This is a genomic window from Coleofasciculus sp. B1-GNL1-01 (genome assembly GCF_040220235.1).
Taxonomy (GTDB): Bacteria; Cyanobacteriota; Cyanobacteriia; order Cyanobacteriales; family Coleofasciculaceae; genus Coleofasciculus.
The window spans coordinates 1-57,671 of record NZ_JAVJTO010000006.1 but is presented as its reverse complement, the minus strand read 5'-3'; the positions used below and the strand labels follow the sequence as shown (position 1 = coordinate 57,671).

49 protein-coding genes and 2 tRNA genes (1 of these 51 running past the window's edge) are annotated in these 57,671 nt (G+C 46.3%); 29 read left to right on the top strand and 22 right to left on the bottom strand.

Going from position 1 to position 57,671, the window contains the following annotated elements:
- Positions 1-772 carry the 3' portion of a hemolysin family protein gene (locus RID53_RS01120; RefSeq protein ID WP_446386370.1) on the top strand. The gene continues 725 nt to the left of window position 1, outside the view, so the window shows 772 of its 1,497 coding nt (coding positions 726-1,497); its start codon lies beyond the left edge, outside the window; it ends in the stop codon at positions 770-772.
- An 88-nt stretch (positions 773-860) separates the two neighbouring features.
- Here the strand turns inward: RID53_RS01120 and RID53_RS01115 are convergent, their stop codons facing one another.
- Entirely contained in the window at positions 861-2,522 is a 1,662-nt protein-coding gene (locus tag RID53_RS01115; protein ID WP_446386369.1) for a DUF6930 domain-containing protein, read from the bottom strand.
- Between the two features lie 229 nt (positions 2,523-2,751).
- Here RID53_RS01115 and RID53_RS01110 point away from each other — a divergent pair, with 229 nt between their 5' ends.
- From RID53_RS01110 to RID53_RS01090, 5 genes are all read left to right on the top strand, one after another.
- A complete protein-coding gene (locus tag RID53_RS01110) occupies positions 2,752-3,105 on the top strand; it encodes a HesB/IscA family protein (protein ID WP_446336705.1) in 354 nt (117 codons plus the stop codon).
- Positions 3,106-3,236: 131 nt separating this feature from the next.
- Positions 3,237-3,659 (top strand): tetratricopeptide repeat protein, encoded by a 423-nt coding sequence (locus RID53_RS01105; protein WP_446386368.1) that lies wholly within the window; start codon positions 3,237-3,239, stop codon positions 3,657-3,659.
- A 256-nt stretch (positions 3,660-3,915) separates the two neighbouring features.
- Positions 3,916-4,785, top strand: coding sequence for a M48 family metallopeptidase (locus RID53_RS01100; RefSeq protein WP_446386367.1), 870 nt, complete (start codon positions 3,916-3,918; stop codon positions 4,783-4,785).
- Positions 4,764-4,846, top strand: a tRNA-Leu gene (locus RID53_RS01095). The genes RID53_RS01100 and RID53_RS01095 overlap by 22 nt, the downstream gene beginning before the upstream one ends.
- Before the next feature lie 22 nt (positions 4,847-4,868).
- Positions 4,869-5,114 (top strand): hypothetical protein, encoded by a 246-nt coding sequence (locus tag RID53_RS01090; protein ID WP_446386366.1) that lies wholly within the window; start codon positions 4,869-4,871, stop codon positions 5,112-5,114.
- 207 nt (positions 5,115-5,321) lie between these two features.
- Here RID53_RS01090 and RID53_RS01085 read toward each other — a convergent pair whose 3' ends face one another.
- The 3 genes from RID53_RS01085 to RID53_RS01075 all read right to left on the bottom strand — a co-directional run bounded on the left by RID53_RS01085 (position 5,322) and on the right by RID53_RS01075 (position 8,673).
- A complete protein-coding gene (locus tag RID53_RS01085) occupies positions 5,322-6,416 on the bottom strand; it encodes a serine/threonine protein kinase (protein ID WP_446386365.1) in 1,095 nt (364 codons plus the stop codon).
- Positions 6,417-6,604: 188 nt separating this feature from the next.
- Positions 6,605-7,516 carry a metallophosphoesterase gene (locus RID53_RS01080; protein ID WP_446386364.1) on the bottom strand — a complete coding sequence of 304 codons (912 nt, stop codon included), beginning with the start codon at positions 7,514-7,516 and terminating at the stop codon, positions 6,605-6,607.
- Positions 7,517-7,608: 92 nt separating this feature from the next.
- A complete protein-coding gene (locus tag RID53_RS01075; RefSeq protein ID WP_446386363.1) occupies positions 7,609-8,673 on the bottom strand; it encodes a two pore domain potassium channel family protein in 1,065 nt (354 codons plus the stop codon).
- 101 nt (positions 8,674-8,774) lie between these two features.
- On the opposite strand from RID53_RS01075, the gene RID53_RS01070 reads away from it, so the two are divergent.
- The 3 genes from RID53_RS01070 to RID53_RS01060 all read left to right on the top strand — a co-directional run bounded on the left by RID53_RS01070 (position 8,775) and on the right by RID53_RS01060 (position 9,771).
- Positions 8,775-9,050 (top strand): hypothetical protein, encoded by a 276-nt coding sequence (locus tag RID53_RS01070; protein ID WP_446386362.1) that lies wholly within the window; start codon positions 8,775-8,777, stop codon positions 9,048-9,050.
- A gap of 66 nt (positions 9,051-9,116) precedes the next feature.
- Positions 9,117-9,326: a pentapeptide repeat-containing protein gene (locus RID53_RS01065; protein WP_446386361.1), complete on the top strand. Its 210-nt coding sequence runs from the start codon at positions 9,117-9,119 to the stop codon at positions 9,324-9,326.
- Between the two features lie 34 nt (positions 9,327-9,360).
- On the top strand, positions 9,361-9,771 hold the full coding sequence (locus RID53_RS01060; protein WP_446386360.1) for a hypothetical protein: 411 nt from the start codon (positions 9,361-9,363) through the stop codon (positions 9,769-9,771).
- Between the two features lie 263 nt (positions 9,772-10,034).
- Here RID53_RS01060 and RID53_RS01055 read toward each other — a convergent pair whose 3' ends face one another.
- The 5 genes from RID53_RS01055 to RID53_RS01035 all read right to left on the bottom strand — a co-directional run bounded on the left by RID53_RS01055 (position 10,035) and on the right by RID53_RS01035 (position 20,220).
- Positions 10,035-10,820, bottom strand: a complete 786-nt coding sequence (locus tag RID53_RS01055; RefSeq protein WP_446386359.1) for a DUF4058 family protein — start codon at positions 10,818-10,820, stop codon at positions 10,035-10,037.
- A 268-nt stretch (positions 10,821-11,088) separates the two neighbouring features.
- Positions 11,089-14,259 carry a PAS domain S-box protein gene (locus RID53_RS01050; RefSeq protein WP_446386358.1) on the bottom strand — a complete coding sequence of 1,057 codons (3,171 nt, stop codon included), beginning with the start codon at positions 14,257-14,259 and terminating at the stop codon, positions 11,089-11,091.
- A gap of 9 nt (positions 14,260-14,268) precedes the next feature.
- The gene (locus tag RID53_RS01045) at positions 14,269-17,805 is read right to left on the bottom strand and encodes a hybrid sensor histidine kinase/response regulator (protein WP_446386357.1); all 3,537 of its coding nucleotides are present in this window, start codon (positions 17,803-17,805) and stop codon (positions 14,269-14,271) included.
- 53 nt (positions 17,806-17,858) lie between these two features.
- Positions 17,859-19,076: an RNA-guided endonuclease InsQ/TnpB family protein gene (locus RID53_RS01040; protein ID WP_446386356.1), complete on the bottom strand. Its 1,218-nt coding sequence runs from the start codon at positions 19,074-19,076 to the stop codon at positions 17,859-17,861.
- A gap of 46 nt (positions 19,077-19,122) precedes the next feature.
- A complete protein-coding gene (locus RID53_RS01035; RefSeq protein WP_446386355.1) occupies positions 19,123-20,220 on the bottom strand; it encodes an MASE1 domain-containing protein in 1,098 nt (365 codons plus the stop codon).
- A gap of 248 nt (positions 20,221-20,468) precedes the next feature.
- Between RID53_RS01035 and RID53_RS01030 the strand changes: the two genes are divergently transcribed.
- The 4 genes from RID53_RS01030 to RID53_RS01015 all read left to right on the top strand — a co-directional run bounded on the left by RID53_RS01030 (position 20,469) and on the right by RID53_RS01015 (position 22,229).
- A complete protein-coding gene (locus tag RID53_RS01030; protein ID WP_446386354.1) occupies positions 20,469-21,209 on the top strand; it encodes a Uma2 family endonuclease in 741 nt (246 codons plus the stop codon).
- Between the two features lie 116 nt (positions 21,210-21,325).
- On the top strand, positions 21,326-21,526 hold the full coding sequence (locus tag RID53_RS01025; protein WP_446386353.1) for a type II toxin-antitoxin system VapB family antitoxin: 201 nt from the start codon (positions 21,326-21,328) through the stop codon (positions 21,524-21,526).
- Between the two features lie 227 nt (positions 21,527-21,753).
- On the top strand, positions 21,754-21,960 hold the full coding sequence (locus RID53_RS01020) for a hypothetical protein (RefSeq protein WP_446386352.1): 207 nt from the start codon (positions 21,754-21,756) through the stop codon (positions 21,958-21,960).
- Positions 21,961-21,962: 2 nt separating this feature from the next.
- Entirely contained in the window at positions 21,963-22,229 is a 267-nt protein-coding gene (locus RID53_RS01015; RefSeq protein ID WP_446386351.1) for a type II toxin-antitoxin system RelE/ParE family toxin, read from the top strand.
- Positions 22,230-22,458: 229 nt separating this feature from the next.
- On the opposite strand, the gene RID53_RS01010 is transcribed toward RID53_RS01015, so the two are convergent.
- Positions 22,459-23,778, bottom strand: a complete 1,320-nt coding sequence (locus RID53_RS01010; protein WP_446386350.1) for an NB-ARC domain-containing protein — start codon at positions 23,776-23,778, stop codon at positions 22,459-22,461.
- A 471-nt stretch (positions 23,779-24,249) separates the two neighbouring features.
- Between RID53_RS01010 and RID53_RS01005 the strand changes: the two genes are divergently transcribed.
- The 3 genes from RID53_RS01005 to RID53_RS00995 all read left to right on the top strand — a co-directional run bounded on the left by RID53_RS01005 (position 24,250) and on the right by RID53_RS00995 (position 29,122).
- Positions 24,250-25,167, top strand: coding sequence for a glycosyltransferase family 2 protein (locus RID53_RS01005; RefSeq protein ID WP_446386349.1), 918 nt, complete (start codon positions 24,250-24,252; stop codon positions 25,165-25,167).
- Positions 25,168-25,269: 102 nt separating this feature from the next.
- Positions 25,270-27,204, top strand: coding sequence for a hypothetical protein (locus RID53_RS01000; RefSeq protein ID WP_446386348.1), 1,935 nt, complete (start codon positions 25,270-25,272; stop codon positions 27,202-27,204).
- Between the two features lie 280 nt (positions 27,205-27,484).
- The gene (locus RID53_RS00995) at positions 27,485-29,122 is read left to right on the top strand and encodes a glycosyltransferase family 39 protein (protein ID WP_446386347.1); all 1,638 of its coding nucleotides are present in this window, start codon (positions 27,485-27,487) and stop codon (positions 29,120-29,122) included.
- 34 nt (positions 29,123-29,156) lie between these two features.
- Here RID53_RS00995 and RID53_RS00990 read toward each other — a convergent pair whose 3' ends face one another.
- The 6 genes from RID53_RS00990 to RID53_RS00965 all read right to left on the bottom strand — a co-directional run bounded on the left by RID53_RS00990 (position 29,157) and on the right by RID53_RS00965 (position 35,547).
- Positions 29,157-30,500, bottom strand: coding sequence for a TIGR03279 family radical SAM protein (locus RID53_RS00990; RefSeq protein WP_446386346.1), 1,344 nt, complete (start codon positions 30,498-30,500; stop codon positions 29,157-29,159).
- Between the two features lie 47 nt (positions 30,501-30,547).
- Positions 30,548-31,096, bottom strand: a complete 549-nt coding sequence (locus RID53_RS00985) for a hypothetical protein (protein ID WP_446386345.1) — start codon at positions 31,094-31,096, stop codon at positions 30,548-30,550.
- Positions 31,097-31,197: 101 nt separating this feature from the next.
- The gene (locus RID53_RS00980; RefSeq protein ID WP_446386344.1) at positions 31,198-32,292 is read right to left on the bottom strand and encodes an ABC transporter ATP-binding protein; all 1,095 of its coding nucleotides are present in this window, start codon (positions 32,290-32,292) and stop codon (positions 31,198-31,200) included.
- Between the two features lie 114 nt (positions 32,293-32,406).
- Positions 32,407-33,282 carry a carbohydrate ABC transporter permease gene (locus RID53_RS00975; RefSeq protein WP_446386343.1) on the bottom strand — a complete coding sequence of 292 codons (876 nt, stop codon included), beginning with the start codon at positions 33,280-33,282 and terminating at the stop codon, positions 32,407-32,409.
- A 7-nt stretch (positions 33,283-33,289) separates the two neighbouring features.
- Positions 33,290-34,195, bottom strand: a complete 906-nt coding sequence (locus RID53_RS00970) for a carbohydrate ABC transporter permease (protein ID WP_446386342.1) — start codon at positions 34,193-34,195, stop codon at positions 33,290-33,292.
- Positions 34,196-34,242: 47 nt separating this feature from the next.
- Complete coding sequence (locus tag RID53_RS00965) at positions 34,243-35,547, bottom strand: ABC transporter substrate-binding protein (protein ID WP_446386341.1); 1,305 nt, start codon at positions 35,545-35,547, stop codon at positions 34,243-34,245.
- A 708-nt stretch (positions 35,548-36,255) separates the two neighbouring features.
- Between RID53_RS00965 and RID53_RS00960 the strand changes: the two genes are divergently transcribed.
- The 6 genes from RID53_RS00960 to stpA all read left to right on the top strand — a co-directional run bounded on the left by RID53_RS00960 (position 36,256) and on the right by stpA (position 44,375).
- Positions 36,256-36,975, top strand: coding sequence for a tetratricopeptide repeat protein (locus tag RID53_RS00960; protein WP_446386340.1), 720 nt, complete (start codon positions 36,256-36,258; stop codon positions 36,973-36,975).
- A gap of 528 nt (positions 36,976-37,503) precedes the next feature.
- A complete protein-coding gene (locus RID53_RS00955; protein WP_446386339.1) occupies positions 37,504-38,799 on the top strand; it encodes an acyl-CoA dehydrogenase family protein in 1,296 nt (431 codons plus the stop codon).
- Positions 38,800-39,064: 265 nt separating this feature from the next.
- Entirely contained in the window at positions 39,065-40,576 is a 1,512-nt protein-coding gene (locus RID53_RS00950; protein ID WP_446386338.1) for an ATP-dependent DNA helicase, read from the top strand.
- A gap of 127 nt (positions 40,577-40,703) precedes the next feature.
- Entirely contained in the window at positions 40,704-42,017 is a 1,314-nt protein-coding gene (locus tag RID53_RS00945; protein ID WP_446386337.1) for a homoserine dehydrogenase, read from the top strand.
- 455 nt (positions 42,018-42,472) lie between these two features.
- Positions 42,473-43,027, top strand: a complete 555-nt coding sequence (locus RID53_RS00940; protein WP_446386336.1) for an NUDIX hydrolase — start codon at positions 42,473-42,475, stop codon at positions 43,025-43,027.
- 46 nt (positions 43,028-43,073) lie between these two features.
- Complete coding sequence (gene stpA / locus RID53_RS00935) at positions 43,074-44,375, top strand: glucosylglycerol 3-phosphatase (protein WP_446386335.1); 1,302 nt, start codon at positions 43,074-43,076, stop codon at positions 44,373-44,375.
- A gap of 339 nt (positions 44,376-44,714) precedes the next feature.
- On the opposite strand, the gene RID53_RS00930 is transcribed toward stpA, so the two are convergent.
- Positions 44,715-44,786 (bottom strand) — tRNA-Thr (locus RID53_RS00930).
- Positions 44,787-44,976: 190 nt separating this feature from the next.
- Here RID53_RS00930 and RID53_RS00925 point away from each other — a divergent pair.
- Both RID53_RS00925 and RID53_RS00920 read left to right on the top strand, forming a co-directional pair.
- Entirely contained in the window at positions 44,977-45,276 is a 300-nt protein-coding gene (locus RID53_RS00925; RefSeq protein ID WP_446346956.1) for a DUF3493 domain-containing protein, read from the top strand.
- A 176-nt stretch (positions 45,277-45,452) separates the two neighbouring features.
- Positions 45,453-46,205, top strand: a complete 753-nt coding sequence (locus tag RID53_RS00920) for an FHA domain-containing protein (protein ID WP_446386334.1) — start codon at positions 45,453-45,455, stop codon at positions 46,203-46,205.
- Between the two features lie 226 nt (positions 46,206-46,431).
- Here RID53_RS00920 and recA read toward each other — a convergent pair whose 3' ends face one another.
- Complete coding sequence (recA, locus tag RID53_RS00915) at positions 46,432-47,517, bottom strand: recombinase RecA (protein WP_446386333.1); 1,086 nt, start codon at positions 47,515-47,517, stop codon at positions 46,432-46,434.
- Positions 47,518-48,037: 520 nt separating this feature from the next.
- Between recA and xseA the strand changes: the two genes are divergently transcribed.
- Positions 48,038-49,264: an exodeoxyribonuclease VII large subunit gene (gene xseA / locus RID53_RS00910; protein ID WP_446386332.1), complete on the top strand. Its 1,227-nt coding sequence runs from the start codon at positions 48,038-48,040 to the stop codon at positions 49,262-49,264.
- A gap of 210 nt (positions 49,265-49,474) precedes the next feature.
- Here xseA and RID53_RS00905 read toward each other — a convergent pair whose 3' ends face one another.
- From RID53_RS00905 to murC, 3 genes are all read right to left on the bottom strand, one after another.
- Positions 49,475-49,819, bottom strand: a complete 345-nt coding sequence (locus RID53_RS00905; protein ID WP_006099386.1) for a YbaB/EbfC family nucleoid-associated protein — start codon at positions 49,817-49,819, stop codon at positions 49,475-49,477.
- Positions 49,820-49,902: 83 nt separating this feature from the next.
- Positions 49,903-50,877 (bottom strand): UDP-N-acetylmuramate dehydrogenase, encoded by a 975-nt coding sequence (gene murB / locus RID53_RS00900; RefSeq protein WP_446386331.1) that lies wholly within the window; start codon positions 50,875-50,877, stop codon positions 49,903-49,905.
- Positions 50,878-50,962: 85 nt separating this feature from the next.
- Positions 50,963-52,492: a UDP-N-acetylmuramate--L-alanine ligase gene (murC, locus tag RID53_RS00895; protein ID WP_446386330.1), complete on the bottom strand. Its 1,530-nt coding sequence runs from the start codon at positions 52,490-52,492 to the stop codon at positions 50,963-50,965.
- A gap of 572 nt (positions 52,493-53,064) precedes the next feature.
- Here murC and RID53_RS00890 point away from each other — a divergent pair.
- The gene (locus RID53_RS00890; RefSeq protein WP_006099248.1) at positions 53,065-54,081 is read left to right on the top strand and encodes a type I glyceraldehyde-3-phosphate dehydrogenase; all 1,017 of its coding nucleotides are present in this window, start codon (positions 53,065-53,067) and stop codon (positions 54,079-54,081) included.
- A 407-nt stretch (positions 54,082-54,488) separates the two neighbouring features.
- Positions 54,489-54,797, top strand: a complete 309-nt coding sequence (locus RID53_RS00885) for a hypothetical protein (protein ID WP_446344327.1) — start codon at positions 54,489-54,491, stop codon at positions 54,795-54,797.
- Positions 54,798-54,870: 73 nt separating this feature from the next.
- Here the strand turns inward: RID53_RS00885 and RID53_RS00880 are convergent, their stop codons facing one another.
- Complete coding sequence (locus tag RID53_RS00880) at positions 54,871-55,557, bottom strand: hypothetical protein (protein WP_446386329.1); 687 nt, start codon at positions 55,555-55,557, stop codon at positions 54,871-54,873.
- Between the two features lie 131 nt (positions 55,558-55,688).
- On the opposite strand from RID53_RS00880, the gene RID53_RS00875 reads away from it, so the two are divergent.
- Complete coding sequence (locus RID53_RS00875) at positions 55,689-56,624, top strand: metallophosphoesterase (RefSeq protein ID WP_446386328.1); 936 nt, start codon at positions 55,689-55,691, stop codon at positions 56,622-56,624.
- Between the two features lie 140 nt (positions 56,625-56,764).
- Positions 56,765-57,283 (top strand): hypothetical protein, encoded by a 519-nt coding sequence (locus RID53_RS00870; protein ID WP_446386327.1) that lies wholly within the window; start codon positions 56,765-56,767, stop codon positions 57,281-57,283.
- Positions 57,284-57,671 lie beyond the last annotated feature (388 nt).

The following is a 57,671-nucleotide window of genomic DNA, read 5'->3' as shown; positions in this document are numbered from 1 at the left end:
CGAGGTAATGGTTCCCCGTACTAGCATTGACGCCATTCCCAGTACAGCAACGGTGCAAATGGTGTTAGAAGAAATTGCCAATACGAACCATTCTCGCTATCCGGTAACGGGGGAATCGCTGGATGATATTCGCGGGATTATCCATTTTAAAGAGTTAGCTAAACCCCTATCGGAGCGAAAATTAACCTTAGATACACCGATTGAACCCTGGATTCGTCCGGCTCGTTTTGTCCCGGAGTTAACCCCCTTGAGTGAACTCCTACCTCTGATGCAGCGATCTCACTTGGCGATGGTGATGGTGGTGGATGAGTTTGGTGGTACGGCGGGCTTGGTGACGCTGAAGGATTTGGTAGCGGAAATTATTGGGGATAACCCCGAACCGGAAAGCCTGGAAGAAGTACCGATTCAACTTGTGGATGAACAGACTTTTTTAGTTCAAGCCCAAATGGATTTAGAAGAAGTTAATGAACTTTTGGATTTAAATTTACCGATAACCGATGAATATCAAACCTTGGCGGGTTTTTTATTATATCAGTTCCAAAAAATTCCGCTGCAAGGGGAAATCTTGAATTATGAGAATCTAGAGTTAAAAGTTATCTCCGCCGAAGGTCCCCGCCTGAACCGAATTCGCATTCATCGCTATGAACCGACAACGGTTCCGGTTGAAGATGTGTCGGAAACAGATGTGACCTCAGAGATTACTTCAACTGAGAATACAGCGAATGAACCCCAAGGTGGTCCGCCAGATGCTTCTACCAATGATTTAGAATAAGTTCAAAAGCGCAATGTAGAGACGTGCCACGGCACCTCTGGGAGCAGGGGGAGCCGCAGTACTGTTTCTATTTTCTGTTCCCTCGAATCTAGAATTCAAACACAGGCATAAGTTGTAACAAGCCTAATCCTAACTCCTTAACTGAGAGCGATCGCGCTTCAAAGAATGCCATCATGTCCTTGGGTTGAGGATTACCGCGAGAAGCACCTTTGAGTCCTCTGGCGATAATTAACCCGCAGTAGCCCTTTGTTTTGAGACACCGTTGTTCCCAATGCTCACGACTCGCCGTATGAGCTGGATCAGCTTCGGGAAACTCACCAAAGAGGTACAGATGACTATCTCCTGTTTGTAGAATACCCAAATCGTAGCGATCGCCAGCTAGAGGATCTTCTCCGGGGTTAAAGCCAATCCCCTTGAGTCCCCCGGCTGTTTGAATTTGCTCGATTAACACTTTAGCTTTCGGGCGAGTGGTTTGAATTAACACCACAGGTAACCCTTCTCCTAGAGGCGGGGCGTCTTGAGACTGATAAAAATCAATATCCTCCTGTAGCAGTGCTATACTCTCCCAGGGCATCATCCCCAAACTCAGATAAGAATCTTTCGGGATTAAGTCATCCCGTAGGGGAAGTTCCAGTTCCTCCTCATCCTCATCCTCATCCCAGTCCTCGTCATCCATATCATCATCAATCGCCATCTCCCATAACTCAGAGGCTACCTCTGGTCGTGTAGACACTTTAATAGACGCGATGGATTTTGACTCCGTATCTTCCTCTTCCGTATTTACAGGGATAGGGATGCGGAAGCGCTTGTTCATCGCCGGAAAATCATCCGCCGCTAATTTTCGGGATGATCCTTGGAAAAATCGATGTAGGGCTTCCAGCGCCATATAGACAAGTAGGGCTTCTTCCTCATCCAGGAAGGGGCGCATTCCCTCTAATGGATGCACCGCACCAAAACTCGGCAAAATCTCTTCAACAGATAAATCGGCTAAATCTACATCCTCATCCTCTTCAAAGTCCTCATCCGCCGCTTGATATGTAATAAACAAGCAATCTTGTCCCAAAAATGCCTGTTCCATCGCCTCGACCGATTCCTGATTGACGACCGACTCCCGAAACCGTTGCAGTGAATCCAGGGAGCGATAGAGCAGAATTCCATACTCTACACCCAGCATCCCCATGACCGAGACGTAGAACTCACCCACATCCCAGCGATTTAATTCCACACTCAGGATCTGATGGTCAGCTAGGATATCCCAAGGCGCATCCAGCCAAATCTCATACGCCTTACCGATCAATAGATCGGCATACTTCGGGGGTAAGGTTGGCTGGCGCTGGAGGGCAATTTCCTCAAACCCGCGAAATAACTCATCAATCAGGGGTAAATCGGGAACATAATCGATCGCAATCTCCAACTCTTGCAGCACCCCACGCAATAAAAACTGAACTTCGCGATCGCGTACCACAATTTTAGAGGGACGGGCGGGTCGAGCCGGACTTTGGGGATGTTCCATGGCTCGCAATAGGGTGCGAACAATGGCTTCGGGTCCCATTTCTGGGGAAACGATATCCATCGCCCGGACAATTCCTTCTGAACCGTCCACCCAAAGAATGCACTCATTATTACCCTCAGCATCAAAATCACCCTGATCGGATACAGTCACTAAAGAACGGCGATCGCCTTCCCAGACGCTGGGAATTTGGGGTAACCGTTTGAGCCGACGACGAGTATTGCGATTGAGAGCAGACATAGGGTATTTGGCAATAAGTGCAAAAACCATGGCAAGTTAGCCATGATCAATAATCGATATTCCTATTAAACCGCAATACCTTCCGAGCTGCGCTTCATTGTTTGCAGAAAGGATGATCCTTAAAAATTTTTATCGGGTAATTACACGCGCTTGGGGTCAGTCTCGATAAACTTGATCCATAAGCATGGCACATCAGTAGTTTATTCTCACCAGGAGTTACAACATACTTATGACACAAGCAACAACACCGCAACGAGGTATCCAACTGACTGAACAAGCCCTCAAGCATATTGTGGCGCTGCGAGACCAACAAGGACAAGACCTATACTTGCGGGTTGGTGTCCGTCAGGGGGGCTGTTCCGGGATGTCTTACATGATGGATTTTGAAGATCCGAGTAAGGTACGGGATAACGATGAAGTATTTGACTACGAGGGCTTCAAAATAATATGTGATCCCAAAAGCATCCTGTACTTGTACGGTTTAGTCTTAGATTACAGCAATGCCATGATTGGGGGAGGCTTCCAATTCACCAACCCCAACGCCAATCAAACCTGTGGCTGTGGTAAATCCTTTGGCGTTTAATTAAAAACGGGGGAATAGGGACGGGAGTAGGGGTTTGGTAACCAAACCCCTACTGCATTTAAAATGACATGTTAGAACGTAACTTGGTGTGAGGACTCACATCAGATCGCGGTAAACCTAAAATTGAATCGATGACCGAAACTGTTAATTCTCTGTTCGAGAGTGGCTTAGAACGCTACAACGCGGGTGAGGGACCTGATTCCCTGATTCCTGTATTTAAACAACTGTGCGATCGCTTCCCGAAAAACGCCGCTGCTTGGAGTTGTCTGGCTTGGTTGTATTTGCTGGATGACCAAGCGGAACGGGCATATAAAGTAGCGCTTAAGGGGACGAAAATTGATGCTAATGCGCCCCAAGCGCGAGTAAACCTAGCGGTAGCGATGTTGGAAACCGGGCAAACTGGGGTGCGTAAACACATCGATACCGTTAAGCAGATGATGGCGACGGATTCTCAAGTTCGTCAGGATGTCTTTGAGAGTATTGAGGATGGACTGAATAGGAAGCCTGACTGGGACAGTTTAAAGCGGGTTAAGCAATGGCTATCTGAAGGGTGATAGGTGATACCTGATCAGAGGAGCTGGGGAAGCATGTAGAGACGTAGCATGCTACGTCTGGGAGTTGGGGGAGCGATCGCTTATCGATCAAATCAGAGGAAATTTTGTATCTGATATGACGGTTTTGTCGTAATTTCCGAAGATGATTCGAGAATTGAACCGATGCTCTAGGCTCAGTTCTCGATAAACTAGAGGAAGTCATTAGGATCAACCAATGACCAATGACATAAGACCAATGACTAATGACCAATAACCCATGACCCAAACACCGTTAGTTGGTCTAAAGGCAGACCAGTTCCGTCATCCTCTTGATTTCCAAGCCACCCAAGCCTTGAAGCAGTTCCCTGGACTGGACTTGATGGTGCGAAATCTCCTCGGACCCTTGGCGGAACAATTCTTTTACCTGAATAATATTGCTGCCAGTGTTTTGGTGGGAGAAAATCAGCTACCTCACCTGCATGATTTGCTGCTAGACGCCTGCAAAACCCTGGACTTAGAACCCCCTCAACTATACGTGCAGCAGCATCCTGTGCCAAATGCTTATACCTTTGCCATGCGGGGTAAGCAGCCATTTATCGTCCTGCACACCGCTTTAATCGATATGCTGACCCCCGAAGAAATTCAGGCGGTGATTGCTCACGAATTGGGACATCTCAAGTGCGAGCATGGGGTTTATCTGACACCGCTTAACATTATGATTTTAGCGGCGTCTTTACTGCCAACTTGGGGCGCTGTAATTGCCCAAAGCCTTCAGGAACAGATGCTGGAATGGTTAAGGTGTGCGGAATTTTCCTGCGATCGCGCGGCGCTGCTGGCAACTCAAAATCCCAGAGTGGTGATGTCGGTGCTGATGAAACTCGCTGGCGGTTCACCAACCCTAGCTCCCCAACTCAACCTCGACGCCTTTATCGCCCAAGCTAGAGCCTATGATGATATCAGTAACTCGGAATTGGGAGAACTGCTCAAATCCGCTCAAACTGCCCAGTTGAGCCACCCCGTCCCTGTGTTAAGGGCGCGGGAAATTGATAAATGGGCAAGTTCTCAAGCCTATCAGTCCTTGCTACAACCGACATCTATTGGCTATAATACAAAGGTTGCATCCAAGGGCGGATGGCGAAATTGGTAGACGCACCACACTCAAAATGTGGCGACCTCTGGTCATGAGAGTTCGAGTCTCTCTCCGCCCATTCAGATTCAGAGGTGGTGATCATGACACAACGACTCAAGCGTTGGGAGTCTCCTCGCCGTCAAGGGCGAAATGACAAAGGCAAAGGCGGTTCCGCCAGAGCCAGACAACTGAAGAAGCAACGGCAAATGTTGCGGAAGAAGTTGAAAGAAAGTGGAAAAACTGAACAACAGAATCAGCAAGGGGGAAGAGAAAAAGACACTCTTCCCTCTTTTTTTAGGTTCGTAGTTGCGCTTTCATATCAAGTCCGGTTAATTAGGGTCTGCTGAATAAGTGTTGTGGTGGGGAAAGGCAATAGGGAATAGGCAATAGGCAAAAGAAAACGGCTCTGTATTATATAGCCCTACGCGCTGGTGTATTTACACATTAGAAATGGAGGCTTTATCAGGAGTGTCTTAGAACATTTGTACTGTAACTACGCGAGAGCGTACTGCTATAACAGTCGCCAGGGTGATTAGGACATCAGATGAATGTCTTTAACTTCTCTGCATGAACAGAACATTCCCTTGAGGAGACAACTGCTGCTGGTGCTGTTGGTAGGCTTGTAACCAGAGGACTCCGGAGACTAATAAAATTGAGAAAATAACAAGATTGAGAATCATTAATCCTAGGGGAAGTGGAGACGTTTTGGGTATGTCTGGATGAGGGAGGGGTTGTTTCTGAAAATGCTGCAAAATAAACGCTGCATTTGGCGGTCTACGATGGACAAATGGAGCCATAAAATAGTCAAGCCACTCGACTAAGGGTTCAGAGATTTTGTGCGTATGTTTGCGCCACATTAATTCACCTGTTTGATGATTGGTTTCTAGTTCTAAAGGATGTTTACCCGTCAGCAAATGGACAAAGGTACGTCCTAAGGCATAAAGATCCGATTGAGGAACCGCATTACCGTTGATTTGTTCAGGAGGGGTATAACCGGGTGAAAAAACTCCTTCTCCAGTTACATCTTTTCCCATCAGTCGTTGCACAACTGTACCCGTCATTTGGCAAACTGTCCCAAAATCAATTAGTACCAGTTGACCATTGGGTCGCAGCATAATATTCGAGGGTTTAATATCCCGATGGAAATATTGTTGTTGGTGCAGTGTATCTAATATATCCAGTAACTGTTTTAGCCATTCAATGGCTTTGGCTTCGGAAATGGGTTGATTATGTTTGAGCCATTCTCGTAAATTTATCCCCTCCACTTGTTCCATCACCAAGCAATGTAATGGTCTGGCACGGCGGGAGACAGAAACGGTAAAATAATTGTCTTCAGGTTGAACTTTAGGAATACCCGGATGGTTAAGTTTCTTTAAAATTTCGGATTCTTGTCTGAACAGGCGAACTAAGGTGGAATTGTTCCGGGTTAAAACTTTTAGTACTTTATGTTTTGCTCCTTTGATTGCCGCCTCTGCTGCCAAATCCTGGACTTCAAAGATTTTGGTGGGATTGGGTGCGTCTAGGGGTCGAAGGGGTTTCAGCAGCCGATATCGACTGTTGATGGTTAATGGGGTGTCACAGCCTTGGCAGTATTCCAGATACTCAGGATTTTCCCGTTGGTCGCACTTGGGGTTGATACAGTAGCTCATCGGATTTCCAGGGTGGGTTGAGATGACTTCTTAAAATTAACATCTACCTCCCGGAATAAATTAATCTTAGGACTTACGCCCAGACCCAATCTCTTACAAATGACGAATGACAAATGACAAATGACAAAGGAGGTAGCTTGCTTCTTTTCGGGTAGCGAGTTCTCCACCGTTAACGTTAACCCACCTACTTATTGAGCCTGGAGAGTAAATAAAGTGACCTCTGGAGGACAGTTGAGTCGTATGGGCAGATCACTAAAACCAATCCCACGATTAACATAGAGTTTATTCCCTGAGGCACCATAGCCGTCACTCCAACCATCGACATGTTCCCAGCCTTTAGCTAATGCCAACCAAGACCATTGGGGTGTGAAGGGTAGGCGAATTTGTCCACCATGAGTATGTCCAGCAACGGCTACGGGTGCGGTATTGGCAGGTAAAGCCGGAAAGGATTTGGGATTGTGCATCATTACAATCCTGGGATTTGTGGATGGTACTTGCGCGATCGCCTCTTTGGGTCGATCGTTGTTTGCCAGATGGGAACCAATACCCACTAAATAAAAGGAGTCGGTATTTCCATCACTGAGATTTTCTCCAGATTGTCCCGGTGGAGATAATTTGACGGCTTGATTTTCCAAAACCTCTATACCAACGTCCTCCAACGCCTTCTCCAACCGCGCTGCTAAGTTCTCTTTGGGTGGAGTATCCAGGCTAATCATACCGTAGTCGTGATTACCCAATACGGCATAGGTGGGAATATTGGCTTCTGGTAAGGGACGGACTAAATCAACGATGCTAGCAATTTCTGGGTCTGTGCCTTTAAAGGCATGGTAAATAAAGTCACCGCTGATCAGGACTACACTGGGGCGTTCTTCAACCAGTTTGGCGATACTACGACGGACAGTGGCGGTATTATCTAGCCACATTCCGTATTGAAAATCGGAAATTAATCCAATTCGTTGGTCTTGCCAAGCTGGAGGAAGATTGGGAATGACGGCAACTTCGTCTTCTGTGTCGAGGATATAAGGCTCAATCAAGCCCCAAATTATAAGGATACAGAATAGTCCGACTAAACCTAAGAGAATATACTTGATTTTTTTCATGGTTCATGGTTCATTGTTGATTGGTAATTCTCTCCCCCAGCTCCCAGACGCGCCATGGCGCGTCTCTACAAGTTCCCCTTCCTGTTCCCTAATTAATGCAATATTGCTTGGTCAATCGTTGTCTGGTCATCTAAGGGAGTAGCCCGATTGGTGGTTTGGCTGGAGGCGATCGCATCCCAAACCCAGCCGTCATTGTGAAGCAGTGCCAATAGCAGCCGTCGGCGTTTGGTGACGTGTTTGGTGGCGTCCCAAAATTGGCGATCGCTCACCGTGGGAATACCGTGTTTCCTGAGTCGTTCCAGAGATGGAAGCGGTGGGTTTTTCGAGGCGGGTTCTAAGTAAGCGGATTTGAGGGTTTTCAAATATGCTGCACTTGCTCGGCGTGCTGCACCGAGCGCCGCCGGATCAGGTTGATGTGATGGTTTAATGCCATAGTCCAATATAGTTAGCGCTTCATCAAGAGCCACTAAACTCAGCTTGATCGAGCGAGAACGTTCGATGCTGTGGAAATAATGCAGAATCGGGTAAGTTAGATGGCGTTCTCCCTGTTGGGCAAGCATTGATGTCAAAGCAATTAAATGCTGGTCAAACTGCCCAAAATCTTTGCCATTCCAGGCTCTGACCAGAATTTCATCAGCCGTACCACCGAGAGAGGAAATATAAACCGCCAGTTGGCGTTGCTCAGTCGCGGCTGAAACCACGGGTAAGAGATAGGCGATTGCCAAGGTAACTAAAAAGAACCCATTCACCGAAGCAATTGCTGTGGCAATTTGCCAAACTGCACCTTGAGGACTATAACTCCCCATGCCTAGGGTTGAGATAGTATAACCGACAAAATAAATTCTTTCTAACGTAGTGGCGGGCAGTTTTTTCGGTGTCACCACAGCCGTCTCATAAGCGCTAAAAAATAATGTCCATCCCGCCCACGTTAAGACAAACCAAAGTACAGCTATACTAACAAGAACTATCCACCCTGTAACTAGCAATAAGCGGTGATGGGAACGCCAACGATGAATCTGAAGCGCGATTTTCCACAGCCAAGCTGAGATTCTGCTGGTTAGAGGTCCTCCTCCCCCTACTGTCAGTGTGGTGATCAGGACATCTATGGAGACAAGGATGAGAATGAGCAGTCCGGAAATGACTAGCAGAATTGACATAAGGGAAATTAAAACAGTCCGTGTGATCGCAGATTACCTCACTACGAGGCAAAAAACCTGCATCTGAGGGAATATGTAGGGGCTGCGGAATAAGTGTTGTAGTGGGGGGAGCTGGGGGAGCCGGGGAAGCTGGGGAAGCTGGGGAAGCCGGGGAAGCTGGGGAAGCTGGGGAAGCCGGGGAAGCTGGGGAAGCTGGGGAAGCCGGGCAAGCCGGGGGAGCCGGGGAAGCCGGGGAAGCTGGGGAAGCTGGGGAAGCCGGGGAAGCTGGGGAAGCTGGGGAAGCCGGGGAAGCTGGGGGAGCCGGGGGAGCCGGGGAAGCTGGGGAAGCTGGGGAAGCTGGGGAAGCAAATCTAAGCCTAGAGAGAGGGGATTCCTGACTAGGGATATGTCTAAGCTGAGATAGGTCATGCTATCGGAATTGCAGTCATTGAGAGGTCAACGTAATGGATGCGAGTGAATTCATGCAGCGATACGTAGATGGAGAACGGGATTTTGCTCAAGTTGATCTGAGTCAAGCGAATTTGAGTGAGGCAATCCTGAATCAGATTAATCTCAGTGGAGCTAATCTCAAATCTGCCAACTTAACCAATGCAGAGTTGGACGGTGCTAATTTACGTAGTGCTACTCTGCCTGATGGCACAATTTCGGACTAGATAGCTATTGGGGAGTTTTAGAAGAGGGTAAACTATGGCAAATCAGAATTTCCGTGTAGTCGGCTACATCAGTCCAGTCACATATAGCAAACTCAAAGAGTTTATGGAGGCTCAGGCGTTAACTGAAGCCGAAGCGATCGATAAGATTTTATCAACCTATTTGGGGACAACTCCCCTACCTAAACCCCCGAATAACTTGGATACAAGCGAAGGTGGCGACTCAACAGCCGAATCATCCCCACCTGCGTCCCCATCAGCGATTCCTAAAGACACAAGCCTGACTCAGAACCAATTAGCTGAACGACTGAAGTGCGATCCGAGGAAGTTAACCGATATCCGAGGTTACCCGGTGGTTTTATCCGACTACACCAAAACTCGTGATCCACAGGGAATCGCGTGGGAATATGAAGCTGAATTTGATCGCTATTTTCCTCTCGAACAATAAATCATAAGTAAGTAGGTAGGGAAAATAAAAGTTAACGGTTGAGATGAGGGAACAGGGAACAGGGAACAGGGAACAGTAAGGGTTTTATGCTTGTTAACATTTCTTAGTAAGCTGTCATGCATTTAAATTGGGAATGGGTAGCGAGCAAGATGCTCGCACTACGGCAAGGATTTCGGCATTATTGACATTAAGGTTTAAATGCCGAACAGCTTACCAGCTAATTTTCCCGGATGTTGCGATCGCGGCAGCTTCCCCTGCTAGCATTATCGCAGTTGTTGCTCGGTTAATAATGTATTTACCCAAACGTGATCATCTGCTAACAATGGCGGTATGGGTTCTTGAGTATAATCGATGGCTAAATCATAACTGGCTTGATCGTACACATTATTCAACAATACCTGTAAGTCTACGAAGGGTTCGCGATCGCCCGATTTCAAGGGTAAGGGAAATGAGGGAATCGTATCTCGTAGATTAAAAGCATACAAATCAGCTTGAGGACGACGGTCTCCTCGACTGACTAAAATTCGATAATGAGTTTGACTATTGCTATGATAAATTGGCAAAGGTTTTCCCTGACGCAGTAAATCAATTTCCACTAAATGAGTTGAACTGCCAAAGATTTTATTGCGTTTAGTTTCATAGTCTTGGCGACCTTCTCCCGAACGTTTATTAATTGGAGAGAGGATTTCAATGACGGTTACGACTTCACCTGTGGCGACTTCTCGTACTTCTAAATAACCTTGTTTAATGGTTTCAGGTACGGGAACTTGTACGGTCTGGGGTTGAGGTGGGGATGGGGCGACAGCAACATTGGTCATTGGCTGTTCAGTTGTTGCCTGTGAACCTTTAACTGTTAAATCGGGAATACCAACCAGGAGTGATTTTTCACCCATGGTTTCATACAGACGCACTTCAACCGCAACTCTGTATTTGGGACGCAGTTGAGGAGACAGAAACTTAGTCAGTTCACTAATTAGTAATAAATGTATTCCGGGCCAGATTTCTGGGTGTTCTAGGTAGGGGTTCATCCCAGGAAAAGGGTTTGGCATAAAAATCCTCCCTCGGCGTTCGATTCTCGTTGCTTAGATTTTATCGTCGTTTTGTCCTAGCGTTGGGAATTCGCGGAATTAGACAGGTTACTTAGATTTTAACGGTGAAAACTTGGGAGCATATCACCTTTGTAGGTTGGACTTTTGGAACGAAACCTAACGAGAGCAGGCTAACTTGGACATTGTATGCTTTCCTTGACATGCTCCCGAAAACTTGACCAAATAGCGAGCGAGACGCAAAGCCTGCGGCATGGCTTCGCTTAACGCACTACGGCGATTCTCTTTTGCCTCTTTCCTCCTGTTCCCTGCCTTCTGCCTTCTGCCTTCTGCCTTGAGGAAAAATGGGAAAACGCACGGTGAATGTGGAACCCTGACCTGATCCGGGACTTTCTGCCCACACGGTACCGCCTTGGAGTTCCACTAGGTAACGCACGATCGCTAATCCCATCCCTATACCGCCGTGCGATCGCGTCAGTGAACCGTCTTCTTGACGGAAGCGATCAAAGACAAAGGGGAGAAACTCACCATGAATCCCAATCCCGGTATCACTCACCTGGATTTGCGCCTGATCCTCAATCTGTTCTAAGCGAACCTGAATCTGTCCTCCCTTGGGTGTGAATTTGACCGCATTGGAGAGTAAATTCCAGACAATTTGCTGTAAGCGGCTGGCATCCCCTAATATGGGAGCAACTTCAGTATCTAACTGAGTCTCGATTTGCAGTGCCTTTGCCTCAGCCGCCGCCCGCATAGAAGCCATCGCCCGTTCCATAATCGGCAGTAGTTCCACAGGTGCAACATGCAGCGTCAATTCTCCGCTGATAATATCCGACATATCCAGGACATCTTCAATCAGTTGCGCCAGAGATTGAGTATTGCGAGAAATCGTCTCCAACGCCCGCGCCATCCTCTCTTCATTCAAGCGGCGCATGGGTAGAAGCTTGGCTAAACCCAGGATTGAGTTGAGGGGGGTGCGGAGTTCGTGGGAAAGGGTGGCGAGAAACTCATCTTTGAGGCGGTTGGTTTGGGCTAATTCCTGGGATTGTCGCTGTAAAATGGCTTCAGATTGTTTGCGATCGCTAATATCGAGAATAAACGCTACCGCTTCGTCTCGCGCCTCACCCAGCAACACATAACCCACCAATACCCAAACGCGAGTCCCGTCTTGGCGAATATACTCTTTTTCATAAGGGATACACCGTCCTTTTTCCTTTGCCTGGACAATGTTCACCTCATCTAAAGGCAGATACTCCGGTGGCGTGATGTCACGCCAGCCCAATCGCCCTGCTTGCAAATCCTCCCGACTGTAGCCGACAATATCCAAGAAGGTATCATTGGCGTCTTGGATTCCCCCATAGATGTCGCAAAAGAGAATCCCAATCAAATCCGATTCAGCAAATCGCCGCAACCGTTCTTGGCTGGCTTTCAGCGCTTGTTTGGCTTGAGACGATTCGATGGCAATCTCGGCTAAATGCGTGAATTGGTCGATTAAATTCCAATCCTCGCTGCTGGGATGACGAGGTGTGGGATAATACATGGCGAAGGTTCCCAAAACGTCACCATTGCTGGAGTGCAGGGGAATCGACCAACAGGCTGCTATATTTTCGGATAGGGCAATGTTTTTGTAGTCTGCCCAAAGCGGGCTGCTGGCAATGTCACAGACAATTACCGGTTCGTCGCGATAAGCGGCTGTGCCACAACTTCCCGCACCAGGACCGATCGCCAAACCGTCAGCAGTGAACTGCTGAATCCGTTCGGGTAAACGACCTGCAGAACCATAGTGTAACCTCTTCGTTTGCTGATCTAACAGCAACACCGAACAAATTGACTCATCCGCGTGAGACTCAATCAATTGCGTAATAGTATCGAGGATATCAGACAGGGGAACATTTGTGGCAATCGCTTCCAGAATCTGCTTTTGTCCCCGGAGTAATTCTTCTGCCAATATGCGATCGCTAATATCGGTGGCGATGGAGATGACAGTACGCCTGCCATCGGGTAATTTTCCTAGAGGGGCGGAACTAAAATCCCAAATTCTCTGGCTACCCTGTTTCGTCGCGATCACGAATTCTCCCTCATAGAATTTATCATTCAACGCATATAACTGATCAATCCTCTCTCGCACAATCTCTCGACGTTCACCATAGGCTTTTTCCGTCCAATCTGCCATGGTGGGAATGTCATCATGAGTATATCCGGTCAATTCCGTCCACATTTGGTTAACTTGCAGCACTTCCCCATCTTCGGCGTGAATAATCAGCGGATAAGGGGCATTAATTACTGCTTGTCGGAATCGTTGTTCACTTTGTCGCAGCGCTTCCTGCATCTGCTGGCGTTCGGTGATATCCATCGACATCCCGGCTAACCAGCGTTGTCCAGAGGCGGTTTTTAGAGGAAACTTATAGGAAAGCCAGTAGTGAGTGCCATCATCATTTTCTGTGGTTTCTAGCTGTTCAATCGCGTGATCACCCGCTAACGCCTTGAGATCATTATCGCGGATTTGTTGCGCGATCGCATCGGAAAAGAAGTCAAAATCGGTTTTCCCCAGCCAATCCATGAAAGGGCGATGCCAGGTTTTTTCCACTATCCGGTTTACAAAAATATAGTGTCCTGATTCCTCTTTAATATAGGCGGCGACTGGACTATAGTCCATAAAATTTTGGAACAGTTCCTGGCTTTCCCGCAGTTTTGCTTCTGTTTGCTTTTGCTGGTGAATCTCCGTCGCTGTGCCAAACCATTTAATAATTTTACCGTGGCTATCTCGGAGGGGAAAAGCGCGACTCAAATGCCAACGAAATTCCCCATCGGCGCGTCTAATTTGATGCTCACATTCGTATAATTCACCCCTGGCTACAGCCTGATTCCAGGTGTCGATTGTCTTTTGTTCATCGTCGGGATGGAGGACAGGTTTCCAGCCCCAGCCTTGACCCTGCTGTTTAGAAATTCCACTATATTCCGCCCAGCGTTGATTGTAATAATCCACTGAACCATCGGATTGAGCCGTCCAGACAATTTGAGGTAGGCTTTCCGCTACCAATTGGAATTTCTCTTCGCTTTCTCTTAACGCCTCTTGTCCGCATGTCACTTGCTCTCTGGCAACGGTTAAACCGGAAATTGTGCTACTAAGAAATAACCCCTCTAGGACAAACAAAACTAAGCGCAGGGTTTGTCCTAAACTATCCACTCCAGTCGAATAGGTTGGCGATAAAAACAGATAACTGCCGCTTAACGCCGCCAACACCGTTGCTAAGATTCCCGCCCCCCTGCCACCATACCAGGCACTCACCATCACGGCGGCTAAAAATAGCAAAAACGGGCTTTCTAGTTCCCATAAGGATGCTAGGAATAGCTGAAGGGACAGGGCGATGGCGATGGCGAATAGGGAAACACTGTAACGCCACCCAAGGTGACAAAGGGGTTTAATTCTGATCGTCCTATTCATCGAAACCGTTTAGGAAATCTCCAGTAGACGAACAATGACCTTCAGTAGTTGCCTGGGTTCAATCGGCTTAGAGATGTGCATTTGGAAGCCTGCTGATAGGGCTTCAATGCGGTCTTCTTCTCTAGCAGAAGCGGTTACAGCCACCGCCGGGATTTGTCCCCCTTGGGCTGACGGTAATGCCCTGATTCGGCGCATCAGACTGTAGCCATTTTCACCGGGCATACCAATATCACTGAGTAGCAAATCATAGTTCATTTGTTGCAGGCATTCTAGCGCTTCAGTTGCGGATGCTGTGGCAGTTGCCATCGCCCCGTACTGTTCCAGGATGGCGATTAAGAATTCACGGGCATCGGCATCATCATCGACCACTAAAACTCTTATCTGACTTAGAAGTGATGCCTCAAAGGTCAAGGATGAGTTAATTCCATCGTCGGCAGTTATTTTTTTGTCGTCATCTTCCCAAAGGGGTAGCTTAACAATAAACGTCGCCCCTTGTCCTTCTCCGGGGCTTTCGGCGTGAATTGTACCACCTTGCAGTTGCACCAAATTTTGGGCGATCGCTAATCCTAATCCTAAACCGATTTGTTGTCTGGCGGTGGTGCTGTCGGCTTGGCGGAAGCTTTCAAAAATATGAGGTAGAAACTCTGGACTAATTCCTTTCCCTGTATCCTTAACCCGGATTTGGGCAAAGTGATCCACGGCTTCTAAATAAATCTCCACTCGTCCCCCGGCTGGGGTAAATTTAACCGCATTGGAGAGGAGATTCCAAATCACTTGCTGTAAGCGGTTGGCGTCACCCGAAACCCAAGCCACAGACGTATCGAACTGGGAGTCCATTTGAATCTGTTTATCCGTCGCCGTGGGGCGCACCGTATCCAGCGCCGCTTCAATCACAGAAACTAGATTCGTGGGACAGATATTCAGACGAATGTTACCGCGAATAATCCGGGAAATATCCAGTAAATCGTCAATTAGTTGGGCTTGGGCTTTGGCGTTGCGTTCAATTGTCTCTAGGGCGCGATTCGTCTTTTGTTCATCCAACTGGCGGATGCGGAGTAACTTTGCCCACCCCAAAATCGCATTGAGGGGCGATCGCAATTCGTGGGAGACGATGGCTAAAAACTCATCCTTGGTACGACTCGCCGCTTCCGCTTCCGCACGGGCTTCCTGTGCCTGCACCAGTAGCTGATTGCGTTCAGCTTCTGCAAATTTAATATCAGTGATATCCCGGGCGATACCTAAGACAAATTCCACCGTACCATCTTCAGCAAATTCCGGCACAATCCGGGCTTGATAGTATCGAATGGTATTATTTGGGGTGCGGAAATCGAACTCCGTAATTCGCTCTTGCCCAGTCGCAAATATTTCTCGCAAAGTTGTTTGCCAGTGGGTACTTATGGGTTCAGGGATGCCTAACTCCCGATGAGTTTTGCCCAAAAAAGCTTGAGGTGACAATCCCGTTACCGCTTCTATGGCTGGGTTGACATAAACGTGACGTAACTGTTGATCAATGCGGGAAATAATATCTGGCGAATTTTCCACCAAAGCTTGGAATTCCTGTTGGCGACGATACAGTTCAGCTTGGCTTTGCTGGCGTTCCGTCACATCTCTCCAAGTGGCAATAAACCCATCGCGAAAGGGGGCAATGCAAATATCAAAGACTCGACTCAAGCGTTGCTGATCTTGCTGACCATAATTATCTGCATACACAACCGATTCTTTCACTAACGGTTGTTGAGTTTCCACAACCTGACAGTAGTCGGCAAATAGTCCCCTGTCTCGATGGGCGGGGAGGATTTGGCACAATCCCTTACCGATTTGCTTGTCTTGGCTTAAACAGTTACTTTCACAAACCGCCGTATTAACATAGTCGATGCGAAAATCAATAATCTCACCCGATTCATCGCGTATGGCGGAGTAAATACCAAAACAGTCCAACATTGTCTCCACCGAGGTGCGGAATAATTCCTCCCGTTCTTGCAGTTGGACTTCGGCTTGTTTGCGGTCAGTAATATCCAGAACCACACCAATCATACGTGTGGGTGCGTCATTCTCATCATAAAAAGCACGACCCTTTGCCGCAATCCAGCGTTGTGTGCCATCGCCATGGATAATCCGATAGTCACAGGTATAGTCTTGTTTAGTTTGGAGGGCATCGGCTACTGTATGATTGACGCGATCGCGATCGTCTGGATGTAGGCAATTGGTAAACACCTGATAATCATAATCCGCCTCGTCTGGTGGCAAGCCAAACATCAGCTTACAGGATTTTGACCAGGTAAGTTTTCCGGCTGGCACATCGTAATCCCATATCCCTAACTTTGCCGCATCCAAAGCTAACCGGAGTCGTTCTTCACTCTCCCGCAGCGCCAATTCAGCTTGAGTCAAGTCCGTGATATCCCGCGCTATCCATAATACCGATGGAATTGAGCCATCTGACGCCAACTCCGGAACTAAACGCGCCTCATAGTAACGAGTGACATTAGTTTGGTCGAGAAAATCAAATTTAATTGTTGTTGATTCTCCCGTAGCGAAAACCGTTTTCAGGGCGCTATCCCAGATGTCACACTGCTGGTGAGGCATCCCTAACTCCCGGTTCGTTTTGCCAATAAACTCCGCCGCCGCCCGCCCCGTAACCGATTCTACGGCTGGGCTAACGTAAAGATGGCGCAATTGACGGTCAAATCGAGCGATAATATCCGGTAAATTCTCAATCAGAGTTTGATACTGCTGTTGACGGCGATAGAGTTCTGCCTGAACCTGCTTACGCTCTGTAATATCTCTAACCGTAGCCACCACTGTCTCAATCCTACCCTCAGCATTGGCAACGGGTGAGAGAATATATTCATACTGCCGAATTCCCTGCACTGTCGGGAAGCTGATTTCATCCGTCAAGCTTTGTCCGGTTGCAAATACCAGTTGGCGTTGAGCATCAAAGGATGCCATCAGGGGTGCAGGTAAACCCAACGCTTGCCAGGTTTTCCCCACCATATCACTCGGCTGTCGTCCTAACGCCTCGGCTGCTGATACACTAACGTAGAGATATTTCCCGTGACGGTCATACAGGTAAATGTGATCTACAGAAGCGCTCAAAATACCCTGTAACAGTCCCACCTGCTGCTGTACCTGATGTGCCAAGTGTTGACGTTCGGCTTCAATCTGCTTATCTGCGGTAATATCCCGCCAAGTGGCGATAAAGCCATCTCCTAACTTACTCGCCCGGATATCATAGGCGCGACGCAGGCGTTGCTGACCAAAATTATCCTCGTAAATCAGGGATTCTTTAACTAAGGGTTCACCCGTTTCCACCACTTTACAGTAGTCGGCAAATAACCCAGTTTCCCGATGAGCCGGGAAGAGTTGGCATAACGACTGACCAATTTGCTCTTGTTTACTGAAAAAGTTATCACGGCAAGCGGCGGCATTAACATAATCGATGCGAAAATCAACAATCTCACCCGATTCATCGCGGATTGCGGTATAAATACCAAAACAATCCAGCATATTTTCCACAGAGGTGCGAAATCGTTCTTCACTCTGGCGCAATTTTTGGTTAAATTCTTGTAAGCGAGTATAAGCTTTGGGTGAACTACTCAGGCTTACTTCGTAGAAGCCTGAGCTTCTGATTTCATAGGGGATTGCGTCAACTTAGACTTACGTCCAAGTTTCGGTCTCACATCCCCTCCATCAGCAGCAGTCCTAGTCCCTAAGACCGATAAGATTCTGATGCCTTCCGCTCTGATATTTGCTGAAGCATTACCGTCTCTATCATGATGAGTGCCGCAGTTAGGACAAGTCCAAGTCCTGACCTCTAAGGGCATCTCGTTTACCTGATAATGGCAGCTTGAGCAGAGTTTTGAGCTAGGGAACCATCGGTCAATTTCTACCAATACCTTGCCCTCAAATTCAAGCTTGTACGATAAAAAATTGACAAACATTCCCCAACCCACATCAGAAATTGCTTTAGCTAGTTTGTGGTTCCGAACCATGCCCTTAGTATTCAAGCTTTCGACTACGATGACTTGGTTTTCGTCAACAAGCTTTCTGGATAGCTTATGTAAGTAGTCTTGGCGGACATTTGATACTCTCTCGTGAACCCTAGCCACCAGTTTCCTGGCTTTATCTCGTGACTTGCTTCCTTTCTCCTTTCTGTCTAATTTCCGTTGCTTCCGCTTGAGGTTACGCTCATGTTTGGCTAAATGTTTGGGATTAGCGTATTTAGAGGTTTTGCACCCATCATTGACAATGGCAAAATCCTTTAACCCTAAATCAATTCCAGCGACTTTACCATCGGTGTTAGTCGGTGGGTTATTCCCTTCTAACTCCATTAATACAGAAGCAAAATACTTACCCGATGGGGTCATACTGACAGTTACTGTTTTGATAGTTCCTTCAATTGGTCGGTGTATTTTAGCTTTGAGTGTACCAACGCGACCGGGAAACTTGAGGCAATCATCAACGACCTTAACCGATTGGGGATACTGAATAGATTGCCTATTCCTTTTAGCCTTGAACCTGGGGTATCTGGCTCTACCCTCAAAAAAGTTTCGATATGCAGTTACCAGGTTAAGCGTAGTAGCTTGTAAGACCTGAGAATAGCATTCAGACAACCATTCAGTCTCTTCCTGTTTCTTGAGCTTAGGTAAAAATGCATTCAATGCTGATTGACTCAAGCCCTTACCTGTTAACTGGTAGGTTTCAATACACAGATTGAGTGCATGATTCCACCACCAACGACTACAGCCAAAGTGTTGAGCTAATATTTCCTGTTGTTCAGTTGTGGGATACAGCCTTACCTTGACGGCTTGATGTCGCATTGTTTTTACCTTTTCTTACTATTATATGCTATTTCCAGTAATTAGGTCAGGATAGTTTGAAAATTTCGTTCCTCAATTTTCCGCTGTCCATCCTCACCCTACGAGAGTTGAGGGTGAGGACTTCCGCGAGTACGTTATTGAGTTGAGCGCGAGTGGGATAGTCACTATCTGCCGCAGGTTTGGTGGTAACGGTTTCCGGTTGTGCGATCGCCGCTCCCAGGAGTAAACTGACAATACCTCGCATCAGCAGGCTGAGTTGGTGCAGCGATAAAATATCGGCGGAAATGGGCAATGGGGATAGGGAGAAGGCGTTCGGATAAAAGATGAGGTAATCTAACAGCGTCACCCCGATAGAAAAGCTGACTAAAAGCATCCCACCCATCGCACCAAAACGGATAGCTGCCCAGAGAATCGGCAGAAAACCAATAAACAATAATCGCTCAAACGTCAAGCCTAAATCAAGAGTTGCCCAAACAGTGAGGGTAGCGATACAGATACTCAAGAACGCCAATGCTAGGAGTTCCAGCCATTGATGTAGCGAGAGATTCCAAACCGAGGAATTTTCTTGGTCTGAAATGGCAAGCCAACCTTGATTTTGCCAGAATCGGGTGAGAAATAAAAGAGCCGTTGGCGCTACGGCGAGGATACCAATTGCTTGTCCTAACCAGTTATATGATAAGTGTTGGAGTAGAGTAGATGGCGTTATTTTACCCCAAGCCAGCAAACCGAGACTGTGAACCGTGGCGCAAGTGCAAGAGGCGGCGATGATAGCACTGGCAATAAAGACAACCGCATCAGATCGGCGTTTAAGTGACAGCGAACCGTGCCAGAGTTTGCGGTAGAGAAGCCAAGTTATCAGGGGAACTATTATATCAGTGCATCTGAGCCAACCCGTCCAATCACCATGTCCCCACAACGGGGCGATGACGAGTGAAGTGATTCCGGTTAGAATAATTCCTACCCATTCAAACCAGAGCGTCAGTGCGATCGCGACTCCGGAAGGGAAAAACCCCAGCGATAGTCCCGATTGCACCTGATAGAGAAGTGCCAACCCATGAGCTAAAATTAGGGCTAATCCAGATAAGATAATGACAAGCCACCAGCGCTGGCGAGTCAAGGGCGTAGAGTTTGGGGCAAAACGCATAGAGAAACTTTCCTCAGACTTGCCATAATCTGTTTATTTTAATCCTAAAATTGATCTTAAGGGATGAGGGAGACCTCCCCTAGCCAATCGCTGATATCATGTCCAGTGGAATACCATCCTCTAGGGCAGAAGGCAGAAGGGAAAGAGAAAGGTTATAAAGTTACAAAAAGGGATTTGGCAGCAACGCGCGATCGCTAATCAGCGAATCTGACCATTAAACTAAAGATAGAAGTATACCATCCTTCCCGATGACCCTTGCCAAGGATTCACAACCAACAGATCAAATTACTTCCCTTAACGACACAGAGGATATTATTATTCCTCCATCTGATTTGTTGAGTGATGAACCGCCCTTGGAAAGTGACCTACATCGAGATCAAATAGAACTCCTGCTGGCTTGCCTCAAGTGGTGGTGGCGAGAACGCACTGACTTCTATGCCACTGGTAATCTTACCATCTACTTTAGCCCAGAACACATCACCACACGAGACTTTAGAGGACCCGATTTTTTTGTCGTGTTAGGAACAGAAAATCGACCCCGCAAAAGCTGGATATTATGGGCAGAACAGGGAAAATACCCGAATGTAATTGTGGAACTGCTTTCTGACAGCACCGCTACAGTTGATAAAGACTTTAAGAAAAAACTTTACCAGGACACCTTCCGCACCCCCGAATATTTTTGGTTTCATCCAGATACATTAGAGTTCCAAGGGTTTATACTTATGGCGGGTGAGTACCAACCGATAGAACTCACTCCTCAAGGGTGGTTATGGAGTCGTCAGTTGGAACTATTTTTAGGAATTTATGAGTCAAAGCTGCGTTTTTTCAGCCCAGAGGGTCAACTTGTCGCCACACCAGAAGAGAGGGCAGAAATTGCCCAGAAACAAGCGGAGATAGAACGACAGCAGCGGGAACTTGCACAACAGCAGGTAACAGAATTGCGAGCTAGACTTAAAGCGTTAGGCGTTGAACCCGATTTGCCAGAGTAGTAAGCGTTTGTCAATGAATAGCCGCACATCGGTGATCAGAGTTGAAAACTTTCTCAAGCTGTTCTCTGCCTTAAAATTGAATATATTGTCATACCTTAATTGTACTAGATAAATCCATGGCAACCAATATTGAAATTGACGAAAAGCTTCTTGAAGAAGCACTTTCATTGTGCGAACATTCAACAGCAGATCGGTTGATTGAAGCAGCTTTGCGAGAATACATTCAACGTCGCAAACAACTGAAAGTTTTGGAGTTATTTGGAACGATAGACTATGAAGAAGATTATGATTACAAGCAACAAAGACAAACAAGATGAGCGTTATTGTTGACAAGGGAGGGTTCATAGGGGGAGAAGGTAGGAAGGGTGACGAGAGATGCATCGGTGATCAGGTAGATTGTACGATCGAAGCAAGTAATGGCATCGAGAAAGGTTTGTTTCGCTGAGTTAAGGAAAGCAGGAGTTGGGTGAGGTTGAGGATTGAAGTTTGACTATGCCATAGTTAATGTAAAGAATAGGTCAGTATGATGAGGCTATGATAAATTATGACTTTTAATGATGTCGTTGAGGCGATCCAGAATCTTTCCACAGATGAAAAGCTGGAAATTCAACTGTTGTTGAAGCAATACATCCGTGAAGAACGCCGTGGCGAGATATATAGGAACTTCAAGTCAGCGCAGGTTGAACAGCAAAAAGGGGAACTAAAGTCTTCTGCCAATATTAACGAACTAAGACAACTGATAGAGGAATAATTGTGGAAGTCAGTTTCAGCTCTTCGTTTAAACGTGCATTCAAAAAACGCATTAAGGGTAATCCAGATTTAGAAACAAGGTTTTGGCAAAAATTAGAACAGTTTACGGTAGATCCATTCGAGCCAAGTTTGAAAACACACAAATTATCAGGCAAGCTTAAAGATTTATGGAGTTTCAGTGTAGATTACGATGAGAGGGTATTGTTCTACTTTACGGAAGATAGAAAGGCTGTTTTTGTAGATATTGGCAGCCCTGATGAAGTGTATTAATGCACTAAAAGTATACATAAGCTGGATTTATTCATCTAGAATCCAGAATAACCAAATTTATTGAGTATATCTTGACAGGAAAGAAACTCGGAGTCGCATGATTAAAGAATCGGTTTAGATGTTATTCCCTCAAGCCAATTATACTAAATCCAGGTTTCCCACCCTAGCTATAAGTCAGTCCGCGTAGGCGGACTTTGTTTGTGTAGCAGTTATTTCAATCGCCGTGGCTTCAATCTTCTAACGGAGTCATTAATTGCAGCGTCACTTCCCGAACAGCTGGTGGTAAAATAAATCGACCCTCCGACTTCTCCACCAGCGATCGCTGACTCAGAGAACCCAGCGCCCGAATCACTTCCTGGGGTGATGTATCACTAAAATGCTGTTGCAATGCTTTAAACGAAATCGCCTCTTTTTGGTGAGCCAGATAAACCAATAGTCTTTCTTCTAATTCTGATAAGCGGTCTAAAACTTCCTCAATAAAATCACTAATATCATGAGTAAACAACGTCGTCGATAAAAAATCCGTCACGTCACCATCAAAAACTTCCTTAATCGTCGTCGCCACCAGCTTGAGCATAAACGGATTACCGCGATACCCTTGAATTAACGGTTGCCATTTTTTCTCGCCCGATAATCCTTTTTCCTTTAAGATTAATTGAGCCGCGTCTCCTAACCCCTCTAACTTAAAGGAACGAACGGGTGATGTCTCACCTTCTAATAAGGAAACTTCATTCAGTTTTTCCTGAGACGTAATTAATACACAGCTTTGGTGCGGTTCTTCTCCTAAACGTCGGAAAAAATCACCATACCCTTCATAGCCTTCTCTGTAAATCCCAGCTAGCTTCCCACTCTGCAAAATCGACTCCACACCATCCAAAATGACCAAACAACGATGCTGTCGAAAATAGTCAATCAACCAGGAAATGCGCTGATCAGGGGTTTGGGGTATTACCGTTTCCGGTTGCTGGGATAAGTCTGGAATTAAAGCGGCGAGAAGATCAGACACAGAAGGGGCTTGACGTAGCGATCGCCACAGGACAACCTCAAACTCATCCTGTAACTGTTTCGCCACCTTCACCGATAACGCCGTTTTACCAATACCACTCATCCCCAACAGCGCCACTAAGCGACAGTGTTCCTGAATAATCCACCGTTCCAGGGTTTTCAGTTCATCACCACGCCCGTAGAATACGGAAACATCGGGTGCTTCACCCCAATCCCGGCGATTTGGCGGCTGGGGTGAGGTAGGGGGGGGACTCTGGGAAACAGGGGAACGGTTTGGCGTATCCTTTTGCTGCTGGAGATACTCTTGATAGCGGTTAACCAAGATTTGTTGCAATTTGGTCAGCTTAACCGGACCTCTACCCGGAATCTTAAACTTTTGGTAGACTTCGCTAAGTCGCTTACGCACAGCATCCCCACTAATCTGAAGGTGAGACGCGATCGCAGCCGTTCCATGACCCTCCATCGCCAGGGACAACACCTCTAATTCCGATTTGGACAGATTGCGTTCAGTAGCAATGGTTTTGAGAAAATCCTGAGAAATCACCGTCCGATGCTCACACTTATACCAGACTTCACTCTTCAGCTTAACTCATATTCATGAGAATAAATGAAGTCGATTTCCAGATTATCAAGTCTAAAAGAGGTAGCCGAACCCTAAACTGGACGCCATCTGAACAAAGAAGAGGGTTTTTTGTGTAATTGATGCCCTTAGCCATTTCATCGTCATCCTGGATTATCAACTCGAATCTTCACAAGAGTGATAGGCTGCTCTTATCAACGGATGAAGACCCGATTAGGTGTGCGGCTACCAACCTAAGCCGGGACAGCGCCTAAGAAAGATCTGTTCCCTAACCTAAATGTCCCGCTTTAGATGGATCACCGGTGTGCTGTACGGATTTGGTGATACCTTATACATCAATAGATAAAAAATAGTTAAACTGTCTTCTGAAATACAGTAAGTCATGATAAATTTGGGAAACATTAAACGGGGCTTTTACTCAAAGGCTTATTGAGCATGCAGGAAAGTAGCCAAGTCAACCAAGAATTATCCTCTAGCCATAATGGTTTAGAGGCAAACTGTCCGCCATTTTCCATCATCCTTCCCGTTTACAACGAAGAAAAAGGCATTACCCTAACTATCGATCATCTCCAGAACACTCTCAAATCGGCTAACTGTGAGTATGAGATTATCGCTGTTAATGACGGTTCGACGGACAAAACAGGTGAACTGTTGCGCTCCTGCTTGAATGTTAGAGTCATTGAACATCGCCGGAATCGGGGATATGGTGCTGCACTGAAGACAGGAATTCGACAAGCTAAGTATCCTTTAATTGTGATTACCGATGCTGACGGCACCTATCCCAACGAAATGATTCCCCATCTGGTTGCTTTGACCCAAAATGCCGATATGGTTGTGGGGGCGAGGATTGGTACTCAGGTTCACTATTCAAATCTGCGGAAAATACCGAAATGGTTTTTGATTCGCTTTGCTGAATGGATCACAAATAGTCGAATTCCCGATCTCAACAGTGGACTGCGAGTTTTTCACAAGAGTGTGGTTAAACGATTTCTGAAGATCCTGCCAGACACATTTAGCTTCACGACTACCATTACAGTAGCCATGCTAACCAATAATTATATCGTACATTACGAAGCCATTAACTTTCATCATCGTCAGGGTAAAAGCAAGATCAAGCCAATTCGCGATACGTTGCGTTTCATTCAATTGATTTTACGAACGGGAGTTTACTTTGCGCCTTTAAGAGTGTTTATCCCTATATCAGGATTATTTTGGCTGGGGTTCTTGTTTACATTTATCCAAGATATTATTGTTCGCGAAAATCTTACGGAAAGGACACTCATTCTTTTGATTGCTGCTACCCAAATTGGTATGTTTGCACTTTTAGCGGATATGCTTGACAAACGAACCTAGTTGATGGTGTTCAATTCCCTGAAAAAATACTGAATTATCTGTTTTTGTCAAACCTTTTTTATTTACAAACAAAAATCAAAGATTAATTAATTTGAGATTTCTATGCTAATCAAGTATTTACGTCAATGGTTAACCACTCCGATTGATAGAGCTTACAGTCCCCAGCTCAAATTCTGGTTTTTTTTAAGTCTAACATTGGCGGGAATCTATGGAATTCAGGGATTACAGGAGGCATTCAGTAGTGAATATGTGATTCAAGATGATGCGCGGCAACATCTATTTTGGATGCAGCGATTTTTAGACCCTGAGTTGTTTCCTAATGATTTAATTGCTGATTATTATCAATCTAATGCTCCCTTGGGCTACACCCTATTCTATCGACTATTTGCCCTAGTCAACATTGATCTAATTTGGCTGAGTAAAATCTTCCCCATAGTCCTGGGACTTGTGACAACTGGCTATAATTTTGGTCTATGCATGCAGATTTTTCCCGTACCCGCAGCCGGATTTATTAGTACATTGCTTTTAAACCAAAGCCTTTGGGGTGGCGCTGTGCTAATCACGGCTACACCCAGGGCTTTTGAATGGTTGTTTTTTCTAGCTTTTTTATACTATTTGCTACGACGTTCCTGGTTACCCTGTTTAATCGCGATCGCCTTACAAGGATTGTTTTATCCTCCCGTTATACTGGTAACGGCTGGAATCTTAGTTTTGCGGATATGGCGATGGGATCAAGGATTGCCTCGTTTGGCAATAGATCGAAACAATTTTTTCTGGTATGTTACTGGATTAGCGATCGTATTTCTGGTGCTGTTACCTCATGCCGTCGGTTCCTCAGAATTTGGTCCAACGATTACAGTCAATGAAGCCAAGGCATTACCAGAGTTTGAACCTGAAGGACGAACCAATTTTTTTGTGAACAACTTTCGGGATTTTTGGTTCAATTCCCATCGCAGTGGACTCATGGCATGGCCCTGGAAACCTCCAATTCGCTATGCGGCATTATGCTTACCAATTTTGTTGCGCTATCCTTCTCGCTTTTCTGGAGCTAGACATCTCACGTCTGGCGTCTCTCTTTTAATTCAAATGGTGCTAGTATCCCTGGGCTTATTTTTTACGGCTCATGCCCTATTATTTAAGCTCTACCTTCCCAGCCGATACGTGTTGGGACTAGGGTTAGCCATCAATCTCGCAACTGGAATCGCTTTAATTATACTATTAGATACCTTATTCAACGCTTGGCATCCGTCGAGAAAGGTTAGCTTAAGAGCAATCAGTTTATTTGGCGGAATCTATACCCTACTCATCACGCTTTATTGGTTCATGTTCTACTTTCCTGGCGGGAAAAAGGCTTTAGTCGCTTGCCTCGTTTTGGGAATAGGAATAGCCTTAATCGCATGGCGGCTAGATTGGGGTGGGCAGAATCAACCACCAGACAATCAATCTTACCGAGGACACCAGGTTTTAGTATTAGCAGCAACAGTCGTATTAGCCGTAGTACTTATCGGCTATCCTAGTATGCTAAGGTCTTTTCCAGGAACAGATTACTCTTTTGGTAAAGTTCCCAAACTCTACGAGTTTTTGGCTAAACAGCCCAAAGACATTCTGATTGCATCGTTGGCAGGGGAGACAGATAATCTGCCCAGTTTTGCCAAACGCTCAGTTTTAGTATCGCGGGAATATGCGCTACCTTACCAGGTGGGGTACTATAAGCAAATCCGTCAGCGAGCGATTGATCTGATCAAGGCTCAATATAGTCCTAATTTAGACGAAGTACAACGCTTTATTGAAAAATATGGCGTAGATTTCTGGCTGCTAGAGCGGAACGCTTTTACACCGGAGTATATCGCTAATCCTAGATCTTTGACCAGTCGTTGGATCAGGCAGTATCAACCCGCAGCAACGGAAGCGCTAGAAAGCCTGGAAAAAGGTAAGGTTCCTGCTTTGGCGAGGGTCAGACACCGTTGTTCTGTTCTTGAAACCGATGATTTTGTACTCGTGAATACAGAATGTATTGGGACTATCTCTAAAAAATAGTATATTTAGTAATTCTTTGTTCCAATATAAGGTCAATTAATCTACCAATAGTTTAAATTAGTATGCTAGTCGTGCATCTCCCCAAATGGGTTCTTTGTTCGCAATTTTTTCAGGTTACGGTCTTGCCAAGAGAGGAGATATGCGGCTATTGCCTAAAAAAATATTATCAAACTTAGTTATTTTAGGTATAGCTATTTGTTAATCCTCGTGGTAATAAAGAATTACTGTTAATTGAAATTAAAAGTCAGCAACGTAGGGTTCAAGATAAGGTGAAAAAATCATGATTTTTTTTCAAAAAAACATAAAGAATTTATGTTTTTTGTTCGTTTTATTGTTAGCTATCGGTATATTTTTTCGATTCGTTAACATCGACAAAAAAGTATACTGGGGTGATGAAACCTACACATCATTACGGATTTCTGGCTACAAATGGGCGGAATATTCCCAAATATTCGATGGTAAGGAATATGGCATCGAAGATATTCAAAAGTATCAGCGAATCAAGCCAGAAACCGATTTAACTGATACGTTGGAGTCCTTAGCCGTAGAAGATCCCCATCATCCACCCCTTTATTATATCCTAGGGCGATTTTGGGTACAGTGGTTTGGTAATTCCGTTGCCGTGAGGCGAAGTTTGTCTGCCTTAATTAGCTTGTTGGCGTTTCCTTGTACTTACTGGCTATGCCTAGAATTATTTCAGTCTCCACTGACAGGAGGAATAGCTACTGTACTCATGGCTGTTTCACCTTTTCATCTCCTTTATGCTCAAGAGGTGCGAGAATTTAGTTTGTGGACTGTAACAATTTTACTATCGAGTGCAGCACTTTTGCGAGCCATGCGGCGACAAACAAAACTGAGCTGGGGCATTTATTCGATAACTTTAGCACTGGGTTTCTACACGTTTCTCTTTTCCGTACTTGTGGGAATTGGTCATGGCATTTATGTCTTTACCATAGAAAAATTCCGCTTAAACAAGAGATTTTTTGCTTATAGTGTTGCTTCTATTGCTGGACTGATTCTGTTTAGTCCATGGCTATTTGTTGTGATTGAAAACTTATCCCGAATTCAAACAACAAACGCAGACAAAACGTCAAGAGTGCCATTCGCTTATTTGATGAAAACCTGGGCATTAAACTTGACCCATATTTTCTTTGATATTCAATTTGGTTATCATGATCCGTTTAACGTGCAATTTGGCTATGATGACAGTTTGAGCTATTTAATTTTAGCTACAGTAATTTTGGTGGGATATGCGATTTATTTTCTCTGTCGTCACACACCCAAAGAAGTTTGGTTATTTATCTTAACTTTAATCGGAGTAACAGCCCTAGCCCTAATGCTGCCAGATGTTATCATTGGAGGAACCCGTTCAATCAATGCTCGATATCTGATTCCGTGTTATTTGGGAATTCAATTGGCAGTTGCTGATCTTCTAACCAACAAAGTTTTCGCCACTTTCGTGAAAATCCAGCAACGGAAATTTTGGCAGCTTGTTATGGTGATACTAATTTCAGGTTCAGTTTTGTCTTGTGTACTGATTTCCCAAGCAGAAACTTGGTGGAGTAAGTATAGTGACTATTATGATGCCCAAATAGCTCATATTGTTAATGAAGCTGAACGTCCCCTGGTAATTATAGATAATCCCTGGAGAGTATTACCACTGAGTTATTCACTGGACTCAAACGTGCGACTTCACGTGACTCCTACTCCCGATAGTGTACCGATAATTTCTGAAGGATTCAGTGATATATTTATATATAACAGCTACAGAGGCCGTTCTGAACAATTTCGCGAGACTATTACAAACTCTTACGGTGGCCATTTAGAGCTTATTTACAAAGCGGAACTCACGTTTAAAAATCGGGAGATCTCACTCTGGAAATTAAAAAACAGTAGAGAGGGGGAACGTTTCAGATAACAACTTAAATTACCCGACAGTTCTTAAAACCTGTCTATTTTATAAACCTTCTTACACAACGTTCAATCAATTCCTCTATTCCATTAACCACCCAAATTTGAGTTCCTAGCTGACGACTTATCTCTGCCACCGTCATATCATCTAAAAATCGCGTATCATCATGTTTAAGCATGACTGAAGGCAGTAAAATCCCGTCACCGAAGTCTTTTCCTGACAATGACCCCAGCAAATCTTGTCCAGTTAATAACCCCGTAACCGTAATCTCTTGTCCCCAATACTCACTCCGTAGCGCTGCTAGTTTGACTTCTAATCCCTCAACTTTATTCAACTGCTGCACTAGGGGCATAAAGGCTGTTTCCACTGCATTACCGACCACCCAGGTTAATTCTCGCGCAGGTTCCACACGAGTGGGTAAAATCCGCATAGCCGCGTCTTGAAATTGTTTAATAAACTGGCGAATTGAACCCACACCATTCCCAATTTGGGGATAATCTTCGTAATGAGATTCTGACGGTAATTCCTGTTGGGCGATTAAAAACCATTCATCCGCTAACCAAGCAAAGGTAGACCCGAATTGTTGGCGAAATTTTGTTTGTAGCGATTGAACCTGCTGGATAACTTCTGCTGCTTTCTGGCGACTAACCGGGATTAATTCATCTTCTGCGGGACGAAAGCGAGTTAATCCCACCGGAACAACAGCGACTGAAGCAACAGCCGGGACTTCATTCTGTTGGAATTGGGCTAAATCGTTGAGGGTTCGTTCTAAGTGAATGCCATCATTAATACCCGGACAAACCACAACTTGAGCATGAATTTGCAATCGTCGTTCCTGAAACCATTGCAACTGATCTAAAATCTGCCCAGCACGAGGATTTTTGAGGAGTCGGCTGCGAACGTCCGGTTCCGTGGCGTGGATAGAAACATACAACGGAGATAGACGCAGGCGTTCTATCCGATTCCATTCGCTTTGAGTGAGGTTGGTTAGGGTTAAGTATGAACCATAGAGGAAACTGAGGCGATAGTCGTCATCTTTGAGATATAAACTCTGTCGTTTTCCGGGAGGTTGTTGATCTATGAAGCAAAAGGGACAGCGATTATTACACTGGATTAAGCCATCAAATAAGGCAGTTTCAAATTCTAGTCCTAAATCCTCGTCGTAGTCTTTCTCAATTTCGACAAAATGGGTTTTTCCCGCCGCATCTCGGACTTCGAATTTTAGGAGTTCATCGGCACAGAGAAATTGATAGTCAATTAAGTCACGGGGAGGTGTACCGTTAATCGAGACAATGGCGTCACCGGGTTCAAACCCCACCTCAGCCGCGATGGAGTTGGGGATTACTTTATTAATTAAAGCTGGACGGATAGAAGTTTCACTCATTGGAAAGGGAACAGGGAACAGGGAACAGGGAATAGGGAACAGGGAATTCAAAATTCTAGTTCTTGAACGCCATTGGGTGTAATTTCATACCCCCATTCTGGATGCTGGGAAATTGCCCGTTCTATTTCGGGTCGAAGAATGGGATCTGCCATGAATTGGGCAATAGTGGTGGGATCAGGTCGTTGACCATAGAGGCGCAGACGGCGCAAGGATTTAAATCGGGGTGATGGTTTAGAGGGATGACAAGAACGTTTCACTAAGTCACACAATCGGCGGTAGTTCTCTTGTCGTTGTTCTGGAGTCTGTCCCGTATCAAAATCAGCCGCCGTAAATACAGGTAAGTCGGGGGGATTGGAAATGTTGCGCGGTTTCCAATTGTAGCGTAGGGCTTTGATTAGAAACTCATTCGGTTGTTCGAGTTGTCCCTTGGCGCAATATTCCATAAAGGCTTGAATCGACGGTTCTAAATTGTGGGCATAGTTGTAGATCGCTTCTTTTAGATGTTCATCATCGAGTTTAACACCTAACTTTTCTAACTTAATTTTGTATTGCAGAATGATGTTGATGTGACCGGGATCAAGTTCGAGAAAGTCCATCTGATGATTTTTCCACTAGACGCCCACTTCTGATCATAAAGGTAATTAAGCATAGATCCCCGACTTCTTGAAGAAGTCGGGGATCTGCTAGATTGGGTCGGTTAGGAATGATGCGTTAAGCGATCGCCTGATTCGACATCAAACCAGTGCATCGTTTTCTCCGGTAGGGTGAGAGTCACCGTATCTTCTTCACCATCCCAGTAGTTATCAGCAGCTAACAATGCCCGAATCGTCTTCCCTTCTGACCCGTCTGAACCCTGCACTCGCACGCTAATCAGTTTTTCTTTGCCCATATCTTCGACCAAAAACACGTTACCCTTGATGGTCTGTTCGTCTCCTTGCTTGGCAATCCGCACATTTTCGGGACGAACACCCATGACAATTTGGCGTGGTTTTTGCCGCAGGTCGGGCAGTTTTAGTTTAAAGTTACCCAGAAGAGCATAATTATCCTGACAGCTAAGGGTTAGCAGGTTCATTTGCGGACTGCCCATGAAACTGGCAACAAAACTATTCGCTGGGTAGGTATAAATCTGATAGGGGGTATCAAGCTGTTGCAAGACGCCCTCATACAGCAAGGCAATCCGAGTTGAGAGAGTCATCGCCTCGGTTTGGTCGTGAGTAACATAGACGACGGGTTTGTTTTGGGATTTAAACAGTTGCTTGAGTTCCGCCCGCACTTGTTCTCGCAATAAGGCATCTAAGTTACTCAAGGGTTCATCTAATAAAAAGACTTCCGGTTCCCGAACTAAGGCGCGGGCAACCGCCACCCGTTGCCGTTGTCCACCGGAGAGTTGACCGGGTTTGCGTTCGAGTAAGGCGCGGTCTAAATCTAGCTTGATAATCACATCATCAATGCGCTTGCGAATTTCATCGCTAGGAGTGTTACGGATTCTCAGCGAAGCGCTGATATTTTCCTCCACGGTCATGTGAGGATAGAGGGCGTAACTCTGGAAGACCATGGCAATATTGCGATCGCCTGGGGGAACACCGTTAACTGTTTGTCCACTAATCACTACTCTGCCTTTCGTTGGCGTCTCCAATCCGGCAATTAATCGCAGCAATGTGGATTTACCACAGCCAGAGGGTCCAATAAAGGTCATGAACTCACCATCTTCGACATCTAGGCTAATGTCTTTAATCGGTACCGTTTTGGGATTGTATTCTTTGCGTAGATTCTGGAGTTCGAGTTTTGCCATGATTTTTACCTATTGAATATTGAATGGGAACCTGTCAAGAAATGGTAAAGGGCGACCCGAGTTGATTGAATGGACACCGTTGTTAATTGATGCAAGCGGGTCGCCCCTACAATCTCATCCTTTAACTGCCCCAGCCGTGATGCCCTGCACAATACGACGTTGGAAGAACAGCACTAACAGAATCAGGGGAATCGTTCCCGCGACTGTCGCTGCCGCGATCGGACCGTAAGGAATTTCAAATACAGAAGTTCCACCAATTTGAGCCACTGCCACTGGAATGGTTTTCATTTCATCTCGCGTAATAAAGGTCAAGGCAAAGATAAACTCATTCCAAGCAAAAATAAACGTGAGAATCCCCGTCGTCACTAGGGCAGGTACAGTCATCGGCAGGACGATTTTCAACAGCATTTGTACTGTGTTATAGCCATCAACCTGGGCGGAATCTTCTAGATCTTTGGGAAGCTGTTGAAAGAAACTTCGCAGCACCAAAATAGTCAGCGGTAAGTTAATTCCGGTATAGGGAACAATTAGGGCGATATAGTTATTCCCCAACCCTAACAGTTTCACTACCTCTAAAAGTCCCAGGAACAGTAGCACGTAGGGAAAGAGACTGACGATGAGAACGCAGGCTAAAACAATTCGCTCTCCCGGAATTCTTAACCGTGCTAAGGCATAAGCAGCGGGCGCTCCGGCGACTAAACATAAGATTGTGGAGGTGAATGAAACAATGGCACTATTCAGGATATAACGCAAAAAGGGATAACGTTCAAATAGCTGTGAGTAGTGCGTCCAAGTGAGTTGATCGGGCGCGGGAAAATAGACATTCGGAATTGTCGAAATCGCCTCATTGATCTTGAAAGATGTCAACACCTGCCAAAGGGCTGGTGCGAGGCAAAAAATTAACGTTAATACCACACCAACCCAGAGCAGAATTTGCTTGGTATTGATTTTTGACTGGTTTTTGGATGATGAGTCTTGAGCGATTGCCATGGTTAATCTACTGGTCTCCTAAAACATTAATCCGGGTTTTTGAGAGCAAAAAGCCAACAATTGCCACGGCGAGAATTAGTAAGAGGAAGGTGACGACAACCAACGCCGCACCGTAACCAAAGTCCAGATAGCGTCTCACCGTGTCATAAATATAGAGTGAAATCATTTCCGTCGCATTGGCTGGACCGCCCCCTGTCATGACTAGCACAAGGTCAAAAATCCCGAATGCTTGAGCAAATCGGAACAAGAGGGCAATCAAGATTTGCGGGGTCAGTAGGGGTAATGTAATTTGCACAAAACTCTGTACTGGAGACGCCCCATCAATTGCATGGGCTTCATAAAGATCCTTGGAAATGGATTGCAATCCTGCTAGCAAAATAATCGCAAAAAAGGGCGTTGTTTTCCAGACATCAGCCGCAATCAATGCGATCATTGCCGGAATCGGTTCACCTAACCAGGTAATCGGCTCAACAGCGGGCAACAATCGCAAAATATCATTAGCAACGCCAAACTGGTCATTAAAAATCCACGCCCATGCTAACCCCATGACAGCAGTAGGTAATGCCCAGGGAATTAGGGCGGCGGTGCGAACTAAACCTCGCCCAAAAAAGGCTTGATTTAGCACCAATGCAATTGCCATTCCCAACACTAATTCCAGGACAATCGAGGACACGGTAAACACCGTTGTGTGCCACATACTTTGCCAAAAGCGTCCATCACCCACTAGCCGTGCATAATTGTCCAAGCCAGTAAACTCTGCCTGTAACTCAGTCCCTAGATTTTGACTGAATAAACTTAACCAAAAGGCTCGTCCAATGGGATAGGCAAACACCATTAACAAGATCAGGATGGCGAGTAGGGTTAGTAACCAACCCGTTCGTATCTCTCGTTGCCGAATCGAAGCTTGTTTCATCGTAATTTCATTGACTTACAACGTGCCGTTCAACCAACGGCTGAACCTTAATCTCCTAGAAGTCTTCGTGTTTCCTGAGCGGCTCGATTCATGGCTTGTTCTGGCGTCATCGTTTGTGTAATTGCCGCACTGAGATAACGCTGCAAAATATCCGATGCTTGAGCGTATTGAGCGATAGGAGGACGCAGAACCGCTTTTTCCAGGACTTCTAACATTTGGGGAAAGTAACTATATTCAGCTACCAGGTCAGGATCGGTATAGAGTGATTTTAGAGCGGGGGCATAACCGTTGGCGAGACTGAATTCTTTTTGGACTTCCGGACGGTTAAAAAATTCAATCACTTTCCAGGCTTCGTCGGCGTGTTTCGTGGATTGAGAAATACCCAGTCCCCATCCGCCTTGGCAAGCACCACTACTATCGGCTGGTTGGTGTACCATTGGCTTAATCGCAAATTGACCCGCAATTTCTGAGTCGGCTGCCAATGTGTAAACGTAGGGCCAATTTCGCAAGAAAATAGCTTCACCATTCTGGAATAAGCGGCGGGTTTCTTCTTCGGCGTAAGTGGTAACACCGGCAGGAGAAACCTCTTTTTCAATGGTATTCAGTAAAAATTCAACCGCTTGGATTGCTTCTGGCTGATCAAGTCCAACTTCTAGTGTGTCTGGATTTACCCAAAAGGCACCAAACCCTTCCAGGATTTCCACAAACATAGCAGATAAGCCTTCGTATTGCTTTCCTTGCCATAAATATCCCCATTCAACTCCTGTTTGTTGTTGCAACGCTTGAGAGATTTGGATGAGTTCTGCAAAGGTTTCGGGGGGTTCGTATCCACCCTGCTTTAATAAATCAGTACGGTAATAGAGCATCCCACCATCGGAACGGAAGGGCATCCGATACAGTTCACCGTTGTAGCGTCCTCCCTCTACATCCCCTTGCAGAAACTCGGATAATTGGTCTTGGGAAACTCGGTCAGATAGGGGCATTAACCATCCGGCTGCGGCAAATTTTGGTACCCAAACAATGTCTAGATAAACGAGATCGTAAGGTGAATCCCCCAACAAAAAGGCAGAGGTATAGAGGTCTTCCACCAGGTTAGTTTCGTTGGGTCCTTCCAGGATTTCTAGATTAATATTGGGATTTTCTTCTTCAAAGTCCTCGACAAATTCTTGCCACTGGGATGCTTCTAGGGCGCTCATCAACACCTTGACTGTGACAGGTTGTTGCGTCAAGGCGGGGAGAATGAGAAATTGAATCGTGGCAATTGTGGCTATCAGTAAGATGAAAAAACGAGGGATTTTTTTGATTCTGAAGATACCTCGTTTGAGTTTGCCCAATTGCTGGTTAATATTCATGAGATACTTTGACAATTCAATGGGTTCAATTTACCTGTGTGATGACAATGACAGGCTGTCTCAAACAGGATTGCTGATAAGCTTCAGCCTCATTCTAGCTAACGCTTATCAAGCCCTTAACCTCATTACTTGATTTCATGAGATGTTACTTTAGGTTAGGGGTAGATGTAAAGAAATGAAACTTAACTTTATTTAAGTTAACATTTCCTGGAGGACAATCAGACAAAATCGGCTAGGTCAATCGATTGACGGGTGTAAAAGGATACTAATAACATATTTTTGAACATAATTCATACCTCGATAGTTGGTTGACATTTTACCAAAAGAGTTATATGCAGGTCATTTGTCATACTCGCCCAAGCGAGAAGCCAGCTACGTCATTCGTCATTCGCCATACTCACAGAGATTGATGATTATGCCCCATTAGAGGGTGCATTATGGGGAGTGACTGAAACTCAGCATTAAACCAAAGTGGCATTGCTAAAATTCAATGGAATAAGTGACCATGCTTTTTTAGAATTTTACCTAATAAATTAGCCTAGCCAAAGCTTTGGGGGAAATGACTGATTTTTTCCTATATTTCCCCAGTTGACCTTAATTAATCCGATTTTTTAGCCGACTCAACTGGCGATCGCATGAGACAGGACTGACCCAACCCCGATAAACTAACGATATACACTGGGACAATAATCCCTTTCCCACAAGCAGATGATCAAGCGGCTTTGGCAATGGTTAGTGCGGCTGATTTGGCGAATCGTACCGCCTTTCCTGAAACCCAAACAATACAGGCGACGGCAAAAACGCCTGAGTGATGCAGATTATCATCAGTTATTTCGGCAATTGGTGATTGGGGTGAATCAGGGATGGAATCGGGAACAGATCCTGCAACATTTAGGATATCAGAGTAGCGATCGCGCTTTTAAGGTGTGGCTGTATGAGTATGGACAGCAGTTGCGCCAATTACCCGAGGCGGATCATCAGTTCGCTTGGCAATTATTGCAGATGAGTGGCGTCGGCTGTGGAGAATTAGGGGAAATTGCGGCAGAAATTGGCAAGGATTTATTGGCGAAACCGGCGGGGAAAAGGGAAGCCTATCGGGAAGAAACGGGAGACACAGATCACAACGAAACAGCCGAAAGTGATGCCGCCGAAACCTGGTTCAATCAAGGGAAACAGCAACTCGCCGACCAAGATTTTCTCGGTGCGATCGCGTCTTTTGACGCAGCGATTCAACACCAACCCGACTACGCCGAAGCCTGGAATAATCGGGGGTTAGCCTTGGGGAAGTTGGGAGATGATCAAAGTGCGATCGCATCTTATGAGAAAGCGATTCAACTTAAACCCGATTACCAATTAGCCTGGTACAACTGGGGTGTAGCGATGGATAAATTAGGAGAAAAAGAAAAGGAATCAATAAACCCCTTGTAGCGACCCAATGATCAATATACTGTAGGGGCGACCCGCCTGCATCAATAAACACCACCCATCCACTCAATTGTATCGGGTCGCCCTTTACCTCAAACTGTCACTAGCCCTAGGGAAAATCGGCTCAATGGCTTGTAGCTTAGCCATTTGAGTCTCCCTACTATTGGGCGGCATTTTGTGCCATTGGACAGTAAGATTTGAGACGTTTCTAACAGGAGTGATCAGCCATGCTCCCCGAACAACCTATTGCTGTTTTCTGGGAAATTTGGGAAACTAACCCTGACAATATTTTAGAAACATCGGGAGCTTCTCAAGATTTACAGACTCTGAACTGATTCAAAACGGGCGATCGCAGCGTAACAGTTGACACCAACAAAGTTATTTCAAATCAGTCTTTTTGGTTTTACCGGAGGAGGTTTTGGGCAATTGAACACAAAATTCTACTAACTTTGGTATCATGAAATCTTCCAAATGGGCGCGGCAATGAGTCGGATATCCTGAGAAAGGAATTGTTGAACTGTTTGTTACCTAATGTCACCAACTACAGCGAACCAAGGCGTTCCTGACGCACGAAGCGAAGCTATCCCGAAGGGAATCGCGAATCCGTCTAACCTTTTAGACGTGGCGGAGGCTTACTTGCGCGAAATTGTCGCCCCTCGCGCCTCAGAGATCGATCAGGATACGGAAGCATTACGAACCGCACTGAAAGGATTAGGCGATCGCAACCTTCTAGCGCTGAAGGTTCCCCCACATTGGGGAGGTGCTGAGGTGAATCCTGTTACCTTCTTTCACTTCCAGCAACAAGTCTGTCGTTATTCTGGTGCATTGGCATTTCTGCAAACTCAGCATCAGAGTGCGGGTGGGTTTTTAGCCAAAAGTGACAATGACGCCTTAAAGCAGCAGTATCTTCCCCGCATGGGGAGAGGTGAGGCGTTAGTCGGGGTGGGTTTCTCCCAACTGCGGCGCACCGGGAATCCTCCAGTCAAGGCGACGCCTGTGGATGGGGGCTATCAGATTAGCGGGAATGTCCCTTGGGTTACGGGGTTTGGCTTGTTTGAGGATTTTGTGATTGGGGCGACATTACCCGATGGTCAAGAACTCTATGGTATTGTACCCTTTACCTCGACCGACCAAGGAGTTGGACGTGCGATCGCGTTTAGTGAACCGATGGCGCTAGCGGCGATGAACTCAACGAATACGGTGTCTGCTAGTCTAACGGATTGGTTTTTACCTCACGAGTCTGTTTTATTCCTCAGAAAAGCCGGGGCGATTCATGCAGGGGATCGAAAAAATGTATTAAATCATGGGTTCTTTGCCTTAGGTTGTGCTAAAGCCGGATTAGATATTATTGCCGCTGCTTATCAACGCAAGCAATTAGGATTTATTCAAAACGCTTTTAATGCTCTCACCGCCGAAGTCTGCGACTGTGAAGCCGCAATGATCGCAGCATTATCAGCAAATTCTGCTGACACCGAGGATGGGGGAGATAGGGAAGATAGGGGAGATGAGGGCGGGTTTAGAAACATCCGGGTGACAACAAATGATAATAGTGAAACCCGCCCCTACATAGGGAAAAAACGTCCCCAATCCCTACAGCTAAGGGCGTGGGCAATTAACCTAGCAGGGCGCTGTACCCATGCGGCGGTGACGGTTTCTAGTGGCGCGGCAAATATCCAATCCCACGCCGCCCAACGTGTCTATCGCGAAGCTGTGGTATTTACTGTTTCTGGGCAAACCACAGCGGTAATGGAAGCAACCTTGGCGCGTCTGGGAGCAGGGGGAGCAGGGGAAGCAGGGGAAGCAGGGGGAGTCATGTTCCAGACGTGATGACAGAAGCGTCTGTATGTAGGGGCGGGTTTAGGGATTAACTTTACATCGACACCGATAACTTTTCTACAAAACCCGCCCTTAATCGTTTGCATCTTACTCCAATGGTAATGGTTGGGGGGTTAACGCACTGGTAGACCTAATCCTCGATTCTTATGTCAAACTAGATAAGTTCCAAAATCCAGTCCAAGAGACTCATCCTCAGATTGAGGCAAGATCAGAATAGCTGTCTATAGTTCTGGGAACGTTCAGACACGAGATTAACGTGATTGAAGTCGAAGTCCATTCCTCTCTACGTGCCTTTCTGCGAGAGCAAGGTCAACCCAACTGGCCCCACCATTTAACCATGGCGCGGCTGGTAGCGCGGGCTTTGCGCTTGGGGCGTTCTGCATTAATTCAAACAGGAAGTCCCCAAGAACCCTATCGTCTGAGTTACTTGGCACCTGCTTTAATCTGGCAGGAACCCGTGATTATTGTTGCGCCTGTGTTAGTCCAAACCTGGCTGCTACAGGTCGAAATTCCCAGCTTGCAAGAATGGATGGGTACAAATAAGGCGATTCACGTTGGTGACAGGTTCCCAGATGAGGATTTTCAAGGACTGCTGATTACCACTCCCGAAGCATGGTTGGCAGATCGTTTAGGAGAGAAAAGGGCGTTTCCTCAAGGTATTCCCACCCTCATAGACCAAGCAGACGATTTAGACGACTGGGTGCGCGATCAACTCAAGAGTACGATTCAGCCTCAACATTGGCATGACCTGATGTTAGCCCATCCGCAAAAGGCAGATTGGATTCGGGATAGGCGGGTGCGGCTAACCAAACGCTTATTTGAGCGTCCAGCCAATCCTTATGATTGCTATCTGATAGAATCGGGCGAACACGCTGTCATCCAGGAGTTGTTTGAGGTCTTACAATCGGCAAATGGTGGGGAGTCTGCCTATCTGCCACCCGCCTGGAAACAGTTTTGGCGATGCTGGCAATCATCCAATCAGTTTACCTGGGCAGCGATTGAGCGATCGCAGGGTCAGTTTTCCCTGTATTGTGAACCCACAGAAGTAGCAACATCCCTCAGTCGCATCTGGTCAGAACAACCGGTGGTCTTAATTGGCGGGGCGCTAGATTTAGATGCAGCAGCGTCGGTTTACCGTCAACAACTGGGTTTAGGAGAGTTAACCTGCTTAAAATTCTCGCCTGACCGCCACAGCAAACTGATTCAGCTTTATTTACCCGATAGGCTACCGATGCCGAATACGCCCCGCTTCCGAAATGCCTTGTTTCAACAAGTGCGAACGCTTTTAGGGGCAAGTCATCAGGTGAAAACACCTATTGTCATCTTAGTCGGGGATGTCCCTCTGAAAACTCAGTTAGGGGCAGTTTTAGCCGCTGAATTTGGGTCGCGAGTCCAAGTGGAAAAGACCCAGCTAGAGGAAAATGGTATTCTAGTTTGTGGTTGGGAATTCTGGCGCTCTCAGCAACAGTTTTTACCCTCTCCCCAACTGTTAATTATTGCCACCTTACCCCTACCCTCCCTAGAATACCCTTGGGTTGCAGGTCAAGTGGCGTACTACAAACAGCGACGGTTAGACTGGTTTCGCTTATATCTATTACCTGCGGCGTTGCGAGAATTACAACGGGCAGTTGCCCCAGTGCGAGACTCTCAAGGGATTGTTGCCTTATTAGACAATCGGGTTAACCATCGCAGTTACGGCACTCAAGTGTTGTCGGCGTTGAGTCCCTTTGCCCAAATTAATTATGTGGATGAAGGTTGGTTTGAATGACATTCTTCTCCACTAACCCTCAACGGTTAGAGTTGGGATCTTCGCGCCGAATTCGATCAAGGATTGACATTATGTCTTGAAACGATGACCCCTTTTCTGTAATGTTTAAAATTTTAGGATAATAGCTGTGGCTTTTAAAATTGGTTTATTGGGACTGGGAACAGTTGGTACGGGAACAGCAAAAATTTTACAAGACCCCACGGGTCGGAATCCCCTGCTGCAAGCGATTGACATTCATAGAGTCGGCGTGCGATCGCTCGATAAACCGCGATCAGTGAAAGTGCCGCCTGAAGTGATGACGACGGACTTGGAGTCAATTGTCACTGACCCAGAGATTGATATTATCGTGGAATTACTAGGGGGACTAGAACCCGCGCGATCGCTAATCCTCAAAGCCATTTCCCATGGGAAGCATATTGTCACCGCCAATAAAGCCGTTATCGCCCGCTATGGGGCAGAAATCTTTACCGCCGCCGAAGAAAAAGGCGTCTATGTTCTCTTAGAAGCAGCGGTGGGCGGCGGTATCCCAGTGATTCAACCCCTAAAACAGTCTTTAGGCGTCAATCAAATTCACAGCATTACCGGGATTGTTAACGGCACCACCAATTATATTCTCACCCGCATGGAAAGCGAGGGCGGAGAATTTGCCGATATTCTGGCAGATGCCCAAAAATTAGGCTATGCCGAAGCTGATCCCACCGCCGATGTTGAAGGGTTAGACGCCGCCGATAAAATTGCCATCCTCGCCTCCCTAGCCTTTGCTGGACGGATTAAGTTAGAAGATGTTCACTGTGAAGGGATTCGCCAAGTCAGCGCCGCCGATATCGCCTACGCCCAGAACTTAGGGTTTGTGATTAAACTCCTCGCCGTAGCCAAGCGAGAGGCGAGGGTTGCCACCAGTGAACCCGAATCAGAAATGCTACAGATTAGAGTACATCCAACTCTGGTTCCCCAAGACCATCCCCTGGCGAGTATTCATGGGGTTTACAATGCGGTTTTGGTGGAAGGAGAACCCTTGGGACAAGTGATGTTCTTTGGTCCGGGTGCTGGTTCAGGTCCCACGGCGAGTGCGGTGGTATCGGATATTCTGAATATTGCAGCGGTGTTGAAAACGGCAGGCGAAACCCATCACCTGCATCCTTTATTAAGTTGTGTCCATCAACACTATTGCAGCATCGCCCCAATTTCAGAATTAGTCACTCGATTTTATGCCCGAATTATGACCAAAGATAGACCGAGTGTGATTGGTCATCTGGGTATTAGCTTTGGTAATCATGGGGTCAGTTTAGAGTCAGTCGTACAAATTGGCTTCCAGAACGAGTTAGCCGAAATTGTGGTTGTCACCCATGATGTCCGGGAAGGAAACTTCCGCAAAGCCTTAGCCGAAATTCAGGCGTTAGAAGCGGTTGATAGTATTCCTAGTATTTTGAGAGTGCTGTAGTGCAGCAGCCGTGGAAATACTGGGAAAGCTGGGGAAGCTGGGGGGTAATTATACATTGTCTCTGATAGCGGTGCAATGGTTTGAAGTTTCAGAAAATATGATATCGGGAGATAAAACCCAATGTAGGGGCGGGTTTAGGGACAAATTAATGCAGCCACCAATCACCTTTCTACAAAACCCGCCCTGCCCCAATTTCGACATTTTTTTGGTGCGATCGCGGTTGAGGATAAGGTGGGTTTCGTTGTCCAGTTTGGGATTAATCGATTGTCTTTCAGTGGGGGAATGGGGGGTTTTGTTGTTCCGTTATTGGTGAGGAGGGCGGGTTTTGTTGTTCCGTTATTGGTGGATAATTGTCTTTAGTCCCTAAACCCGCCCCTACATCTAATTTTTCTGCCCCAAATACCTTGGTAAATAGATTACGAAAATTTATTTTTTTGTCCAAAGTCCCATGTTTTATGAATAAACCCCGCCCCTGGCAAACCCTAGACCGTTTCGTAGAAATCTGTTCCCCATGGCTTACTCTAATCGGTGAACGCCTACAAGATGACCAAGGGCGAATTCTTGAGTATTGGCGAGTCGAAAAAGCCGATTCAGTTGTCATCGTCACGATTCAGGCGGGGAAATTTCTGCTTCCTGCACCAACCTATCGCCCTGGTGTCGGAGAAGCGACGCTGGATTTTCCCGGTGGACGAGTCAATCCTGAACAAACCCCCATCGCCGCCGTTCCCGGAATCTTAAGCCGGGAATTAGGAGTCTCTGAAGAGGCGATCGCAAACCTAACTCCCCTCAATTCTACAGGCTGGGCAATTAATAGCTCTTTCTCGAACCAATATCTCTACGGTTTCGTTGCTGAACTTGACCCCGCAGTCGCCGTGAACCCCAACCGAGTCGAAACCACCTACTCAATCACATCCACCGGAATTCACGCTCTTTTGCAAGAGTTAACCTGTCTCCAGTGTCGCGCTGTATTGCTAGAGTGGCAGAGTCAGAGGATTATCGCTGAAGGATGAACTATGAACGATAAAATATTAACTGTTTGTCATCAGCGATTTACTAATGAGTGCTTCTCCTCAACTTCTTCCCCATGAGCATACTCTATCCTTAAAGACAGAAGTCCTTGCCGATGTTTTAATCAATGTAGAAAATATCCTAATTATCCAAGATTTAGATGGCGTCTGTATGGGACTGGTTAAAGACCCATTAACGCGAGTGATTGACCGAAACTATGTCAAAGCAACCCAGGCGTTTGATGGTCATTTTTATGTCCTGACTAACGGAGAACATATTGGAGAACGAGGAGTCAATGGTATTATTGAACGCGCCTTTGGCAATCCGGCTGAGGTTAAGGCAAAGGGGCTGTATCTCCCCGGTCTAGCAGGTGGCGGTGTGCAATGGCAAGACCGTCAAGGGAATGTTTCTCATCCAGGTGTCAGTGAAGCCGAATTAGAGTTTTTAGCCGAAGTTCCGCCGACGATTAAACGACGGTTACGCCGCTTTTTTGAGCAAAAAAGTACAGCCGCAGAAATTGAAAACTTGGAGGAATGTATCCAGGCTTCTGTTCTGGAAAATAAGGCTTCCCCTAGTGCTAATCTGAATACCTTTTATGAACAACTGCGCCAATATCCGCAAATTTATATGGATTTGCAAAAAGACATGCAAAATCTGATGCAAGAACTGTTACAAGAGGCACAGATTAAAGGGGTAGGCGATTCGTTTTTTGTTCATTATGCTCCCAACTTAGGCAGAGATTTAAACGGACAAGAACTCTTACGCCCAGCTCAAGCGCAAGATTCTGGCACAACTGATTTTCAGTTTATGCTGCAAGGGGCAATTAAAGAGGCGGGTGTGTTAGCGATTTTAAATCGTTATTATTTTCAACGGACGGGTTCCTATCCATTAGGGGAAGACTTTAATGTGCGACAAGCGCCAAAAACCCTAGAGGAATTACTGGAGTTAGTTAAAGCGAATTTTGACCCGAAAGATATGCCACTGATGATTGGTGTCGGAGATACGGTAAATAGCTCTGTAGAAGATATACAGGGACGAGTAACGGTTCGTCGAGGCGGGAGCGATCGCAACTTTTTACAACTGATTCAAAATATTGGTCAGGAGTTAAATACAGGCAATATTATTGTCTATATTGATAGTAGCCAAGGTGAAGTCAAAAATCGCAAACCTGTGAAAATTGGTCAACATGAAACCTCTGGCGATGAAATTGTTGTACTCGAAGGTCCCGGTGATGTTCGTGATGTCGATGAGCCTTTAACTTTAAACTTTGTCTTTCACAAAGGTCATCAACAGTACAGTCAATTTTTTCAAAAGGCGGCGCGAGAAAGAGAAGCGAGTAATCAGCGATAGGATAAACACGCCACCAACCCAAACATTAAGACAGTAGGGGCGCATAGACGTGCGCCCTTATTAACCCAAGCTCAACAACCAACTTCGTGACATCCTCCTACATTCAATCAAAGATTAGAATGTAGGCTTCCTTTAATACAACCAACGCTAATCAATCAACACGAGATGCGATCGCGCTTTTCGCCAAAAGGCAGACGATGATCCAGAATATGACCTTACCCCAGTTTTACCCCAATAGCTACCATAGAAGCGCAGGTCAACCAGTCTTTGTTTAGGGCAATCCCTTGCTGATTAAGGCTGTAACTCCCTTGTATCGGATTTGGCTTAACTTCTGATTGAAGCCGATGAGCGGATTTGAACCGCTGACCGTTCGATTACGAATCGAATGCTCTACCACTGAGCTACACCGGCATCACTTGACTACTATAGCAAGCTTTAGCGCAAGTAACTGCATCTTTTTTCTTCTATGGCATGAACCCTGTGAGCCAATCACTCCAAAGATACCTTTCTTTATATTAAAGCAAGGTTTGGCATATTTTACTGCCCAAGGTGGGGATAGGCATGTCACCATTAAGCTAGAGAGGTATGATCAACGAAACTCATGACCCATTCAACCCCAAACAATCGCCAGCCCCAGTCAAAACCCAAATCGCGACAGATGAGTCCGGAAAAATATGCTCGCCTGAAAGCTGAAGCCAAAGCGCCCTACCGAGGACTGAGAAAATTTATCTATGTGGCATTTGCAGCCTCTGGCTTTATTGGAGGACTCGTTTTCCTGGCACAGTTAATTGCAGGTCGAGAAGTGGCGACAGCATTTCCCAATCTGGCGCTACAAGTTGGCATCGTCGCCCTAATGATTTGGCTATTTCGCCTAGAACAACGGGCAGAGCGTAAGCCATAGGTTAAGATTGGCTTGAACTCGACAGATATCTGAATTAGGCAACAGCCAACCTGCCTCTTTTAATCTCCAGGTAAAATTTCTAACGCTGTAGAGTTCATCCGAAACGATAGACCAATCCAAATGTTAAAGTTCCCATCAATGGGTATTAGGTTGTTTAGGAATTGTCGGCTCGTTTTATGGAAATAGAACAACGATTGGGTCTATACCAGGTTTTCCTGAAGCTCTACGAGTATCATCGGGGTCTACTCGATGAAATCCTCCAGCTTGAAAAAACGGGGCATAAAACGTTCTCGAGTCGAACAGTTCGCTTTGTCACGGGTATCGTTCAAAGCCAGCGACCTTGTCTGATGACCAATCTGGTAGAGGGAAAAACCCAAACCCTGTTTCAGCCGCAGGGAATTTGGACTATCGGTCGCGATCGCCAATTGGCGATATCGATTCCCGACCCTCACTTATCCCGTCATCATGCCGCGATTTACTATCTGCCAAACAAAGGATATTACCTAGTCGATTTTAAAAGCACGAATGGTACCTATGTCAACGGAGAACCAGTACATGGACATATATCGCTTAAAGATGGCGATTGTATTCGACTTAGTACCCTAAGCTTTTACTTTTTCCTCTGCAACGACACCCAAAAGCTCAACCCCACCTCTCCCGAAATTATCGCGAAACTGAAAGCCTCCAAAGCGTCTTCCTCCGTAGAACCCTCTTCATCCTCAAAACGAAAAGCCCCAGATGAAGATTTGGAGTTACCTGCAAAAGCAAAAAGCTCTGAAGCGGAGTATCACAAAGGGACATCGCAATTTTTGCAAGAACTATCAAAGTTAGAAGAATTATCTGGAGAACCTGCCTTACCTAAATTAAATTCCCATCAACGCGCAGAAATTTTAGACCGATTTTTCAGTCGGCAAATTCCCAATCCGTAAACTAAGTAGGGCTTGCTGAATAAGTCGGAGAAAAATAACCGATGGACTAAGTAGGGCTTGCTGAATACATGTTGTGATGAGGATAGGAAACGGGGAACAGGGAACAGGGAATAGAGAATGGGAAAGATTGGAGTACGAGCGAGACGTTCATTTTAGCTGTGCCACACCAGTAGGGTGCATTAGCGAAGCGTAACGCACCCTTTATCAAGGTTTTGAGGGATTCAGCTTAATCTTCCTCAAAATTTTCTTGTTCTTCCTCTTGCTCCTCGTTTTCGTCTGGATTGATGGAATTCGCTGACACCATAGCTCCCATGTCAAGCTGTTCGCGCACTTGTTGTTCAATAGTCGCGGCAATTTCAGGATTCTCTTCAATATACCTGACACTATTGTCACGACCTTGGGCAATATTATCGCCGTTGTAACTATACCAAGCTCCCTTGCGGTTAATCACTCCTGTTTGTTCAGCCAAGTCAACCAGACATCCTAACCGGGAAATCCCTTGTCCAAAGATAATGTCAAACTCAGCAATTCGGAAGGGGGGCGCAACTTTATTTTTGGCTACCTTGACCTTAGCGCGAATTCCATATTCCCCTTCGCTGGCTTTCTTGAGCGTTTGAATCCGGCGAATGTCTAAGCGGACTGAACAATAGAACTTAAGAGCATTACCGCCTGTTGTGACTTCTGGAGAGCCGTAGGTAATCCCAATTTTTTGTCGCAACTGGTTCAAGAAAATAACAGTGCAGCCCGATTTGCCAATATTCCCAGCAATTTTACGTAGCGCCTTACTCATCAGACGCGCCTGCAATCCCACTTGGGTATCGCCCATTTCACCTTCAATTTCTGCACGCGGGACCAAGGCAGCTACCGAGTCAATCACAACAATATCCACAGCCGCCGATCGCACGAGTTGATCGACGATTTCCAGAGCGGATTCACCGCTATCCGGTTGAGAGACTAACAGGTTTTCAATGTCAACCCCTAACGCCGATGAGTAGGTCGGATCGAGGGCATGTTCAGCGTCTACAAATGCGGCTACTCCACCGGACTTTTGCACTTCTGCGACGGCGTGCAAGGCGAGAGTCGTCTTTCCTGAACTTTCTGGTCCGTAAATCTCGATAATCCGTCCTTTGGGCAAGCCACCACCCAAGGCTAAATCTAGAGTAATTGCACCACTGGAGATGGTTTCCACCTTCATACGGGTGGCATCTCCCAAGCGCATAATCGAACCTTTGCCAAAGGTACGCTCAATCTGGTTGAGTACCAAGTTCAGGGCTTTTTCCTTTTCGGGACTGTTGGTGATTTGGGTAGCCATGGATGCCTCAAGAACTGTTATTGAAATGGACTGAGAAATTGAAATGGACTGAGAATTAGTGCAGAAAGTTGGCTCTATTTTAACGCCGACTGCCTGCAAGATTAAGAGAACCTGATTTTTGGGACTAAATCACGGAAATGCTAATTTGTCAATGCTAAGACATCGTTCATCAACGCCATAATCTTGCCGAACTATTACGGTATTTTGATCCCAAGTCTTGGGCTGGAGAGAAATATTTGACAGCATTTTCCCTCCCCCAATATAGAACACAGGTACTACTATAGCATTGTTGGGTCAATCGACAAGTTCGAGGATTTGGTGGGGGTAGGGGTGCTGGGGAAGATGGGGAAGATGGGGAAAATGGGGCAGCTAGGGGGAGATATGCCATGGCGTCTGTGTGTAGGGGCGGGTTTAGGAACTAATATTGATTGTTATCCCCAACTTGGCTGCAAAACCCGCCCCGACTAAATGACAAATGACGTAGCTTGCGTCTCGCGATAGCGAGTATGACAAAGGACAAATGACCAATACCAATTCATTACTTCCAGAGACAACCCTTTCGGTAGCAGGGTTAACCGATTATATTCAGGATCTGTTAGAGCAGGATACCCAACTCCAGAAGGTTTGGGTGATTGGAGAAGTCTCTAGTGCCAACCGTCATCGGAGTGGTATGTTTTTTACCCTGCAAGATTTAGAGGGCAAGGCATCCATTCAATGCGTGGTGTGGAACTCTGTGCTAAGTAAGCTGGTGCAACTTCCTCAATCCGGAGAACAGTTGATTGCATTAGGCAGTATCCGGATTTATCCGCAACGGGGACAATATCAGCTTATGGTTTGGCAGGCATTGCCCGGAGGAGAAGGGTTACAGGCACTGCGCTACAATCAACTGCGCCAACGATTGGCGGCGGAAGGATTATTTGATGCCCAAAACAAACGCCCTTTGCCAACACATCCACAAACGATCGCGGTTGTCACTTCACCACAAGCCGCCGCTTGGGGAGATATTCGCCGCACCCTGCGACAACGGTATCCAGGATTATCGGTGTTGTTTTCTCCGGCACAAGTGCAAGGGGATTTAGCACCAGAATCGATTGTGGCAGCGATTGAGCGAGTTGAGCGAGATGGGAGGGCTGAGTTAGTGATTTTATCGCGGGGAGGTGGTGCATCGGAGGATTTGGTGGGCTTTGATGATGAGCGAGTGGTGAGAGCGATCGCGAACTGTTCAATTCCAGTATTAACGGGAATTGGTCATCAACGGGATGAATCTTTGGCAGATTTAGTGGCTGATTGTTGCGCTCATACACCCACCGCCGCCGCAGAACAAGCCGTGCCAGAGTTGGCAACTCTGATTAGGGAAAATCAGCAGCGTCAGGAGGCGTTACATGAGGCAGTAACTCAGCATCTGTATACCTCCCGCAACCAATTACACCAACTCAGAAACCGTCTACAACGCTTACCCCTTGACCGACAGCTACAGCAGGAACACCATGCGATCGCGCAGCAGCGACAGCGATTAGTTCAAAGCACATCTTGGCGGATCAGTCAAGCAACTCAACATTGCCAATTTCTGGGGCAAAAGTTAGCCACCCTTGACCCAACCAATGTTTTAAAACGAGGGTATGCGGTAGTGCGGACTGAACAAGGAAAAATTGCTCGGAATGCGGCAAGTCTCGCTCCTGGAGAAGAATTACAGATTCAATTAGCAGAAGGGCAAATCAATGTTCAAGTCACAGAAATCATTGATTAGGGGCTGCTGAATAAGTCTTGTGGTGGGGAGAGGGAATAGGGAATAGGGAATAGGCAATAGTTTCAACTACCTGGAGAGAATAAAGGTTGTTGAACTCTGACCAATGACCAATGACCAATGACCAATGACAATCAGAGCAGAACTGGGATGTGCTGTCTTTGATGAATGACATGAAACTTTATATTCCCAGTTCTACAGATACAGATAAGGTTACATCCCTGGCAGATTTAGCCCACTGGTGAGTTCTTCCATACGTTCCCTCATCGTCGTGGTTGATTTATCATAAGCATCTTTCATGGCGGCTGTAACCGTTTCTGATAGGGTTTCGGCTCCCTGAGCGATCGCGTCTGGAGCAATTTCGACGCGCAGGGGTTCCTGATTCCCACTCATAAACACCTTAACCATACCATCGCTAGAGGAGCCTTCAATTTCCATTTGCTCCAATTCTTCTTGAAGCTGTTTGGCTCCTTGTTGTACCTCTTGGGCTTTTTTGAATGCTTCGGCAAGTTCTTTCATCTTGCCTAAACCGAAGCCGAATCCTTGTCCTTTGGTCATAACGTATTGACTGTCTCTCAAGTTGGACGGGTTTATCGTTGCTAAGTCTTAATCTTAGTACCGCTTCGGTCAATGCGACATCTTTAGACAGGCTGAAACCGTCCTAAGATTTTCACTTCTGGCTCTAAGGAAAGCGACCAATGCTGCTCGACTTGCTGCTGCACATAACGAATCAGTTGGAAGATATCGCTGGCTTTAGCACCGCCACAGTTCAAGATAAAGTTAGCATGGCGTTCTGCCACTTGAGCGCCGCCAATTTGATAGCCTTTCAAACCTAATTGCTCGATCAGCCAACCCGCCGCGTGGGGTTCTGGATTGCGAAAAACACTGCCACAACTGGGTAAGTGATAGGGTTGAGCGTCACGCCGTTGCTTTAAATGGTGAGTTGTTGTCGATCGAACTTGTTTGGGATCAGCGCCCGGTTGCAACTGAAACGTTGCCTGAGTCACGAAGCGATTCCCCCCTTGCAGGATGGAAGTGCGATAGCGAAATCCCAACTCTTGAGGCGTTAGCCGCTCCACGACTCCGGTGGGTGAAATGGTTTCCACACTCACCAGCAGATCCGCCGCACAACTTTGATGGGCACCGGCATTCATCACCACAGCGCCCCCCACCGTTCCCGGAATACCTACTGCCCATTCCAACCCTTGCCAACCGTGATTAGCGGCTTGCCATGCTAAACGAGCGATTGGTTCTCCGGCTCCCACCGTGACTCGACCCGTATCTGGGTCAAACTGGGTAGAACGGAGATGACGAGTGCAGACGACTAAGCCGGACAAACCACAATCGCTAACCAGTAGGTTAGAACCCGCCCCTAACAAGGTTATGGGTAATCCCTGCAAATCTGCCCATTCAAAACTGGCGAGCAGATCCTCGACCCGTCGGGGTGCCACATACCACTCGGCGGGACCTCCCACGCGAAAGGATGTCAAACTCGCTAAAGACACCTGAGAACGGAGGAGGCAGTCAGTTCCAGGCAAGTAAAGCTTAGGCTTGTCAGAGGTTTTCTGACACAGGGGCGTGTTAGCAACGCCGGGAGAATAGGATGACAAGGTCATATCAATACAGGTCAAAAGAATGCCGATGGATTTTAGCCAGTGGAAGTGGACACACCCAATCGGGTGCGGCTGGGGTTAACCAACCTTAGACAGTTTGACTCAATTCAGTCGAATTCTCAGGTGTCGCCGTCTGGTAGGACTCTATAACCTGGGGAATAATCTGATTCAAATTTCCCGCACCGAGAAAGATAGCTAGATCTCCGGGTTGCAGGATTTGGGCGAGGAGTTGGGAGACTTCATCTAAGGTTGGTTGGTAGTAGACCCGCTCATGGTGATCCGCGATCGCGGCTCGCACTTGCTCACCTGTAATTTTTCCAACACCGGCTTCGCCTGCGCTATAAATGTCTGTGACCACGACGAGATCAGCATCGCCAAATGATTTAGCAAAGTCTGACAAAAATGTCAAGGTTCGACTATAGCGATGGGGCTGAAAAATGGCAACAATGCGGCGTGATAATTCAACCTGTAAGCGAGCCGCCGCTAAGGTTGCCTGAATTTCACTGGGATGATGAGCGTAGTCATCGACAAAGGTAATCCCTTTGCACTCACCCCGAACCTCAAAGCGACGCTTGGCACCTTCAAAGGTGGCTAGAGCAGAGGCGATCGCGTCAAACTCTAGTCCCAGGTGTCGTCCTACTGCCACAACAGCTAAGGCGTTGCTGAGATTATGTTGACCTAATAAACTCAGTTGCAGGATACCCAACACCTGATCGCCTTCCCAAATCCTTGCCATGGTGCCTTCTGACTGATAAACCACGCGATCCACGCTGTAGTCAGCCCCGGCTGTGCGTTGCAGGCTATAACTGATGGTGGGGGTGAAATGCGATCGCAAGGTCTGACAATCAATACAACCCACGATGGTTTGACAGCGATCGGCAAAAATCCTGAAGGTTTCGATTACCTGGTCGAGATTCTGGTAATGATCGGGGTGATCGAGTTCAATATTGGTAATCACACCAATTTCCGGAGCCAGCTTAGCTAACGACCCATCTGATTCATCTGCTTCAGCCACCAGAAAGGGACTTTGACCCAGACGCGCATTTCCTTGCCAAGCATCCACTTCTCCCCCAACCACGATAGTCGGGTCTAGACCCGTTTTCAGCAGCAAGTATCCCATTAAACTGCTGGTTGTGGTTTTGCCGTGAGTTCCAGCAACGGCAATGCTTCGGTAGTCTTGTATCAACGCTGCCAGTAAGTCGGAGCGATGAAAAATTGGGTAGCCGCCTTCTACAGCCGCTTTGTACTCAGAATTGATTGGATTAATCGCACTCGAACAGATGACTTGGGGTAAGCAGGAGACAAGATGGTCTTCCCTAGTGTTTGAGGGGGCGGCAACTGTTTGTCGAGTAGGTTCGGGTTCAATCGCCGTTGCGGATACGCCCTGAGAAATGGGGACATTCGTTTCTCTAAAAAATTCCAAATTGGTTGCCTTCTGGTCTCTAAACAGATGAGCGCCGACAGCTTGCAACCGCTGAGTAATCGGCGTCGAACGAATATCAGACCCAGATACAGGGAGGTTGCGTTTGGCTAGAACGTAAGCCAGCGCTGACATACCAATTCCACCAATTCCGATGAAATGGAATGGCTTGCCACTAAGATCGACAATATTAGGCATCTTAACTCCTTACACACCACACCACACAAGCCTACTGTGCCAATAACACGCGCTATCATATCAAGAATTGATTTTTCAAGATACAGCCAAGGGTGTATTTATCAGATTTTCTTGGCAACAGACCCACTTCGCTATTAATTGTGTTATTGCTCCAGTGGAGTTGACCACCGTGTTTGTACTGAAGTAACTTTTTCTATCTCCAGACGGTTTTTTATACTAAACAGCCTTCATTCTGGGGTTTCCGGAAAATTCAGCAGAACCCTAGAACTCCGACGCTTGACCTGGGGAAACCTGTTCCAGACGCGCCATAGCACCTCTGGAAGAGAAAATCAAATGAGAGTTCGCTGCGAGCCGTATTGACATCTAACCACACCCTACACCCCTAATCCAACAACTCTTATTCTCAATTCAGATTCACCCAAACCCTTGGGTGGAAAGACTTAGAGCAACTCATAAGTCCGACGTTTCCCAATCCGTCGCTGAATCGGCATTTAGAATTTGTCCGGCTTTGCGATATGATTGGGTTCATAAAAAGTATATTTACTGAGCTTGAATACAGAGGGCAAGACGCAGTGATTAGAGTAGCGATCAACGGGTTCGGACGCATCGGACGTAATTTCGCCAGATGTTTACTGACTAGAGAAAATAGTCAGTTGGAGTTAGTGGGCATCAATGATACATCTGATCCCAAGACAAATGCTCATTTGCTTAAATATGACTCCATGCTAGGGACGCTCAAAGCCGACATTGGCTATGACGAAAACTCCCTAATCGTCAATGGCAAAACGATTAAATGTGTATCGGATCGCAACCCCCTGAACTTGCCTTGGGGTGATTGGGGTATTGACCTAGTCATCGAATCGACCGGGGTGTTTGTCACCAGGGATGGTGCATCTAAGCATATAGCCGCTGGCGCTAAGAAAGTGCTGATTACGGCTCCAGGGAAAGGTGGTGACATCGGCACTTTTGTCGTTGGAGTGAATCATCACGACTACGAACACAGCAAGCATGACATTGTTAGCAATGCGAGTTGTACAACAAACTGTCTGGCTCCTGTGGTCAAAGTGATACATGAACACTTTGGCATCATTAAAGGAACCATGACTACGACCCACAGTTACACGGGGGATCAGCGGATTCTGGATGCGAGTCACCGTGATGTCCGTCGAGCCAGAGCCGCTGCGATCAATATCGTGCCAACCTCGACGGGAGCAGCTAAAGCTGTGGCTTTAGTTATTCCAGATATGCAGGGGAAATTGAATGGGATCGCGATGCGCGTACCTACCCCGAATGTATCGGTTGTGGATTTGGTGGCTCAAGTTGAGAAAAGCACCATTGCTGAGCAGGTAAACAAAGTCTTCAAAGAAGAGTCAGAAAACTCGCTTAAGGGCATTTTGGAATACAACGACTTACCGTTGGTGTCCTCAGACTACAAGGGACATGATGCTTCATCTATCGTCGATGCCAGTCTAACGATGGTAATGGGTGGTGATATGGTGAAAGTCATTGCTTGGTATGACAATGAGTGGGGCTATTCTCAGCGAGTTGTCGATTTGGCTGAGCATATAGCGACGCAGTGGGAAGGTTAAAGCAACAAAACTTTACCGCTTGGATACAGCAACCTCTGTAACGAGTTTATTGGCTGAAAATTCAGAGGAAGATAAAAGTGATGGGATTTCTCTGATTCGGGCTTCAGCGAAGCTTCAATAGAATCATCACTTGTTTATTGATACTCAGAGTCTGAACTCTGAGTATTTTTTTATCACGATCTGGCAACAATATCCCTACGATAACCGTAGCCCTTGGGCATGAAGCGGAATCATTGTCATGAAAAGCTAACAAAAAGACAATTTCTTTCTGATTAGAAATAATCTGTACGATTAACTACATTTATAGTTAAAATAAAATAAATAATTAATTAAGCGGCTCGCTTCAGCCAAGTCTAAACAGGATTCCAGCCATCCCACAACTGCATATATATTGGAGAACACCGTCCATGCCCATTAAAATTCAAGTTGAGAGTAATCACTTCGAGGAAAAATGCCGTTGCAATTTGTGCGGTAACATTTTTTTCCCCCTAGAGGTGGTGGCTAGAGCGTATCGGGAATCCGGCGAATATGTTAGTGATGTTTGCCCGGAGTGCCTTGCCACTGGTACAGAGGGAATCAGTACCCGAATGCGCCAACGAGCCGACTACCTGCGATCGCTAGCGGTTGAGTTAGAACAACTGGCGAGAAGTGAGATTGAATCCCCCAGTCTATCTCAATTCAATATTGCTAACCAGCTTGAGAAAGCCATGCGCTGATCGGCTCGTAAAGTAGCATTTATGTGATGTAGAGACGTAGCAGGCTACGTCTCTACATAATAGGTGTTAAATTCTAACGCTGCCAAAGGACTATCCCAGAACCGACTACCGGACTCCGCGCCAATAGAGTTCCATCAGAATTAGTGATTTCCAGTTTGCTCAACTCCAAGTCTTGAGAGCGACGCCAAATTTCACTCGCTAATTGCTCTTGATCCTGTTCATCTAATTTATACCAGCCATCACTCACGGTGACAATCAGACGGTTCCCCTGAAAGTTGGCTTGAATAGATTGAATCAGTCCATTAGCATACTGATCTGTAATTTCAGCCACTTGATCTTGAATCGCTGTAATCAGGCGTTGTTCTGGGGTAAGTTCTAGGGGAGAGGACTTAGATTCTGAAGTGTCTGCAAGTTCAGGTGCGGCTAATTCGGCAGGTGCAGCAACAGGTTCGGGTTTTACTTCTTTGGCTAACTGTGTTGGTGTCTCTGGCGTTAGTGCGACTGTCGTCACCATTATGACCACAATAAACGCCGCGATCGCGCCCGTCAATCCCCAATCTGAGAGCTTTTGATTCCAAGCTTCGGGTAACAAAGAGCGGATTGCTGCCAAAATACTATCCCACACCTTCTCAACGGTTTCAAAGCTGGGATAGAGCCAATCCACCAGTTTAGACTGGCGAGTGGGTTCAGCCGTATTCGTTTCTTGAGTGGATTCATCTACCTCTATGGATTCCTGAGGCTTATGCTGCTCTTGTGACATTTTTATTTCCCTACCCAGCAACGCCAATTGGCATAAAATGCGCTAGATTCTTCTTACAGAACGCTGCTCCTACAGCACAAATTTAACATTTTTGCCCGTCTTGCTTCAGTCTGCATGACTGCTCTAGATTTATGAGCCTCAAACGCCGTCAATTTCTGATTTTGAGTGGTATGAGTTGTTTCGGGGCGATTGCCGTTGGCAGTAATCTCTTCGCCCATCAAACGACTCAGACGAGTGATATCTATTCCCAGACTCCTGAACCAACACCCTCAACGGATACCCAGAACGAATTAATTCATCCACCTCTGTTACGCTTTGTGTCTATTGCCGATACAGGCACAGGTGCAGCCGGACAATATGCTGTGGCAGAGGCAATGACGGCTTATTACCAACAGAATTCCTACGAGTTGGTGATTATGGCAGGTGACAATATTTATAACGATGGGGAAATTGAAAAGGTAGAGGCAGTCTTTGAAAAACCCTATCAAGCCTTGCTGGAAAATGGAGTGAAATTTCACGCTTGTCTGGGAAACCATGACATCCGCACCGCCAATGGTGATCCCCAAGTCCAGTATCCGGGTTTCAATATGCAGGGACGATACTATACTTTTCGGCGGGGATCAGTGCAATTTTGGGCGCTGGATACAAACGCCAATGCGGATTGGCAGCGTCAGTTACCGTGGTTAGAACAGGAACTCAGCCGCAGCGATGCGCCCTGGAAGATTGTGTTTGGACATAATCCGATTTATTCATCGGGTCACTACGGATTGAATCAAGCGTTGATTCAAACCCTGACGCCTCTGTTTCAAAAATACGGCGTGCAACTCTATATTAATGGTCATGACCACAACTATGAACGGACTCTGCCGATTAATGGGACAACCTATTTAACTTGTGGTGCAGGTGCTGGAGTTCGCCCAGTTGGGCGTTCGTCATGGACAGCCCATTCCGCCTCAACGCTGAGTTTTGCCGCTTACGAGGTGTATCGCGATCGCATCCTAGTTCGTGGTATTGATACAAAGGGTCAAATCTTTGATCAAGGGATGATTCCAGTATTGCTTGAATAAACTCTAATTGGATGTTCTCCCCCATCTCCCTCATCTTCCCCATCTTCCCCATCTCCCTCATCTCTCCTATTCCCTGCACCTCTGCCCATGGGATGATGTAGTATTGACACCTATTGGTGTGGGTGATCTACTCAATGCAGATGAAAAGCAAACTGATTCAGAAAATTATTGCCAGTGGACTTCTATTTGCGGCGTTGACTGCCCCAAGTCAACAAATTGTGCAAGCACAAGAACGCTCAACCTTCCTGCTAAGGCTCAATTGTGTGGATACGGGGATCGGCAACTGGAGACGTCGAAGTGAAAACGTTGTAGTCAATAAAGCGGTTTACTCATCGCGATTTTATATGGGTTCGGGCGATACTCTGGCATCATTGACCTGTAGACTGCAACCCAATCGGGAGGATGTTAGATTTCAGACGTTGCAATTAGAGTTTGGCATGCGCGATAACGACCAAGGTAGTCCCAGGGTTCTTGTTAATGTGTATATAGATGGGGTAAAGGCTGAATCTCGAACCGTTGCACCCGGAGGAGAACCCGCTTTCGTATCGCTGGATGTGACCAACACACAAAATGTTTCCCTGGAAGCTATCTGTACGAGCAGATTTCAATATTGCGATCGCGTTTATTTCTGGGAGGCTTCACTAGGGATTGCTCCCTAAAGCGTCGGCGTCGGCTGGCGTAACCCCAGTTAACGCTTCCTCAAAGGTTACGCATTTAGGTTCTAGACATGTCAGGGTACGTTTATATAGCACTACGCACACAGGTTAGGACAAAAGAAGAAAAATTTAAATCGCTCAATCCCTTGATGAGTCAGTGTTTTTCTTCAAAGAAAGCCCATTGCCTATTGCCCATTGCCTAGCGCGTAGCGCTATACAACCCCAAATTAGGAGTTCTTTAATCAATTGTTTCAACAACCCTAACCTAGCTATCACGCTTAGGTTAGGGATTGCCAGAGACAGGGCTGGCAACGTAAGAGTTGAATAGACCATTGAGCCGCTAACTGATACACACCCCCAAATACTTCCCCAGTTTGGGTTCACTGTAAGC

Coding starts and splice junctions, on each gene's coding strand:
- RID53_RS01115 (WP_446386369.1), bottom strand. CDS start 2,522: ATGTCTGCTCTCAATCGCAATACTCGTCGTCGGCTCAAACGGTTACCC.
- RID53_RS01110 (WP_446336705.1), top strand. CDS start 2,752: ATGACACAAGCAACAACACCGCAACGAGGTATCCAACTGACTGAACAA.
- RID53_RS01105 (WP_446386368.1), top strand. CDS start 3,237: ATGACCGAAACTGTTAATTCTCTGTTCGAGAGTGGCTTAGAACGCTAC.
- RID53_RS01100 (WP_446386367.1), top strand. CDS start 3,916: ATGACCCAAACACCGTTAGTTGGTCTAAAGGCAGACCAGTTCCGTCAT.
- RID53_RS01090 (WP_446386366.1), top strand. CDS start 4,869: ATGACACAACGACTCAAGCGTTGGGAGTCTCCTCGCCGTCAAGGGCGA.
- RID53_RS01085 (WP_446386365.1), bottom strand. CDS start 6,416: ATGAGCTACTGTATCAACCCCAAGTGCGACCAACGGGAAAATCCTGAG.
- RID53_RS01080 (WP_446386364.1), bottom strand. CDS start 7,516: ATGAAAAAAATCAAGTATATTCTCTTAGGTTTAGTCGGACTATTCTGT.
- RID53_RS01075 (WP_446386363.1), bottom strand. CDS start 8,673: ATGTCAATTCTGCTAGTCATTTCCGGACTGCTCATTCTCATCCTTGTC.
- RID53_RS01065 (WP_446386361.1), top strand. CDS start 9,117: ATGGATGCGAGTGAATTCATGCAGCGATACGTAGATGGAGAACGGGAT.
- RID53_RS01060 (WP_446386360.1), top strand. CDS start 9,361: ATGGCAAATCAGAATTTCCGTGTAGTCGGCTACATCAGTCCAGTCACA.
- RID53_RS01055 (WP_446386359.1), bottom strand. CDS start 10,820: ATGCCAAACCCTTTTCCTGGGATGAACCCCTACCTAGAACACCCAGAA.
- RID53_RS01050 (WP_446386358.1), bottom strand. CDS start 14,259: ATGAATAGGACGATCAGAATTAAACCCCTTTGTCACCTTGGGTGGCGT.
- RID53_RS01040 (WP_446386356.1), bottom strand. CDS start 19,076: ATGCGACATCAAGCCGTCAAGGTAAGGCTGTATCCCACAACTGAACAA.
- RID53_RS01035 (WP_446386355.1), bottom strand. CDS start 20,220: ATGCGTTTTGCCCCAAACTCTACGCCCTTGACTCGCCAGCGCTGGTGG.
- RID53_RS01030 (WP_446386354.1), top strand. CDS start 20,469: ATGACCCTTGCCAAGGATTCACAACCAACAGATCAAATTACTTCCCTT.
- RID53_RS01025 (WP_446386353.1), top strand. CDS start 21,326: ATGGCAACCAATATTGAAATTGACGAAAAGCTTCTTGAAGAAGCACTT.
- RID53_RS01020 (WP_446386352.1), top strand. CDS start 21,754: ATGACTTTTAATGATGTCGTTGAGGCGATCCAGAATCTTTCCACAGAT.
- RID53_RS01005 (WP_446386349.1), top strand. CDS start 24,250: ATGCAGGAAAGTAGCCAAGTCAACCAAGAATTATCCTCTAGCCATAAT.
- RID53_RS01000 (WP_446386348.1), top strand. CDS start 25,270: ATGCTAATCAAGTATTTACGTCAATGGTTAACCACTCCGATTGATAGA.
- RID53_RS00995 (WP_446386347.1), top strand. CDS start 27,485: ATGATTTTTTTTCAAAAAAACATAAAGAATTTATGTTTTTTGTTCGTT.
- RID53_RS00990 (WP_446386346.1), bottom strand. CDS start 30,500: ATGAGTGAAACTTCTATCCGTCCAGCTTTAATTAATAAAGTAATCCCC.
- RID53_RS00985 (WP_446386345.1), bottom strand. CDS start 31,096: ATGGACTTTCTCGAACTTGATCCCGGTCACATCAACATCATTCTGCAA.
- RID53_RS00980 (WP_446386344.1), bottom strand. CDS start 32,292: ATGGCAAAACTCGAACTCCAGAATCTACGCAAAGAATACAATCCCAAA.
- RID53_RS00975 (WP_446386343.1), bottom strand. CDS start 33,282: ATGGCAATCGCTCAAGACTCATCATCCAAAAACCAGTCAAAAATCAAT.
- RID53_RS00970 (WP_446386342.1), bottom strand. CDS start 34,195: ATGAAACAAGCTTCGATTCGGCAACGAGAGATACGAACGGGTTGGTTA.
- RID53_RS00965 (WP_446386341.1), bottom strand. CDS start 35,547: ATGAATATTAACCAGCAATTGGGCAAACTCAAACGAGGTATCTTCAGA.
- RID53_RS00960 (WP_446386340.1), top strand. CDS start 36,256: ATGATCAAGCGGCTTTGGCAATGGTTAGTGCGGCTGATTTGGCGAATC.
- RID53_RS00955 (WP_446386339.1), top strand. CDS start 37,504: ATGTCACCAACTACAGCGAACCAAGGCGTTCCTGACGCACGAAGCGAA.
- RID53_RS00940 (WP_446386336.1), top strand. CDS start 42,473: ATGAATAAACCCCGCCCCTGGCAAACCCTAGACCGTTTCGTAGAAATC.
- stpA (WP_446386335.1), top strand. CDS start 43,074: ATGAGTGCTTCTCCTCAACTTCTTCCCCATGAGCATACTCTATCCTTA.
- RID53_RS00925 (WP_446346956.1), top strand. CDS start 44,977: ATGACCCATTCAACCCCAAACAATCGCCAGCCCCAGTCAAAACCCAAA.
- RID53_RS00920 (WP_446386334.1), top strand. CDS start 45,453: ATGGAAATAGAACAACGATTGGGTCTATACCAGGTTTTCCTGAAGCTC.
- recA (WP_446386333.1), bottom strand. CDS start 47,517: ATGGCTACCCAAATCACCAACAGTCCCGAAAAGGAAAAAGCCCTGAAC.
- xseA (WP_446386332.1), top strand. CDS start 48,038: ATGACCAATACCAATTCATTACTTCCAGAGACAACCCTTTCGGTAGCA.
- RID53_RS00905 (WP_006099386.1), bottom strand. CDS start 49,819: ATGACCAAAGGACAAGGATTCGGCTTCGGTTTAGGCAAGATGAAAGAA.
- murB (WP_446386331.1), bottom strand. CDS start 50,877: ATGACCTTGTCATCCTATTCTCCCGGCGTTGCTAACACGCCCCTGTGT.
- murC (WP_446386330.1), bottom strand. CDS start 52,492: ATGCCTAATATTGTCGATCTTAGTGGCAAGCCATTCCATTTCATCGGA.
- RID53_RS00885 (WP_446344327.1), top strand. CDS start 54,489: ATGCCCATTAAAATTCAAGTTGAGAGTAATCACTTCGAGGAAAAATGC.
- RID53_RS00880 (WP_446386329.1), bottom strand. CDS start 55,557: ATGTCACAAGAGCAGCATAAGCCTCAGGAATCCATAGAGGTAGATGAA.
- RID53_RS00875 (WP_446386328.1), top strand. CDS start 55,689: ATGAGCCTCAAACGCCGTCAATTTCTGATTTTGAGTGGTATGAGTTGT.
- RID53_RS00870 (WP_446386327.1), top strand. CDS start 56,765: ATGAAAAGCAAACTGATTCAGAAAATTATTGCCAGTGGACTTCTATTT.